Origin of the sequence: Kitasatospora purpeofusca, assembly GCF_034043715.1 — a bacterium.
In the GTDB taxonomy this organism is placed as follows: domain Bacteria; phylum Actinomycetota; class Actinomycetes; order Streptomycetales; family Streptomycetaceae; genus Kitasatospora; species Kitasatospora purpeofusca_A.
This window is the reverse complement of sequence record NZ_JAXCLC010000074.1, coordinates 1-46,905: the sequence shown is the minus strand read 5'-3', so window position 1 is coordinate 46,905 and position 46,905 is coordinate 1. Positions and strand designations below refer to the sequence as shown.

Annotated in this window: 40 protein-coding genes, 1 tRNA gene and 1 pseudogene; 31 read left to right on the top strand and 11 right to left on the bottom strand. The window is 73.2% G+C overall.

Annotated features, from left to right (window positions below; all coding sequences use genetic code 11):
• From SM793_RS29970 to SM793_RS29950, 5 genes are all read left to right on the top strand, one after another.
• A partial coding sequence (locus tag SM793_RS29970) for an acyl-CoA dehydrogenase family protein (RefSeq protein ID WP_320441406.1) occupies positions 1 to 106 on the top strand: 106 nt, incomplete at its 5' end.
• 156 nt (positions 107 to 262) lie between these two features.
• Positions 263 to 970, top strand: a complete 708-nt coding sequence (locus SM793_RS29965) for a TetR family transcriptional regulator (RefSeq protein ID WP_320441442.1) — start codon at positions 263 to 265, stop codon at positions 968 to 970.
• A gap of 162 nt (positions 971 to 1,132) precedes the next feature.
• Complete coding sequence (locus SM793_RS29960) at positions 1,133 to 2,611, top strand: chloride channel protein (protein ID WP_320441440.1); 1,479 nt, start codon at positions 1,133 to 1,135, stop codon at positions 2,609 to 2,611.
• Positions 2,612 to 2,737: 126 nt separating this feature from the next.
• Positions 2,738 to 2,995 (top strand): hypothetical protein, encoded by a 258-nt coding sequence (locus SM793_RS29955; RefSeq protein WP_320441439.1) that lies wholly within the window; start codon positions 2,738 to 2,740, stop codon positions 2,993 to 2,995.
• Between the two features lie 85 nt (positions 2,996 to 3,080).
• Positions 3,081 to 3,839: a methyltransferase domain-containing protein gene (locus tag SM793_RS29950; protein ID WP_320441438.1), complete on the top strand. Its 759-nt coding sequence runs from the start codon at positions 3,081 to 3,083 to the stop codon at positions 3,837 to 3,839.
• Between the two features lie 163 nt (positions 3,840 to 4,002).
• On the opposite strand, the gene SM793_RS29945 is transcribed toward SM793_RS29950, so the two are convergent.
• Positions 4,003 to 4,087: transfer RNA gene (locus tag SM793_RS29945), tRNA-Leu, on the bottom strand.
• Positions 4,088 to 4,339: 252 nt separating this feature from the next.
• On the opposite strand from SM793_RS29945, the gene SM793_RS29940 reads away from it, so the two are divergent.
• From SM793_RS29940 to SM793_RS29930, 3 genes are all read left to right on the top strand, one after another.
• Complete coding sequence (locus tag SM793_RS29940) at positions 4,340 to 5,662, top strand: M20/M25/M40 family metallo-hydrolase (protein WP_320441437.1); 1,323 nt, start codon at positions 4,340 to 4,342, stop codon at positions 5,660 to 5,662.
• 199 nt (positions 5,663 to 5,861) lie between these two features.
• The gene (locus SM793_RS29935) at positions 5,862 to 6,104 is read left to right on the top strand and encodes a chaplin (RefSeq protein ID WP_413816062.1); all 243 of its coding nucleotides are present in this window, start codon (positions 5,862 to 5,864) and stop codon (positions 6,102 to 6,104) included.
• 244 nt (positions 6,105 to 6,348) lie between these two features.
• Positions 6,349 to 7,245, top strand: a complete 897-nt coding sequence (locus SM793_RS29930; protein ID WP_320441435.1) for a chaplin family protein — start codon at positions 6,349 to 6,351, stop codon at positions 7,243 to 7,245.
• Between the two features lie 249 nt (positions 7,246 to 7,494).
• Here the strand turns inward: SM793_RS29930 and SM793_RS29925 are convergent, their stop codons facing one another.
• Positions 7,495 to 7,689, bottom strand: coding sequence for a DUF5703 family protein (locus tag SM793_RS29925; protein ID WP_255360265.1), 195 nt, complete (start codon positions 7,687 to 7,689; stop codon positions 7,495 to 7,497).
• Between the two features lie 337 nt (positions 7,690 to 8,026).
• Here SM793_RS29925 and SM793_RS29920 point away from each other — a divergent pair, with 337 nt between their 5' ends.
• Complete coding sequence (locus tag SM793_RS29920; RefSeq protein WP_320441434.1) at positions 8,027 to 8,632, top strand: hypothetical protein; 606 nt, start codon at positions 8,027 to 8,029, stop codon at positions 8,630 to 8,632.
• A gap of 42 nt (positions 8,633 to 8,674) precedes the next feature.
• On the opposite strand, the pseudogene SM793_RS29915 reads toward SM793_RS29920, so the two are convergent.
• The 3 genes and pseudogenes from SM793_RS29915 to SM793_RS29905 all read right to left on the bottom strand — a co-directional run.
• A pseudogene (locus SM793_RS29915) lies at positions 8,675 to 9,313 on the bottom strand (ester cyclase); the annotation flags it as partial.
• 256 nt (positions 9,314 to 9,569) lie between these two features.
• Entirely contained in the window at positions 9,570 to 11,894 is a 2,325-nt protein-coding gene (locus SM793_RS29910) for a helix-hairpin-helix domain-containing protein (RefSeq protein WP_320441433.1), read from the bottom strand.
• 150 nt (positions 11,895 to 12,044) lie between these two features.
• A complete protein-coding gene (locus SM793_RS29905; RefSeq protein ID WP_320441432.1) occupies positions 12,045 to 13,022 on the bottom strand; it encodes an aldo/keto reductase in 978 nt (325 codons plus the stop codon).
• A gap of 353 nt (positions 13,023 to 13,375) precedes the next feature.
• Here SM793_RS29905 and SM793_RS29900 point away from each other — a divergent pair, with 353 nt between their 5' ends.
• Positions 13,376 to 14,434: an LLM class F420-dependent oxidoreductase gene (locus SM793_RS29900; protein ID WP_320441431.1), complete on the top strand. Its 1,059-nt coding sequence runs from the start codon at positions 13,376 to 13,378 to the stop codon at positions 14,432 to 14,434.
• A 146-nt stretch (positions 14,435 to 14,580) separates the two neighbouring features.
• Here the strand turns inward: SM793_RS29900 and SM793_RS29895 are convergent, their stop codons facing one another.
• Entirely contained in the window at positions 14,581 to 15,564 is a 984-nt protein-coding gene (locus SM793_RS29895) for a magnesium and cobalt transport protein CorA (protein WP_320441430.1), read from the bottom strand.
• 223 nt (positions 15,565 to 15,787) lie between these two features.
• On the opposite strand from SM793_RS29895, the gene SM793_RS29890 reads away from it, so the two are divergent.
• From SM793_RS29890 to mshC, 6 genes are all read left to right on the top strand, one after another.
• Complete coding sequence (locus SM793_RS29890; protein WP_320441429.1) at positions 15,788 to 16,525, top strand: histidine phosphatase family protein; 738 nt, start codon at positions 15,788 to 15,790, stop codon at positions 16,523 to 16,525.
• A 257-nt stretch (positions 16,526 to 16,782) separates the two neighbouring features.
• The gene (locus tag SM793_RS29885; protein ID WP_320441428.1) at positions 16,783 to 17,352 is read left to right on the top strand and encodes a DUF3090 domain-containing protein; all 570 of its coding nucleotides are present in this window, start codon (positions 16,783 to 16,785) and stop codon (positions 17,350 to 17,352) included.
• Between the two features lie 89 nt (positions 17,353 to 17,441).
• Positions 17,442 to 18,215, top strand: a complete 774-nt coding sequence (locus tag SM793_RS29880; RefSeq protein ID WP_413816063.1) for an SCO1664 family protein — start codon at positions 17,442 to 17,444, stop codon at positions 18,213 to 18,215.
• Positions 18,216 to 18,366: 151 nt separating this feature from the next.
• Positions 18,367 to 19,284: a helix-turn-helix domain-containing protein gene (locus tag SM793_RS29875; RefSeq protein WP_320441427.1), complete on the top strand. Its 918-nt coding sequence runs from the start codon at positions 18,367 to 18,369 to the stop codon at positions 19,282 to 19,284.
• A 170-nt stretch (positions 19,285 to 19,454) separates the two neighbouring features.
• On the top strand, positions 19,455 to 20,330 hold the full coding sequence (locus tag SM793_RS29870; RefSeq protein ID WP_320441426.1) for a carbohydrate-binding protein: 876 nt from the start codon (positions 19,455 to 19,457) through the stop codon (positions 20,328 to 20,330).
• Positions 20,331 to 20,613: 283 nt separating this feature from the next.
• Entirely contained in the window at positions 20,614 to 21,843 is a 1,230-nt protein-coding gene (gene mshC / locus SM793_RS29865; RefSeq protein ID WP_320441425.1) for a cysteine--1-D-myo-inosityl 2-amino-2-deoxy-alpha-D-glucopyranoside ligase, read from the top strand.
• Between the two features lie 95 nt (positions 21,844 to 21,938).
• On the opposite strand, the gene SM793_RS29860 is transcribed toward mshC, so the two are convergent.
• Positions 21,939 to 22,889 carry a PAC2 family protein gene (locus tag SM793_RS29860; protein ID WP_320441424.1) on the bottom strand — a complete coding sequence of 317 codons (951 nt, stop codon included), beginning with the start codon at positions 22,887 to 22,889 and terminating at the stop codon, positions 21,939 to 21,941.
• A 317-nt stretch (positions 22,890 to 23,206) separates the two neighbouring features.
• Between SM793_RS29860 and SM793_RS29855 the strand changes: the two genes are divergently transcribed.
• Positions 23,207 to 23,752 (top strand): SRPBCC family protein, encoded by a 546-nt coding sequence (locus SM793_RS29855; RefSeq protein WP_320441423.1) that lies wholly within the window; start codon positions 23,207 to 23,209, stop codon positions 23,750 to 23,752.
• A 7-nt stretch (positions 23,753 to 23,759) separates the two neighbouring features.
• Here SM793_RS29855 and SM793_RS29850 read toward each other — a convergent pair whose 3' ends face one another.
• Entirely contained in the window at positions 23,760 to 24,860 is a 1,101-nt protein-coding gene (locus SM793_RS29850; RefSeq protein WP_320441422.1) for a glycosyl hydrolase family 18 protein, read from the bottom strand.
• 145 nt (positions 24,861 to 25,005) lie between these two features.
• Between SM793_RS29850 and metH the strand changes: the two genes are divergently transcribed.
• The 3 genes from metH (at position 25,006) to SM793_RS29835 (ending at position 31,255) form a co-directional block, all read left to right on the top strand.
• Positions 25,006 to 28,515 (top strand): methionine synthase, encoded by a 3,510-nt coding sequence (gene metH, locus SM793_RS29845; protein ID WP_320441421.1) that lies wholly within the window; start codon positions 25,006 to 25,008, stop codon positions 28,513 to 28,515.
• A 140-nt stretch (positions 28,516 to 28,655) separates the two neighbouring features.
• The gene (locus SM793_RS29840; protein ID WP_320441420.1) at positions 28,656 to 29,363 is read left to right on the top strand and encodes an HAD family phosphatase; all 708 of its coding nucleotides are present in this window, start codon (positions 28,656 to 28,658) and stop codon (positions 29,361 to 29,363) included.
• A gap of 284 nt (positions 29,364 to 29,647) precedes the next feature.
• On the top strand, positions 29,648 to 31,255 hold the full coding sequence (locus SM793_RS29835; protein ID WP_320441419.1) for an ABC transporter substrate-binding protein: 1,608 nt from the start codon (positions 29,648 to 29,650) through the stop codon (positions 31,253 to 31,255).
• A 96-nt stretch (positions 31,256 to 31,351) separates the two neighbouring features.
• Here SM793_RS29835 and SM793_RS29830 read toward each other — a convergent pair whose 3' ends face one another.
• Together SM793_RS29830 and SM793_RS29825 are read right to left on the bottom strand one after the other, a co-directional pair.
• Positions 31,352 to 32,023: a response regulator transcription factor gene (locus tag SM793_RS29830; protein ID WP_320441418.1), complete on the bottom strand. Its 672-nt coding sequence runs from the start codon at positions 32,021 to 32,023 to the stop codon at positions 31,352 to 31,354.
• Positions 32,024 to 32,932: a RecB family exonuclease gene (locus tag SM793_RS29825; protein WP_320441417.1), complete on the bottom strand. Its 909-nt coding sequence runs from the start codon at positions 32,930 to 32,932 to the stop codon at positions 32,024 to 32,026.
• Between the two features lie 182 nt (positions 32,933 to 33,114).
• On the opposite strand from SM793_RS29825, the gene SM793_RS29820 reads away from it, so the two are divergent.
• The 3 genes from SM793_RS29820 (at position 33,115) to SM793_RS29810 (ending at position 36,081) form a co-directional block, all read left to right on the top strand.
• Positions 33,115 to 34,335 (top strand): site-2 protease family protein, encoded by a 1,221-nt coding sequence (locus tag SM793_RS29820; RefSeq protein ID WP_413816061.1) that lies wholly within the window; start codon positions 33,115 to 33,117, stop codon positions 34,333 to 34,335.
• Between the two features lie 49 nt (positions 34,336 to 34,384).
• On the top strand, positions 34,385 to 35,344 hold the full coding sequence (locus tag SM793_RS29815; RefSeq protein ID WP_320441416.1) for a tRNA (adenine-N1)-methyltransferase: 960 nt from the start codon (positions 34,385 to 34,387) through the stop codon (positions 35,342 to 35,344).
• Between the two features lie 131 nt (positions 35,345 to 35,475).
• Positions 35,476 to 36,081 (top strand): hypothetical protein, encoded by a 606-nt coding sequence (locus tag SM793_RS29810; RefSeq protein ID WP_320441415.1) that lies wholly within the window; start codon positions 35,476 to 35,478, stop codon positions 36,079 to 36,081.
• 72 nt (positions 36,082 to 36,153) lie between these two features.
• Here the strand turns inward: SM793_RS29810 and SM793_RS29805 are convergent, their stop codons facing one another.
• On the bottom strand, positions 36,154 to 36,450 hold the full coding sequence (locus SM793_RS29805; protein WP_413816060.1) for a ferredoxin: 297 nt from the start codon (positions 36,448 to 36,450) through the stop codon (positions 36,154 to 36,156).
• Positions 36,451 to 36,740: 290 nt separating this feature from the next.
• On the opposite strand from SM793_RS29805, the gene arc reads away from it, so the two are divergent.
• The 8 genes from arc to SM793_RS29765 all read left to right on the top strand — a co-directional run bounded on the left by arc (position 36,741) and on the right by SM793_RS29765 (position 46,797).
• Positions 36,741 to 38,507 carry a proteasome ATPase gene (arc, locus tag SM793_RS29800; RefSeq protein WP_320441413.1) on the top strand — a complete coding sequence of 589 codons (1,767 nt, stop codon included), beginning with the start codon at positions 36,741 to 36,743 and terminating at the stop codon, positions 38,505 to 38,507.
• 217 nt (positions 38,508 to 38,724) lie between these two features.
• Positions 38,725 to 40,236, top strand: coding sequence for a depupylase/deamidase Dop (dop, locus tag SM793_RS29795; RefSeq protein ID WP_320441412.1), 1,512 nt, complete (start codon positions 38,725 to 38,727; stop codon positions 40,234 to 40,236).
• 174 nt (positions 40,237 to 40,410) lie between these two features.
• Positions 40,411 to 40,629 carry a ubiquitin-like protein Pup gene (locus SM793_RS29790; protein WP_320441411.1) on the top strand — a complete coding sequence of 73 codons (219 nt, stop codon included), beginning with the start codon at positions 40,411 to 40,413 and terminating at the stop codon, positions 40,627 to 40,629.
• A gap of 183 nt (positions 40,630 to 40,812) precedes the next feature.
• Complete coding sequence (prcB, locus tag SM793_RS29785; protein ID WP_320441410.1) at positions 40,813 to 41,652, top strand: proteasome subunit beta; 840 nt, start codon at positions 40,813 to 40,815, stop codon at positions 41,650 to 41,652.
• 32 nt (positions 41,653 to 41,684) lie between these two features.
• On the top strand, positions 41,685 to 42,452 hold the full coding sequence (prcA, locus tag SM793_RS29780; protein WP_320441409.1) for a proteasome subunit alpha: 768 nt from the start codon (positions 41,685 to 41,687) through the stop codon (positions 42,450 to 42,452).
• Between the two features lie 121 nt (positions 42,453 to 42,573).
• Positions 42,574 to 43,935 carry a Pup--protein ligase gene (gene pafA, locus SM793_RS29775; protein ID WP_093862731.1) on the top strand — a complete coding sequence of 454 codons (1,362 nt, stop codon included), beginning with the start codon at positions 42,574 to 42,576 and terminating at the stop codon, positions 43,933 to 43,935.
• A 214-nt stretch (positions 43,936 to 44,149) separates the two neighbouring features.
• The gene (locus SM793_RS29770) at positions 44,150 to 45,142 is read left to right on the top strand and encodes an FKBP-type peptidyl-prolyl cis-trans isomerase (RefSeq protein ID WP_320441408.1); all 993 of its coding nucleotides are present in this window, start codon (positions 44,150 to 44,152) and stop codon (positions 45,140 to 45,142) included.
• 341 nt (positions 45,143 to 45,483) lie between these two features.
• Positions 45,484 to 46,797 (top strand): FKBP-type peptidyl-prolyl cis-trans isomerase, encoded by a 1,314-nt coding sequence (locus SM793_RS29765; RefSeq protein WP_320441407.1) that lies wholly within the window; start codon positions 45,484 to 45,486, stop codon positions 46,795 to 46,797.
• The last annotated feature ends 108 nt before the right edge of the window (positions 46,798 to 46,905 follow it).

The window sequence follows — 46,905 nt, the reverse complement described above, 5'->3', positions numbered from 1 at the left end:
GCGGGACTATCCGTTGGAGCGGATGATGCGGGACGCGAAGATCACGCAGATCTACGAGGGCACCAACCAGATCCAGCGCATCGTGATGGCCCGCAACCTCCCGTAGCCCAGCCCTCCCGACCCGTCGGGGCCCCTCCTCGGGCACCCGGACCACGGCCGTACACGGGCCGGTCCGGGTGTTCGAGCCCGATGCTATGTTCCGGGAATGAGCGAGAAGGAAGAGCAGGACCAACCGATGAACGACGGGCAACCGAAGCCCGCGATGCGTGAGGCGCTGGTTGCCGCCGCCTTCGAGCTCTTCCTGGAGCGCGGCTTCGAACAGACCACGATCGACGACATCGTCTCGCTCGCCGGGGTCGGCCGGCGGTCCTTCTTCCGCTACTTCCCGGCCAAGGAGGACGTGGTCTTCCCCGACCACGAGCGCGGCCTTGCCGAGATGACGGAGTTCCTGGAGTCCGGCAGCGGCGAGGAGGACCCGGTCCGGCACGCCTGCGACGCCGCCCGGCTGGTGCTGCGGATGTACGCCGAGCAGCCCTCCTTCTCCGTCCAGCGCTACCGCCTCACCCGCAAGGTGCCGGGCCTGCGCGCCTACGAGCTGTCCGTCGTCTGGCGCTACGAGCACACCCTCGCGCACTACCTGCGCGGCCGGTTCGCCGGACGCCCGGAGGGGCCGCTGCGGGCCGACGTGGTCGCCGCCGCCGTGGTCTCCGCGCACAACCACGCCCTGCGCACCTGGCTCCGCTCCGGCGGCGAGAGCGACTGGGTGACCGAGGTGGACCGGGCGATGGCCTTCGTCACCGACACCTGGGGCGAGCGCCCCGCCGGCGGTGACCCGGCGGCGGACGGCGACGGCCCGGGGGAGCAGGACGACGTCGTGGTGCTGGTCGCCAGCCGCCGGGCCCCGCTCTGGCGGATGGTCCAGGGCATCGAGAGCGCCCTCGGCGACCCCCGCCGGGTCCACCAGGACTGACTTTCCGCCTGCGGGCCCCCCTCACCCTGATGGCGCAGGCCCGGCGGGACGCGCCGGGCCCGGACCCGCGGCTGCCGTGCGCGGCCGCCGGCGGCGGGCGAGACTCGGTCGCAGGACGTGGCCGGAGCCGGACCGGCGCGGGGAACGCGACGGAGGCGGACGATGCCCGAGCCGAGCGACGGTCCGAGCAGGAGCGAGGACCCGACGGCGAGGCCCGACCCGACGGCGGGCACCGGCCCGTCGTCCCCTCCCGCCGCGGCGGCGGCCACCGCGAGACAACCCCCCACCGTGCACAGCGTGCTGCGCACCAAGGGCTACCTCGGCCTCCTCCTGGTCTCGGCCCTGGTCGGCGTCCCGGTCTCGCTGGCCGCCTTCTGGTTCGTCGGCCTGGAGCACCAGCTCCAGCACTGGGTCTGGGAGAGCCTGCCCGACGCCCTCGGCCTCGACCGCGCCCCCTGGTGGTGGCCGCTGCCCGCGCTGCTGCTGGCCGGGCTGCTGCTCGTGCCGATCGTCACCCGGGTGCCCGGGCGCGGCGGCCACATCCCGGTGGACGGTCTGGGCGGACCGCCCGCCCCGCCGAGGGCCGTGCCCGGCGTCGTGCTGGCCGCACTCGCCTGTCTGCCGCTCGGTGCCGTGCTCGGCCCGGAGGCGCCGCTGATGGCGATGGGCGCCGGGCTGGCGCTGCTCGCCGTCCGGCCGTCCCGCCGCGCGGCCCGGCCCCAGCTGGTGCCGGTGCTCGGCGCGGCCGGTTCGGCGGCGGCGATCTCCACCATCTTCGGCAGCCCGCTGGTGGCCGCCGTGATGATCATCGAGGCGGCCGGTCTGGGCGGTCCGCAACTGCTGCTGCTGATCATGCCCTGCCTGCTGGCGAGCGGGGTCGGCGCACTGGTGTTCACCGGCTTCGGCCACTGGACCGGGCTCTCGGTCGGCGCCCTCTCGCTGCCCTCGGAACCGCCCGCCGGGATCCCCGACCCCGGCGACTTCCTGTGGGGCCTGCCGGTCGCGGTCGCGGTCACCGTGGTCTGCGTGGCCGGCCAGACGCTCGGCCACCGGGTCAAGGCGTTCACCGTCGGCGACCCGGGGCGGGCCGTGCCGCCGCCGACGGTCCGGCAGACGGCCCTGCGCACGGTGCTGTGCGCGGTCGCGGTCGGCGGCTGCATCGCCGCGTACGCGCTGCTGACGGACCGCTCGCCGGAGGAGGCGGCGCTCTCCGGCCAGGCCACCCTGGCAGCCCTGGCCGCGAATCCGGCGGCCTGGTCGGTGTTCGCACTGCTGATGCTGACGCTCTGCAAGACGGCCGCCTGGGGCATCGCCCTGGGCAGCCTGCGCGGTGGCCCGATCTTCCCGGCGGTGCTGATCGGCGCCGCCCTCGGGGTGGCCTGCGGCCCGCTGCCCGGACTCGGCATCGAGTCGGGCCTGGCCGTCGGCCTGGCCGCCGCGGCCACCTCGGTCACCCGGCTGCCGGTCACCAGCACGGTGCTGGCGGCCGAACTGCTGGGGCCGGACGCACCCGACTCGCTCCCGCTGCTGCTGGTGACCGCGGTGACCTCCTTCGTGGTCGGCGAGCTGCTGCGCGGGCTCATCGAGCGGCGCACTCCTGCGGGGTCGCGCGGCCCGACCGAGCGGCCTGCGGCCGGCTGACCTGCCATCGGCGGGGCGGCCCGGCGGTTCCGACGTCAACACCGATCCGCCCTTTTTCACTCCTTCTTTTCACTCCTTCGAACCAATCCGGGGTTCGGGGCCCTCACCCCGGGCAATTCCGCTCCCGTGACCACTGCCTCGCCCCACCGCCGCGACCGCCGCTCCACCGGCCGCCGCTCCACCGACCGCGGCTCCCGCCGCCCGCTCCCCACACCCCCGCCGAGCGGGACCGGGCCGAGCGCGTCCGGGCCCGCGCCGGCACCGTGCGCCCCGCCGACCGCCGCCTGCTGCACCGTCTCCACCACCGAGCGCCGCTCGCTCGGCGGGACGGTCATCCGCACCCACCGCCACCACCCCCGCTGCCCGGTCTGGGCCGCCCGCTGAAAGCCCCGTGCCCGCCATCGCCGCCCGGTGGTAGAACAGGCCGGACGCCGACCCGCCACCACGGCGGAGCGCTGAGGGGGAACGCATGTCGGAGGCCGACGAGCCGATACACGAGCACCTGGTGGACGAGGCGGCGCTGCGTCCGGGCGGGCGGGTACTCGACCTCGGCTGCGGCACCGGCCCCACCCTGGCCGTCTTCTCCCGCCGTCACCCCGACGCCCGGCTGCTCGGCCTCGACCACTCCGCCGACAGCGTCGCGACCGCCCGGCGCCTGCTGGCCGACCACCCGGGCGGCATCGGCATCGAGACCTCGGACCTGGCCCGGCCGCTCCCGCTGCCCGACCACCACCTCGACGCCGCGGTCTCCTACAACGTGCTCGAATGCCTGCCCGACCCGGCCGCGCTGCTCGCCGAGACCGCCCGGGTGCTGCGGCCCGGCGGCCGGGCGGTGCTGGCACACGTCGACTTCGACTCACTGGTGATCGCCGGCGCGGACCGTGACCTCGACCGGCGGATCTGCCACGCCTTCACCGACGACCAGCAGCCCTGGATGGACCACGTGGACGGGCGGATCGGCCGCAAGCTCCCGGGCCTGGTACGGAACTCCCCACTGCGGCTCGGCCGGGTCCACCCGGTCGTCACCAGCTCCACCGAGCTGACCGGCCACGCCGCCCGCCGGATCGAGGGCATCCGCCACGCCCTGACCACCGCCGCCGAGGAGGGCCGGGGCACCCTCTCCCCGGCGGAGATCGAGGCCTGGCACACCGCCGTCCACCTCGCCGCCACCCGGGGCCGCTTCTTCCTCGCCGAAACCGCCGTCACCGTCACCGCCCACGCCGACTGACCGCGCACCGGTGTCCCACGCCCCGCCCGCCGTCCGGGCCGGCTCTGCGAAGCCGCCGGCCACGCCACGGCGCGGAGAAACAACCGCACGGGGAAACAGCCGCGAGGAGAAGGACCGAGCGGAAAACGAAAAAGACCCCAGACGAATCTGGGGCCTTCCGCTGTGTCCGAGGGGGGACTTGAACCCCCACGCCCGATAAAGGGCACTAGCACCTCAAGCTAGCGCGTCTGCCATTCCGCCACCCGGACGGGGTGTTGTCCTCGCGGCTTCCTTCTGTTCGTCGGCCGCGCTGACAGATGTAACTGTAGCAGCGATCCGCTTCCGGCCCCAAAACGGCCCCGGGCGGGGTAGTGGGGGTTGCGGCGGTGTGTCGGCGTGTTTCCTGGGGGTGGATCCGGGTCGGGGGCTGGGAGAGGATGGGCGGACGTGCTCGTGCGACCCGGGTGCAGGTCCTGGGGCGGCGCTGGGGTGCCGGTGCGGGCCAGAGACGAGGAGTGACCGTGAGCGAGCGGAGCGAGTCGAAGGTGACGGGGGAGTCCGAGGTCGCCGACATCTGCCGCGATCTGATCCGGATCGACACCAGCAACTATGGCGACGGTTCCGGTCCGGGCGAGCGGAAGGCGGCCGAGTACGTGGCCGAGCAGCTCGCGGAGTTCGGCCTCGAACCGCAGATCATCGAGTCCGCCAAGGGACGGGCGTCCACCGTCGTCCGGATCGAGGGCGAGGACCGGTCCCGACCGGGCCTGCTGATCCACGGGCACACCGATGTCGTGCCGGCCAACGCGGCGGACTGGACGTACGACCCGTTCTCCGGCGAGATCGCGGACGGCTGCGTCTGGGGGCGCGGCGCGGTCGACATGAAGGACATGGACGCGATGACCCTGGCCGTGGTGCGCGACCGGTTGCGCACCGGCCGCAAGCCCCCCCGGGACCTGGTGCTGGCCTTCGTCGCCGACGAGGAGGCGGGCGGCACCTACGGCGCGCGTTACCTGGTGGACAAGCACCCGGGTCTCTTCGAGGGCGTGACCGAGGCGATCGGCGAGGTCGGCGGCTTCTCCTTCACCGTCAACGACCGGACCAGGCTCTACCTGGTGGAGACGGCCGAGAAGGGCATGCACTGGATGCGGCTCACGGTCGAGGGCCGGGCCGGGCACGGGTCGATGGAGAACGACGACAACGCCATCACCGAGCTGTGCGAGGCGGTGGCCCGCCTCGGGCGGCACCAGTTCCCGCTGCGCATCACCAAGACTGTCCGGGCCTTCCTGGACGAGCTGTCGGACGCGCTCGGCGTCCAGCTCGACCCGGAGGACATGGACGAGACGCTCCGGGTGCTAGGCGGCATCGCCAAGATGATCGGCACCACGCTGCGCAACACCGCCCAGCCGACCATGCTCGGCGCCGGGTACAAGGTGAACGTGATCCCCGGCCAGGCCACCGCGCACGTGGACGGCCGCTTCCTGCCCGGCTACGAGGAGGAGTTCCTGGCCGAGCTGGACAGCGTGCTCGGCCCGCGGGTGAAGCGGGAGAGCCTGCACTCGGACAAGGCGATCGAGACGAGCTTCGACGGGGCCCTGGTCGAGGCGATGCAGACCGCGCTGCGCGCCGAGGACCCGATCGCCCGGGCGGTGCCCTACTGCCTGTCCGGCGGGACGGACGCCAAGTCCTTCCAGGACCTCGGGATCCGCTGCTTCGGCTTCGCCCCGCTCCAGCTGCCGCCGGAGCTCGACTTCGCCGGTATGTTCCACGGGGTGGACGAGCGGGTGCCGGTGGACGGCCTGAAGTTCGGCGTGCGGGTGCTGGACCGGTTCCTCGACGCCTGCTGACCGGGACGGGAGCCGCGCGGTGGTCCACCGCGCGGCTCCCGCGTTTCCGGACGGACGCCGCCCCGGAAGTTCGATGACCTGTTCGTCGTATCACCGGTCCGGGTGAATGCAACGTCTGTTCCGTACCCCGTTTGCCGCAATCTCGTTCCTCCCTGTGATGGCCCGGAGCCGATATCCGGGTGTTCATACAGGAGGAATGATGAAGGTCAAGAAGATCGCCGCCGTGACCGCCGCCACCGGTGGCCTGGTGCTCGCCGTCGCCGGTGTGGCCTCCGCCCACGGCGGGGCCGGTGCCGAGGGTGTGGCCGCCGGTTCCCCGGGTGTCGTGGCCGGCAACCAGATCCAGATCCCCGTGCACATCCCGGTCAACCTGTGCGGCAACAGCATCAGTGTGATCGGCGTGCTGAACCCGGCGTTCGGCAACCACTGCGCGAACGTCTGATCCTCGGTCGGTCGTGGAGTCGGGCCCCCGGGCGGCGGACGCGCCGCGCCGGGGGCGCCTGCGTTTCCGGGGCCGCCCCCGAGACGACCCATGACATCCCTCGAAAGAGTGAATGGGGGCTGCACGGCTCAACCTCCGTGCGGGTTGCTTCGTTTTCCCCCATACAGCCGAGGACCTCTCCGCCCAATCGGAAATTCCGACTTTCGGAAGGTCGTCACGTCGTCTCGAAATGTCAGGGGAAAATATGAGGAACGCAGCCAAGAAGGGGCTCCTCACGGCCGTGGCCACCGGCAGTGTGCTGGCCTCGACAGCCGGCTACGCCAGCGCGACCGCCGGGGCGGAGGGCGCGGCAGTGGGTTCGCCGGGTGTCGCCTCCGGGAACTCGGTGCAGGTGCCGGTGGAGGTGCCGATCAACGTCTGCGGCAACACGGCCGACGTGATCGGCGTGCTGAACCCGGCGTACGGCAACAACTGCGCCAACGCCTCCGGGCGTCCTGGCGGTGCGCACGCGGGCGGCGGTAAGTCGGCCCCGGGCAGCGGTAAGTCGGCCCCGGGCGGCGGCAAGTCGGCCTCGGGTGCCGGCGCCTCCGGCGCGGCCACCGGCTCACCAGGTGTCGTCGCCGGGAACAGCGTCCAGGCCCCGGTGCACATCCCCGTCAACGCCTGCGGGAACTCGATCGATGTGGTCGGCGCCGCCAACCCCGCGTTCGGCAACGAATGCGGGACCACGGCCGCGCCCGCGCACACCGCTCCGCCCGTCACGCCCGACGACGACTGCCCGGAGGAGCACGGCTCGCACAACCCGCCGCCGCCCGCCACCGGCCGGCCCTCCACCCCGCCGGTCACCCAGACCCCGAGCAGCGGCGGGACCACGCCGGGCACGCCCAGGAACGGCGGCCCGTCCGAGGCCACGCCGTCCGGCGGCGGGGCGGTCGCCACCCCGGGCAGCGGCCCGGGCGTCCAGCAGGCCCGCCCGGCGGCCGCGCGCACCGGAAGCCCGTCCGCGGCCCCGGTCGCCACGGCGGGCAGCCAGCTCGCCTCCACCGGCGCCGGTGACACCGAGCTGCTCGGCGCGGCCGGTCTGGCCCTGCTGATCGGCGGCGGCGTCCTCTACCGCCGCGCCCGCGCCGGCGCTCGCTGAGCACTTCCGGCGCCGGACTCCCCGGCACACCGGCCCCGGGCCCCACGGCCCGGGGCCGGTGCCGTGCCGGGACGCAGGGGAGGGGCGGCGGTGTCAGGAGGCCCCGCCGGGAGGGCAAGGAGGCCGGGCAGGGCCCCCGGGGTCGGGGCCGCGGGCCCGGATGCGGGAGGCCCGCAGTGCCCCGGCCCCGCCGTTCAGTCGCCGTTCGGCCACCGTCACCGGCTCCGGACGGTCACCAGCCCTGGACCGTCACCAGCTCCGTACCTGCCGGATGATCCGCCGGCGCAGCAGCACCGTCCGGCTGCCGTCCGGGAGCAGTCGGAGCCTGTCGAGCTCCCAGTGCCCGTACTCGGCGTGATCGGTGAGGAGTTGGCGTGCCGCGTTGCGGGACGTCCCGCGCGGCATGCGCAGTGACTGGTACTCGTACTCCGGCTGCCGGACCAGCTTCGGTGGGGTCAAAACGCTCCTCCTGTAGGACGCCTCCGAGCAAGCCTACGGCCTGCCTCCGACAGCGGGCCCGGGCATTTTCGGCCGCCCCGGCCCGCACCTGGCTGACTGGATATCAGTTCCGTTACCGCTGTGGTCGGCATACCCCGGGCGCGACGGGTGAAGCGACTCCGGGGCAGGCCCGCGCGTGCGCCCGGCGCGCGCCGTCGAGGGCTTCCCGGCAGGGGGACAGAAGCATGCGGAACGGACATCAGGGGGGAAGTTGCGGTGAAATCGCGGGTGTAGGTGACAACCGCTGTGCGTACCGGCACCGGGGGGAGATAGCGTCTGCACCATGTCTGATGCCGCGCAGCCCACCATTGCCGAGGTACGCGCCGCCGCCGAGGCGGTCAAGGCCGCCATCGACCGTCATCTGGAAGCGGTGTCAAGCCCCAGCGCAGCGGACGATTCCGCTGTGTCCACCGCCTACGAGCAGCTCGCGACGGCGGCCATCGCGTACGACCAACTCCTCTACGAGGTCTACGACGAGGTGACCCCCTTCGAGGTCCCCGGCGACGAGGGTCCGGGCGGGTACCACGGACCCGAACAGCCCGAGGCGATCAGCGTGCTGATCCGCCGGGACTACCACATCGTCGACCCGAAGCGGCTGCGTGCCCAGGCCGAGCGGCTGGACGACTCGCTGACCCCGGAGGGGGCCGCGGGCGATGGGGTGAACGCCGCGATCGGCGTGCTGTTCGGTGAGTTCGAGCCGGACGAGATCGCCGCCCGCAGCGAGGAGTTCGGGCTGGAGGAGGGCGACTCCACGCTCTGGGTGGCGGCGGCCGAGCCGAGCGAGCCGGGGGAGTGGCTGCCGGAGCCGTTCGAGCACGCGGATCCGCAGCTGCTGATCTGCCGCTTCGACGTCAGCGAGGTCTACGACGACGAGGAGCTCGACGACTGACCCCGGGCCCGGTCCGCCGGCGGTGACGCCGAGCTGGGCGAGGAGGGTCGTGTTGTCCTCGATGTGCCAGTCCTCGGTGATCCGCCGCGCACCGACGTGCTGGATGTCGATCGCGGTGAACTCCACGGCCTGCCCGCGGCCGGCCCGTCCCTCGAACACCCCGGTGAAGTGCCCTCGGAACACCAGCCGGGCGGTGAGCTTGTCCCCCGTGACCAGGAGGTCCGCCAGCTCGCAGCGGAGATCGGGCACGGCGGCCCGGAAGGTGCGCGAGGCGACGGCCGGGCCGGTGGGCCCCTGCGGCCGCCCGGCCGGGAGGGTGTTGTCCCGGAAGTCCCGGTCGACGGCGGCGTCCAGGTAGCGCTGCTCCCCGGTGTTCCAGAAGGTGTAGAGCTGCTGGGCCAGCCGGATCTCCTGCGCGGCCCGGCCGGCCCCCAGCGAGCCGTCGACGGTGAGCGCACGGGGCCGGACGAGGTCGGGTGAGCGGTCCACCAGCTGCCAGGCCCGGTCCGCTCCCGGGGCAGCGCTTCGGTCCGCAGAGCTTCGGCCGGCGGAGTCCCGGCCGGTGGAGTCGCGGGCGGTGGCGGCGGTCGCACCGCCGAGGACGGCGGTGGCGGCGAGCAGGCCGGCCAGGGAGCCGGCGAGGATGGCGGAGGCGGGGCGGAACCGCCGCTTCGGACGCATGATTTCGGACGTTCCTCTCGGGGGACGGCCGGCGCGGAGGTGCGCGCCGGGGATGTCCTCACCCTCCGCCGGTGCGGTGCCATGCGTCCAAGGCTTGCTTTCTACCGGACCGATGAATCCTGTTCATGCGGGGGCGCGCGGGCGGGCCGGGCGGGCAGCCGGGTGGGCGCGCAGCAAGGCGGAGGGGCCCTCGGCGGACGAGAGGCCCCTCCGCGCGGTCCGGTGTACGCGGACCGGACGCCGTCGGCGGCGGCGGTCAGTACTGCTGTGCGGCGTTCTCGGCGAGGATCGCGCGCAGCCGCGTGGTGCGCGGCACGGCCGGGCGCTCGGCGACGGCCTGCGGGAGCGCCGGTCCGGCGGCGTGGACCACCGAGAGGTGCCGCTCGCCCCGCCCGAACGCGGTGTACACCCACTGCCGGCTGAGGGCCGCCGCCGCGTCGTCCGGCACGACCACCACCGCGCCCGGCCAGTGCCGGCCGACGGCTTGGTGGACGGTCAGCGCCCAGCCGTGCCGCAGCTTCTGGGCCTCGGCGGGTGCGACGGTGCGGCGGGTGCCGTCCGGGTACTCCAGGTGCAGACCGGCGGCGTCGCCGTCGACCACCCGGGCCAGCCGGGTGTGCCCGGGAGCGGGCGAGTCGGCGACCCGGTCGCCCGGGTCGAAGCCGGCGAACCGGCCCGGGCCCGGGTTGAGCCTGGCCTTGGCGGCCGCGTTCAGCGCGCGGGTGCCGGCCCCGCCGCCGTGGCCCGGGGTGAGCAGGACGACCTGCTCCGACGGGATGCCGAGGGCGCGCGGGATGGAGTCGGTGAGCAGCTGGACGGCACGGTGGACGGCCTCCCCGCTGTCCTTGGCGGTCAGGATGACCACCTCCTTGTCGGGTGCCTCGACCGGCTGGAGCTCGCCGATGCCGACGCCGGAGACCAGCTCGCCGATCGGGCCGAAGTCCGGGGTGCGGGAGGCGACGGCCGGGCAGACCTTGGCGGTGAGCAGGTCGGCGAAGAACCGGCCGGGACCGGCGGACCACAGCTGGCCCGGGTCGCCGCTGAGCACCAGCCGGGTGCCGTCGGCGAGCGACTCCAGCAGGGTGGCGGCCAGCTCGACGTCCAGCAGCGGGGCGTCCAGCACGACCAGCAGGTCGAGCGCGAGCGTGCCGTCGGGGGAGCGGCCGGGGCCGGCGGCGCCGGCGAGCAGCTCGGCCAGCGTGGCGACGGGCGCGGGGGCCGGGGTGTCGGCGAGCGGGGTGAGCGCGGCGAAGGCGTCCCGGCCGTGGTCGGTCCAGGTGGCGGCCCAGGCGCGCAGCCCGAGGCCGGTGGCAGTGGCCAACAGGGCGGCCGGCTCGGCGCGGGCCGCCTCGCCGCCGGTGTGCAGGACGAGCGCGCTCCCGGCGGCGGCCCGGACCAGGGCGGCCGCGGAGGAGGACGGGGAAGCCTCGGCGGCGGCCTCCCAGGCGGCCGGGCCGGGCGCGGCGGGCGCCTGCGGGGCGGCGTCGGCGCCGGTTCCCGCGTCCGCTTCCGCGCTGTCCGCTTCCGCGCTGTCCGCTTCCGCGCTGTCCGCTTCCGCGCCGGGTGCTTCCTCGTCGTGCGCCTTCTCGGACGCTTCGTCGGTCGCCTCCTCGTCGGCTTCGGCGGCGGCTTCCTCGGCGGGCGCCTCCTGGTCCTCGCCGGGCACGAAGGTGGACATCAGCCGGACCAGGCCGTCCGCCAGGCTCTCCTCCGCCAGCGCGAAGCGCTCCAGGGCGAGCAGGGTCCGGGTCGGCGGCTCGTCCTCCTCGTCGTCGCCGCCCGCCGCGTGCGCCTCGGCACCGGTGAGCTCCTCCTGGAACGGCATCGCCCGGCCGTCGAGCACCGCGGCCTGGACGGCGGCGGCGGAGTCCGGTACCCCGAGGCGCTCCAGCCCGGCGGTCACCTCGCCGATCTCCAGGGCCGAGTGGCCACGCAGGGCCGCCTGCTCCAGCAGCCAGCCGACCAGCGCCTGCGACCGTCGGGGGTCGCCCGGTCCGGCCGCCGGGCCGAGCAGGCCGCGGGCGAAGCCGTCCGCGTGCTCGGGGCGGACGCCGGGCAGCGAGAGCACGGCCCACGGGTCCTCGCGGAGCTGCTCGGCCGCGCCGTCGCCGAACACCGACACGGCGGCGACGGCCAGCTCGGCCGGGGCGCCCCCGGCGCCGAGCACCTCGGCGGTCGCCCGGAGCGCCTGCGCCCGCTGCTCGTCGGTCACCACCCGGGCGGTGGCGGTGGCGGTGCCTTCGGCAGGGGTGGTGGGCGCCGCCCCGTCCTCCGGTGCCGAGGGCGCGGCGGCGCCCGGTCCGGAGCGGCCCACCGAGCGGACCCGCTCGGCCAGCGCCGCGACGGCGGCCGCCCGGTCCGCGGCCCCGTCCGCACCCGGAGCACTTGTGTCCGCGGCCCCGTCCGCCCGGTCCGAGCCCCCGTCCGCGCCCGCGGTGGCAGCGCCCGTGTCAGCACCCTCGTCCGCGCCCCCGTCCGCATCCGCCGGGCCCGGCTCCGCCGACGCCTGCGCGGGCACGGCGCCGCCCGTGTCCGGGCTCATCGAGGACTCCTCCGGGGCGCCGTTCTCCGCGTCAGTCATCGTCCGCTCCACAAAAGCTCAACTCCACTGCTGGGTACCGACCGCCCCGTGCTGCGGGCGGACGGCTGTTCGGGCCGGCCCGGGCCGCGCGGGGCGGCCGGGTCGGCGGTCGGTCGGTCGGTCAGGCTCGGGTACGGGGTCGAGCGACCGCTACAGCTCGCTCCACCCCTGGTCGGGGTAGCGGTGGACCGGCGCCGAGATGTCGTCGAGCGCACCGCGGATCTCCTCCGGAAGCGTAAGCGCCTCCACCGACAGCGCCGCCTGCAGCTGCCCCACGGTGCGGGCCCCGACCAGCGCGCTCGCCACCCCGGGGCGGTCCCGGACCCAGGCGAGCGCGACCGCCAGCGGGCTGCTGCCGAGCCCGTCGGCGGCGGTGGCGACGGCGTCCACGATCCTCCGGGGACGTTCCCCGAGGTACGGCTGGACGAACCCCGACAGGTACGGCGAGGCACCGCGCGAGTCCTGCGGGAGGCCGTGCCGGTACTTGCCGGTCAGCACGCCGCGCCCCAGCGGGGAGGCGGCGAGCAGCCCGACCCCGGCGTCCTGGGCGGCGGGCAGGGCCTCCCGTTCGATGCCGCGCTGGAGCAGCGAGTACTCCAGCTGCGCCCCGGCCAGCGGCACCCGCCCGTGGTGGGCGTTCTGCCAGGTGGCGGCCTTGGCCAGCTGCCAGCCGCTGAAGTCGCAGGCTCCGACGTAGCGGGCCCGGCCGGAGGAGACGGCGATGTCGAGGGCGCTGAGGGTCTCCTCGACGGGGGTGGCCGGGTCGAACGCGTGCAGCTGCCAGAGGTCGACGTAGTCGGTGCCGAGCCGGCGCAGCGAGGCGTCGAGCGCGGCGAGCAGGTGCCCGCGCGAGCCGTCGAAGCGGCGGGCGGCCGGGACGCTGCCGGCCTTGGTGGCGATGACCAGGTCCGAGCGGGGCACGAGGCTGTCGGTGAGCCGGGAGAGCAGGTACTCGGCGTCGCCGTCGGCGTAGACGTCGGCGGTGTCGACGAGGTTCCCGCCGGCGTCGACGAATGCCTTGAGCAGGTCCGCGGCCTCCTGCTCGTCGGTGGCACGGCCCCAGGTCATGGTGCCGAGGCCGAGCCGGGAGACCTGCAGCCCGGTGCGGCCGAGGTGACGCTTTTCCATCGGACGTGCCCTCTTACTGGCCGTAGGTACGGTGGCGGCGCGGCGGCACCGGCCGGCACCGCGGCCGCACGGCCGGGACGACGGGGACGAACGCGCAGGTGGGGCGAGGCGCCTCCACGTCGGCTGAGCGTAGCGGCCGGTGCCCGGGCAGGTGTGCAGACCCGCAGGACGCCCCCGGCCCCCGGCGCGGGACGGTCCGGCGCCCCGCACGGGACGGTCCGGCGTCCCGCACGGGTCGTCCACGGCCCCCGCCACGCGGCCGGAATGTGACCCGGACCACTCCTACCGGCCAGTAGCATGTCCGCCGGACGCGCCGCTACCCTCACGACACCACCGACTGGAAGGCAGTGCCCATGCGACTCGGCATCAACCTCGGCTACTGGGGACTCGGCATGGACGCCGACAACATCGCCGTCGCCCAGGAGGCCGACCGGCTCGGCTACTCGGTCTGCTGGGCCGCCGAGGCCTACGGTTCGGACGCGGCCACCGTGCTGTCCTTCGTCGCCGCCCGGACCGAGCGGATCGACGTGGGCTCGGCGATCTTCCAGATCCCGGCCCGCACCCCCGCGATGACCGCGATGACCGCCGCCACCCTGGACACCCTCTCCGGCGGCCGCTTCCGGCTCGGCCTCGGCGTCTCCGGACCCCAGGTCTCCGAGGGCTGGTACGGCGTGAAGTTCGACAAGCCGCTGGCCCGCACCCGCGAGTACGTGGAGATCATCCGCAAGGCGATGTCCCGCGAGCGGCTGGTCCACGAGGGCGCCCACTGGACACTGCCGCTGCCCGGCGGCCCCGGCAAGCCGATCAAGCTCACCGTGCATCCGGTGCGCGAGCACATCCCGCTGTACATCGCCGCGATCGGCCCGAAGAACCTGGAGCAGACCGGCGAGATCGCCGACGGCTGGCTCGGCATCTTCTTCGACCCGGCGCACGCCGCGCTCTCCCTCGACCCGCTGAAGGCCGGCCGGGTCCGCGCCGGCGCCGAGGCCGGCCGGGAGTTCGAGGGCTTCGACGTCTGCCCGACCGTCGCCATCGCGGTCGGCGAGGACATCAAGGCGGGCGTCGACTCGCAGCGCTCCTACACCGCGCTCTACATCGGCGGCATGGGCAGCAAGGAGAAGAACTTCTACAACCAGCTCGCCCGCCGGATGGGCTACGAGCAGGCCGCCGACGAGGTCCAGGAGCGCTACCTGGCCAGGGACTACGCGGGCGCCGCCGCCGCCGTCCCGCACGAGCTCATCGACGCCACCTCGCTGATCGGTGACACCGCCCGGATCGCCGACCGGATGCAGGCGTACGCCGACGCGGGCGTCACCACGCTCACCCTGGCCCCGGCCGGCTTCACCCTGGACGAGCGGATCACCGCGCTCCGCACCGGCGTCGCGGCGCTGGAGCGGGCCGGCCTCGCCTGACCGTCGCACCCCGGGCGGCACCGTCCCACCGGCGACGGGGCCGCCCGGGAACGACGAACGACGGGGCCACCCGGGAACGACCGGCGACGGGGCCACTCGGGAGCCGACCGGCGGGCCGCCCCAGGGCGTGGTCCGAAAGACCCGCCCTACAACCAGTCGTGCCGCTTGAACACCCGGTGCAGCAGCACGCAGACCACCACCATCAGCGACACCGCCGCCGGGTAGCCCCAGGCGTGGTGCAGCTCGGGCATGTGCTCGAAGTTCATCCCGTACACGCCCGCGATCATCGTCGGCACGGCGGCCAGCGCCGCCCAGGCCGAGATCTTCCGCATGTCGTTGTTCTGCTGCACGCTGACCTGCGCCAGGTTGGCGGCGAGGATGTCCGAGAGCAGCCGGTCCATCCCCTCCACCTGGTCGTTGGCCCGGGCCAGGTGGTCGGAGACGTCCCGCAGGTAGGGCTGCGCCTCGGCACGGACGTACGGCACCCGGCCGCGGTCCAGCCGTATCATCGGCTCGACCAGCGGGCCGGTGGCCCGGCGGACGGTGACCAACTGCCGCTTGTAGCCGTAGATCCGGCTCGCGACGTCCCGGCCCACCCGGCCGGGGGCGAACACATCGGCCTCCAGCTCGTCGAGGTCCGCCTGGAGCCCGACCACCACGTCCAGGTAGCCGTCCACCACCGTGTCGCAGACGGAGTGCAGCACGGCACTCGGGCCGTACTTGAGCACCTCCGGCTGCTCCTCCAGCTCGGCCCGCAGGTCGCCGAGCGGGGTGTCGGCGCCGTGCCGGACGGTCATCACGAAGTCCTCGCCGAGGAAGAGCATCACCTCGCCGCTGGTCACCGCGTGGCCGCCGGGGTGGTAGCCGAGGGTCTTGAGCGTGACGAACAGCGAGTCCTGGTACGCCTCCACCTTGGGCCGCTGGTGGGCGCCGACCGCGTCCTCGACGGCCAGCGGGTGCAGGCCGAACTCGTCGGAGACCTGGTCGAGTTCCTCGGCGGTCGGCTCGAACAGGCCTATCCAGACGAAGCCGCCGGGCCCGGCCTTCCGCGCGGCGGCGAGGGAGCCGGCCGGGCCCGTGGGCGTCGCGACCGGGCGGCCGTCCCGGTAGATGGCGCAGTGGACGATCATGCGCGCCATTCTCGCCCCTGGCGCCCTTCCGAAACATCCGCCGCGACGACGGTTCGCCCCGGCACCGCTCTCCACCGTTCCCCGCGTCCCCCGTGTCCCACCCGCACCCGCCCCGCGCCCCTCGCCGACCCCCCGCCGCGCGCCCGTCCCGGCCCCGCCGCGGCGCCCCGACCAAGATCCGGAAGCCCGCCCGCCCAGGTCCGGCAGGCCGTAGGGTGGGCCCATGCCGACCCTGCTGCTCGTCCGCCACGGCCGCTCCACCGCGAACACCGCCGGAATCCTGGCCGGTTGGACGCCGGGCGTGGAGCTCGACGACACCGGGCGCGCCCAGGCCGCCGCGCTCGCCGACCGGCTCGCCCCGCTCCCGCTGGTCCAGGCGGTCAGCAGCCCGCTGGAGCGCTGCCGGCAGACCCTGGAGCCGCTGCTCGCCGCCCGCCCCGAGCTGGCCGGTCCCGAGCGCGGCGGCGCCGCGCCGGGCGAGCCCGCGCTCGACGAGCGGCTCGGCGAGTGCCACTACGGGGAGTGGACCGGCCGCCCGCTGGCCGAGCTGGCCAAGGAGCCGCTCTGGCGCACCGTCCAGGACCACGCGGCGGCGGCGGCCTTCCCCGGCGGCGAGTCGCTGCGCGAGCTGAGCCACCGCACGGTCGACGCGGTCCGCGAGTGGAACGAGAAGATCGCCGCCGAGCACGGCGAGGACGCGGTCTGGATCGCCTGCTCGCACGGCGACGTGATCAAGGCCGTGGTGGCCGACGCGCTGGGCCTGCACCTCGACCACTTCCAGCGGATCAACGTCGACCCCTGCTCGGTCACCGCGATCCGCTACACCGCGCGCCGCCCGTTCGTGCTGCGGATGGGCGACACCGGCGACCTCGCCTCCCTCGCCCCCCGGCCCGCCGCCCGCCCCGGCCAGGCCGGGGCGGGCGGGGACGCCGTGGTCGGCGGTTCCACCGGCGCGGTCTAGGAAGCCGCCTCCCGGGTTTCGTCGGGTCAGGCCGTCGCGAGGAGCATGCCCCCCGCGCCGTGGCCCCGGCAGGGATCCAGGAGGCAGACCCCGAGCCCGCCCGCCCCCGGGCTCGGCTCCCCGGCCCGGCCCGGGAGGTCGTAGGGTGGCCAGTGGGCCCCGGCGCACCCCGCCGCACCCCGGGACCACCGGGCCCGACCCCGAACCCCGTGGCGTCCCCGACGTCCACGACGATCGACACGATCCGGAGCGAGAGCGTGCCCCGTCAGGTCCACTTCTACGACCAGCCCGAACGGTTCGTGGCCGGCACCGTCGGCCAGCCCGGCGCCCGGGCGTTCTACCTCCAGGCCAGCGCCCGGGGGCGGATCACCAGCGTGCTGCTGGAGAAGGCCCAGGTCGCCGCGCTCGCCGAGCGGATCGAGGAGGTCCTCGACGAGGCCCTGCGCCGCAGCGGCGGCGAGGCCGCCATCCCGGCCGCCGCCCCGCAGGAGCTGCTGGACACCGCGCCGCTCGACCTGCCGCTGGAGCAGGAGTTCCGGGTCGGCACGATGGCGCTGGCGTGGGACACCGTGGACAGCTGCCTGGTCGTCGAGGCGCAGGCGCTGATCGAGGAGGAAGAGGGCGAGGAGGAGGGCGCCGCCGTCTTCGAGGACGACGAGAACGGCCCCGACATGCTCCGGGTGCGGCTCTCCGGCGCGATGGCCCGGGTGTTCGCCAGACGCGCCCTGGACCTCGTCGCGGCCGGCCGCAAGCCCTGCCCGTTCTGCAACCTGCCGCTCGACCCGGAAGGCCACCTGTGCCCGCGCGCGAACGGGTACCGGCGCTGAACGCGTCACCCGCCCCGGCCGGCGAGGTCGAGCCGCCGCGCGCCGACCCCGCCGGAGCCGCCGCCCTCGCCGCCGACCCGCCGACCGCGCTGCGGCTGCTGCGGGAGGGCGCGCTGACCGTGCACGGCCGGCTCACCGACGCCTCCAACGCGGCCCTCTACTGCACCGTCGGCACCGACGGCCTCGCCGCGCAGGCCGTCTACAAGCCGGTGGCCGGCGAGCGCCCGCTCTGGGACTTCCCGGACGGCACCCTGGCCGGCCGCGAGGTCGCCGCCTACGAGCTGTCCGCCGCCACCGGGTGGGGGCTGGTCCCGCCCACCGTGCTGCGTGACGGCCCGCACGGCCCCGGCATGGTCCAGTTGTGGGTCGAGCCCGATCCGGACGCGGACCCGCTGCTCGCGCTCCAGGACCCGGGCGGCCCCGAGGACGGCTGGCTGCCGATCGTCCGGGCCGAGGTCGGCGACGGGCGCACCGCGTTGCTGGTCCACCCCGACGACGCGCGGCTGCGTCGGCTCGCGGTGCTGGACGCCGTCCTCAACAACGCCGACCGCAAGGGCGGCCACCTGATCCCGGCCGCGGACGGCCGGATCTACGGCATCGACCACGGCGTCACCTTCCACCGCGAGGGCAAGCTGCGCACCCTGCTCTGGGGCTGGGCCGGGAGCCCGCTGCCCGAGGAGGCGACGGCGGTGCTGGCCGGGCTGGCCGGGCAGCTGGACGGCGCGCTGGGGCAGCGGCTGGCCCCGCACCTGACGGCGGCCGAGCTGGACGCGACCCGGGCCCGGGTGGCGGCGCTGCTCGCCGCCGGCAGCCATCCGCTGCCCTCCGAGGACTGGCCGTCCATCCCCTGGCCGCCGATCTGACGGTCCGGCGGGCCGTCCCACCCGGGGTTCGAAGGCGGGCCGCCCCGCCGGGCCACCCGTCCACGGCCGCCCCGCCGGACCACCCTTCCACGGGTCCTTCCACCGGACAGTGGTCTGGACCGGTGCCAGGTCCCGGCCGCACACTGCGACGATGGACGAGCGACGGACCACCCCCCACCTGGACCTGCCGCTGCACCGCCTCCAGGTCCCGCTGCCGCATCTGCTCCCGTTCGCGATCGGCAGTTTCGACACCATCGGCCCGCTGTCCCGGGCCGGCTTCCCCCACCGGCACTCCTTCTTCGAGATCGTCTACGTCACCGGCGGCCGCGGCGCCCACGTCCTGGACCTGGTCCAGCGCCCGCTCCGGCCGCCGCAGTTGTGCGTGATCGCGCCCGGCCAGGTGCACCACTGGGTGGACGCGGACGACCTCACCGGCCAGGTCGTGCTGTTCAACGAGGACTTCCTCCTGACCAACCCGCAGGACCTCGCCGCGCTGCGCTCCCTGGCCGGGCGCCCGGCGGTGCGGCTCGGCGACCAGGCCGGGCCGATCGCCGCGCTGCTGGCGGACATGGAGGCCGAGTACCGGGCCCGCCCGGCGGGCTATCCGGGCGTGCTGCGGGCCAGTCTGCACATCCTGGTCGTCCGCGCCCTGCGGGCCTGCTCGCCGGCCGGCCCGGGCGCGCTGCCGAGCCGCTCCGGCGACCTCGCCGCCGCGTTCACCCGGCTGATCGCCACCCCTGGCGGAGTGCAACGCTCGGTCGCCTCCAGCGCCCAGGAGTTGGGGGTCTCCCCGGGGCACCTCCAGGCGACGGTCAAGCAGGCGACCGGCCGGACGCCGGGGCGGCTGATCCGCCAGCAGCAGACGCTGGAGGCCAAGCGCCTGCTGGCCTGCACCGAACTGACGGTCCGCCAGGTGTCCCGCGAGGCCGGGTTCGGGGATCCGGCGTACTTCTGCCGGTTCTTCCGCCGGGAGACCGGGATGACGCCCGGGGAGTTCCGGGCGAGGGTCGGAGGAAATCACCACGATCCCCGGATCGGGTCCATCGCGGCGGGTCCGGAGGGCCCGTAGGTTGACTGTCGGCCACCGGCGGACGCCCGGCGTGAGCGGGCGGGCCACCGGCCCGGTCCTTGTCATGCCCCCACCATGGCAAGGGCCGTCATTCCCATCGGCACCCTTCCATTCGGCACCCTTCCATCGAAACCGGCAGATCCCCCACCCCACACCGAAGGAGTCGGCGCATGCCCGCGTCCGAAGAGCCCGTCACCGGGACGGACGGTCCCACCGACCGCCTGATAAGCCGCAAGACCGTCCTCCGGGCAGCCGCCGTTCTCGGCACCGCCCCCCTGCTGGTCGGCGGCGGCGTCGCCCTGGCCCGCGACCGGGTCGGCACCGGCGAGATGCCGGACTACACCCCCGAGTGCCACGACGGCGACGCCCCGACCGTCGAGCAGACCGAAGGGCCGTACTTCAAGCCCAACTCGCCGCTGCGCACCTCGCTCATCACCGACAGCACCCCGGGCACCAGGCTCACCGTCAGCGGCTATGTCTTCGGCCGCGCCTGCCTGCCCCTGTCCGGCGTCCTGTTGGACTTCTGGCAGGCCGATGTGAACGGCGCCTACGACAACGCCGGGTTCACCTTCCGCGGCCACCAGTTCACCAACGCCCAGGGCGCGTTCAGCCTCACCACGATCGTGCCCGGCCTCTACCCGGGCCGCACCCGGCACATCCACGTCAAGCTCCAGGCGCCCGGCCGGCCGGTGCTCACCACCCAGCTGTACTTCCCGAACGAGCCGCGCAACAGCACCGACACCATCTACGACGCGCGGCTGCTGATGAACGTCCGCCAGGTCGGCTCGGCGAAGGAGGGCACGTACGACTTCGTGCTCAACGTGCCGCAGACCCCGACCCCGACCGCCACCCCCACCGGCCCCACCACCCCGCCCACCAGCACGCCCCCCACCACGCCGCCGGGCGGGACCTGGGCCGCGGGCACCCTCTACAACGCGGGCGACCGCGTCACCTACGGCGGCGTCTCCTACCGGTGCCTCCAGGGGCACACCGCCATCGCGGGGTGGGAGCCGCCGAACGTGCCGGCCCTCTGGCAGCGGTTGTAGCGGCTCCGGCCGTATGCCCGGAGGGTCGTGGGCGCCCGGTCGGCGGCAGGGCCGACCGGGCCGCCCGTCCGCCCGGACCGCCCCGCGTGGCCGTGCGCGGGGCGGCTCCGGCGTGGTCCTGGCGGGTCCTGGCGGGTCCTGGCGCGGTTCCGCGCCGGCGGTCCGGCGCGGGCGGCCGGACACAATCGGTCAGGAACCGTCAGAGTCGCGAAAGCAGATCGAATCCAGTCGATCTTGCCGACTGGTTAGGCTTTCAAATGTTCTCAAGGTTAAAGTCGATCCCATGCATGCCTGGCCCGCCTCCGAGGTTCCCGCCCTGCCTGGTCAGGGGCTCCCCCTTCGAATCCACGACACCGCGACGGGCGGCGTCCGGGAGGTCGTGCCGCAGGACGGCGCCGCCCGGATCTACGTCTGCGGCATCACGCCCTACGACGCGACCCACATGGGCCACGCCGCCACCTACAACGCCTTCGACCTGGTGCAGCGGGTGTGGAGGGACGCCGGCCACGACGTCCTCTACGTGCAGAACGTCACCGACGTCGACGACCCCCTGCTCCAGCGCGCGGTCGAGACCGGACAGGACTGGGTGGCCCTCGCCGAGCGCGAGACCGCGCTGTTCCGCGAGGACATGACCGCGCTCCGGCTGCTCCCGCCGGCCCACTACATCGGCGCCGTCGAGTCCATCCCGTGGATCGTCCCGCTGGTGCAGAAGCTGCTCGCGAGCGGCGCCGCCTACGAGCTGGACGGCGACATCTACTTCTCGATCGAGGCCGACCCGACCTTCGGGGAGGTCTCCGGCCTCACCCGCGAGGCCATGCACCCGGTCTTCGCCGAACGCGGCGGCGACCCGGACCGCCCCGGCAAGCGCCACCCGCTGGACGCCCTGCTGTGGCTGGCCGCCCGCCCCGGCGAGCCCGCCTGGGACACCGAGCTCGGCCACGGCCGCCCCGGCTGGCACATCGAGTGCGTCGCGATCGCCCTGCAGTTCCTCGGCATGTCCTTCGACATCCAGGGCGGCGGCAGCGACCTCTCCTTCCCGCACCACGAGATGGGCGCCGCGCACGCCCAGGTCGCCACCGGCACCCACCCGTACGCCCAGGCGTACGTGCACGCCGGCATGGTCGGCCTGGACGGCCACAAGATGTCCAAGTCCCGCGGCAACCTGGTCTTCGTCTCGGCCCTGCGCCGCGAGGGCGTCGACCCGGCGGCGATCCGCCTCGCCCTGCTCTCGCACCACTACCGCGAGGACTGGGAGTGGACCAAGGGCACCCTGGACGAGGCCGTCGAGCGGCTGGCCCGCTGGCGCGCCGCGGTCTCCCGCCCGGACGGCCCGCCGGCCGAGCAGCTGCTCGCCGAGGTCCGCGCCGCGCTGGCGAACGACCTGGACGCCCCGGCCGCGCTGGCCGCGGTGGACCGCTGGGCCGCCGCGCAGGAGCGCGACGGCGGCACCGGGCTCGGCGCCCCCGGCCTGGTCACCCGCACCGTGGACGCGCTGCTCGGCGTCGCGCTCTAGAGCGTCCGCGCGGAGTCCCGCGAACGCCGGAGGGGCGTCGAGGCCGATGGCCCCGACGCCCCTCCGGCGTTGGTACGGCGTTCCCGCCGGGAGGCTCAGTCCTCCTCGGCGCCGTCCTGGCTCTCCCGGGCCGCCGGCGGCTCCGGCTCGGCCGGCCGCTCCGCGGTGGCGTGCCCGGCGACGGGCTTCTCGCCGGTCGGCCCGACGTTCTCCCGGCGCCGCAGGTAGCGCTCGAACTCCCGGGCGATCGCGTCGCCCGAAGCCTCCGGCAGCTCCGCGGTGTCCTGCGCCTCCTCCAGCTGCTGGACGTACTCGGCGACCTCGCTGTCCTCGGCGGCCAGCTGGTCCACGCCCAGCTGCCACGCCCGGGCGTCCTCGCCGAGCTCGCCCGGCGGGATGCGCAGGTCCAGCAGGTCCTCCAGCTTGTTGACCAGCGCCAGGGTGGCCTTGGGGTTCGGCGGCTGCGCGACGTAGTGCGGCACCGCCGCCCACAGCGTCACGGCCGGCACCCCGGCGTGCGTGCACGCCTCCTGGAGCACCCCGACGATGCCGGTCGGGCCCTCGTAGCGGCTCTCCTCCAGCTCCAGCCGGCGGGCCAGATCCGGGTCCGAGGTGACCCCGCTGACCGGCACCGGGCGGCTGTGCGGGGTGTCGCCGAGCAGCGCGCCCAGGATCACCACCAGCTCGACGCCCAGCTCGTGCGCGAAGCCGAGCAGCTCGTTGCAGAACGAGCGCCAGCGCATGCTCGGCTCGATCCCGCGGACCAGCACGACGTCCCGGGTGGTCGGCTCGGTGACGCGGACCACCGAGAGCCGGGTGGTGGGCCAGGTGATCCGGCGCACCCCGCCGTCCAGCCACACGGTGGGCCGGTTGACCTGGAAGTCGTAGTACTCCTCCGCGTCGAGCGCGGCGAACACCTTGCCGCCCCAGGTCTCGTCCAGGTGCGCCAGCGCGGCCGAGGCGGCGTCACCCGCGTCGTTCCACCCCTCGAAGGCGCACACCATCACCGGGTCGATCAACTCGGGAACTTCCTCCAGCTCGATCACCCAGCGTCTCCCTCCGGTCGGCAGCCATCGCGCCACCCGGCCGGGAATGCCCGGGTGCCGACGGTCGGAAGCCGACGGTCGAACCTCTCGTCACCCATGGAACGCCTCGCTCCATGGTCCCTACCTGCCCAGCCTACGGGCTTTGAAGCGCCGTTCCGCCGGGCCACCGGGCCAGTCTGGGCGAGGGGGCGGCCACGATCCAGCGGTTATCCCGGCGGGCCCCGGAGGACCGCCCCGGGTCCGGCCGCGCCCGGGCGGCGGGACGGCGCGATGATGGGTGGTGGGGCCGGGCGCGCGGGGTGTGAGGAGCCGGCGGGATGAGCGGACGGCGGTGGACGGCGGCCGGGGTGGCCGGAGTGGCGGCGGTCACGGCGGGGCTGGCGGCGGCGGGGCTGGCCGCGGGTCGGCGGCTGCCGGTGGAACACGTCAGCGAGGGCGGCCTCGAACTGGACCGGCCGCCCGGCGAGGTCTGGGACGTCCTGACCGCCGTCGACCTCTTCCCGGCCTGGCGCCCTGGGGTGGCCCACGTCGAGCGGCTGCCCGCCACCGCCGCGGGCCACCCCCGCTGGCGCGAGTACGGCAAGCACGGCCACACCACCTACGAGGTCGTGGAGAGCGCCGCCCCGCACCGCCTGGTGACCGGCATCGCCGACCCGGACCTGCCCTACGGCGGCACCTGGACGTATGTGCTGACACCGGCGGGCCGGGGCTGCGCGCTCACCGTCACCGAGCACGGCGAGGTGTACCAGCCGCTGTACCGGGCGGTCTCCCACTACCTGACCGGCGAGGGCGCCGCCGTCCACCGCTACCTGAGCGCGCTCGCCCACCGGATGGCCGCGACCGGCGGGGGGCCCAGCCTTTGAGGGGCCCTCACCGCACCCAGTCGCGCCGGTAGTCGGCCCAGTTCTGCTCGGTGGCGGCGAAGTCCACGTACAGGCCGACGCCGAAGTTCGGCCGGTGCGGGTCCTGCCGGCCCAGGCCCAGCCGGATGCCCCGGATCCCGGCGCCCACCGTCTCGGCGCGGCCCCAGTGGCCCCACTTGTCCTCCCAGTAGAACGGCAGGCCCATCAGCAGGTCGACCTCCGCCGGGGTGGCCTCCAGGGCGAGTTCGGTCTGGTAGGCGTTGTAGGCGCCGTAGAACCCCTCGGTCGGCATGCTGGAGTCGTAGGTCATCACCGCGATCTGGTCGACCCGGCGGGCGGTGGCGGTGAAGTACGCCTGGTCCCACCACTTGCCGTGGTCGGTGAGCGCGATGGCGATCGCGTGCTGGTACGGCAGCGGGTCGATCTGCGGGGCCGCGACCGACAGTTTCGCGCCACGCCCGGCGGTGACCGGCCGGACCTGGTCGAGCAGGGCGAGCCAGCCGGCCGAACCGGGCCGGATCGGCTCCATGTCGAAGTGCACGCCGTCGAAGCCGAGGTCCAGGACCTGGCGGGCGGAGGCGGTGACCCGGTCGCGGGTGGCGGCGTCCTCCAGGTCCAGGGCGTCCTTCTCGGGCTTCACCTCGTCGCCGAGCCAGCTCTGCACCCGGACCCCGGGCAGCGCCCGGTGCGCGGCCTCGGTGAACCAGCGCGCCCGGGGGTGCACGGTGGGCGGCAGCGAGCCGTCGTGCTCCAGCGGGCCGGTGTGCACGTAGAGGTCGCGCACGCCGGTGCCGGCCAGCCGTTCGGCGAGGGCCGCGACGTCCGCGTCACTCTTCCGGCCGTCCACCCAGGCGTGGCCGAGCCAGAGTGCGTCACGGCCGCGGCTGCGGGCCTCGGGGGAGGGGACGCCGACGTACTGCAGGCGCAGCGCCAGCGCCGCCGAGCCGACCGGGACCAGCACCACGGCCAGCGCCGTCAGCGCCACCACCAGGGCCTTGCGCCATCGCGACCAGCCGCGCCAGCGGGACCGGAGCGATCGCGTCCGGGCGACCGCGGCGCTCCCGGTCCGCCGGACGCCGTCTCGTATCAGTGTCCGAATCGTGGTCACCCGGTCGTTCCCCCCTGTTCGGCCGAGCGTTCAGGATACGGAATAGGTGGCCTTCTCCCGGCGGAGGCCGGATACCCTGGCCACGTGCGTCCCCGATTCAGCGGGTTCGCAAAGCCGACAGCCGTCGCACCCAGGGAGAAGCCCCATGGCCATTGCCGCCAGCCCGTCCGTCACCCCGCAGAGCCGCGCGAACGCGCTGCGTCAGGCACTGGCCACCAGGGTGGTGGTCGCCGACGGAGCGATGGGCACCATGCTCCAGGCGCAGGACCCGACGCTGGAGGACTTCCAGAACCTGGAGGGCTGCAACGAGGTCCTCAACCTGACCCGGCCCGACATCGTCCGCTCCGTCCACGACGCCTACTTCGCGGTGGGCGTGGACTGCGTGGAGACCAACACCTTCGGCGCCAACTTCTCCGCGCTCGGCGAGTACGACATCGCCGACCGGATCTTCGAGCTCTCCGAGGCAGGTGCCCGGCTGGCCCGCGAGGCCGCCGACGCGTACGCCGCCGAGGACGGCCGGACCCGCTGGGTGCTCGGCTCGATCGGCCCCGGCACCAAGCTGCCGACCCTTGGCCACGCCCCGTACGAGGTCCTGCGCGAGGGCTTCCGGGTGAACGCGGCGGGTCTGGTCGCCGGCGGCGCGGACGCCCTGCTGGTGGAGACCAGCCAGGACCTGCTGCAGACCAAGGCCGCGATCCTGGGCTGCAAGCAGGCCCTGGCCGAGGCGGGCCTGGACCTGCCGGTGCTGGTGCAGGTGACGGTGGAGACCACGGGCACCATGCTGCTCGGATCGGAGATCGGCGCCGCGCTGACCGCGCTGGAGCCGCTCGGCGTCGACTACATCGGCCTGAACTGCGCCACCGGCCCGGCCGAGATGAGCGAGCACCTGCGCTACCTGGCGAAGAACGCCCGGATCGGCCTGTCCTGCATGCCCAACGCGGGCCTGCCGGTGCTGGGCAAGGACGGCGCGCACTACCCGCTGAGCCCGTCCGAGCTGGCCGACGCGCACGACGTGTTCACCCGCGACTACGGGCTCTCGCTGGTCGGCGGCTGCTGCGGCACCACCCCCGAGCACCTGCGCCAGGTGGTCGAGCGGGTGCAGGGCAGGCCGGTCGCCCCGCGCGAGCCGCGCCCCGAGTCGGCCGCGTCCTCGCTGTACCAGTCGGTGCCGTTCCGCCAGGACACCTCGTACCTGGCGATCGGCGAGCGCACCAACGCCAACGGTTCGAAGAAGTTCCGCGACTCGATGCTGGCCGGCGACTGGCAGGCCTGTGTGGAGATCGCCCGGGACCAGATCCGGGACGGCTCCCACCTGCTGGACCTCTGCGTGGACTACGTCGGCCGCGACGGCGTCGCCGACATGAAGGAGATCGCCGGCCGGCTGGCCACCGCCTCCACGCTGCCGATCGTGCTGGACTCCACCGAGCCGGAGGTGCTGCGGGCCGGTCTGGAGTCGCTCGGCGGGCGCGCCGTGCTGAACTCGGTGAACTACGAGGACGGCGACGGCCCGGACACCCGCTTCGGCCGGATCGCCTCGCTGGCCCGCGAGCACGGCGCCGGCCTGATCGCGCTGACCATCGACGAGGACGGCCAGGCCCGCACCGCCGCCAAGAAGGTCGAGATCGCCGAGCGGCTGATCGCCCAGCTGACCGGCGAGTACGGCGTCGACGAGGGCTCGATCCTGGTCGACTGCCTGGCGTTCACCCTGGGCACCGGGCAGGAGGAGTCGCGCCGGGACGGCATCGAGACCATCGAGGCGATCCGCGAGCTCAAGCGCCGCCACCCGGACGTGCAGACCACCCTCGGCCTGTCCAACATCTCCTTCGGCCTCAGCCCGGCCGCCCGGATGGTGATCAACTCGGTCTTCCTGAACGAGTGCGTCGAGGCGGGCCTGGACTCGGCGATCGTGCACGCCTCCAAGATCCTGCCGATGGCGCGGATCCCCGAGGACCAGCGCGAGGTCGCGCTCGACCTGGTGTACGACCGCCGCAGCGAGGGCTACGACCCGCTCCAGAAGCTGCTGCAGCTGTTCGAGGGCGTCTCCTCGTCCTCGGTCAGGGCCTCCAAGGCGGAGGAACTGGCCGCGCTGCCGCTGGAGGAGCGGCTCCAGCGCCGGATCGTCGACGGCGAGCGGAACGGCCTGGAGGCCGACCTCGACGAGGCGCTGACGGAGCGCCCGGCACTGGAGATCGTCAACAGCACGCTGCTGGCGGGCATGAAGGTGGTCGGCGAGCTGTTCGGCTCCGGCCAGATGCAGCTGCCGTTCGTGCTCCAGTCGGCCGAGGTCATGAAGACCGCGGTGGCCCACCTGGAGCCGCACATGGAGAAGTCCGACGACGAGGGCAAGGGCACCATCGTGCTGGCCACCGTCAAGGGCGACGTCCACGACATCGGCAAGAACCTGGTCGACATCATCCTGTCCAACAACGGCTACACCGTGGTCAACCTGGGCATCAAGCAGCCGGTCTCGGCGATCCTGGACGCCGCCCGGGAGCACCGGGCGGACGTCATCGGGATGTCCGGCCTGCTGGTCAAGTCCACCGTGATCATGAAGGAGAACCTGCAGGAGCTGAACCAGCGCAAGCTGGCGGCCGACTACCCGGTGATCCTCGGCGGCGCCGCGCTGACCCGCGCCTACGTCGAGCAGGACCTGCACGAGATCTACGAGGGCGAGGTCCGCTACGCCCGGGACGCCTTCGAGGGCCTGCGGCTGATGGACGCGCTGATCGCGGTCAAGCGCGGCGTGCCCGGCGCGACCCTGCCGGAGCTCAAGCAGCGCCGGCACGCCCGGGTCGAGATCGAGGAGCCGGAGGAGGTCAACCTCGGCCAGATCCGCTCCGACGTCGCGGTCGACAACCGGGTGCCCGAGCCGCCGTTCTGGGGCGACCGGATCGTCAAGGGCGTGCCGTTCGCCGACTACTCGTCCTGGCTGGACGAGGACGCGCTGTTCAAGGGGCAGTGGGGCCTCAAGGCCGCCCGGAGCGGCGAGGGCCCGTCGTACGAGGAGCTGGTGGAGACCGAGGGCCGGCCGCGGCTGCGGATGTGGCTGGACCGGCTGCAGACCGAGGGCTGGCTGGAGGCGGCGGTCGTCTACGGCTTCTACCCGGCGAACTCCAAGGGCGACGACCTGGTCGTCTTCCACGAGGACGGCAGCGAGCGGACCCGCTTCACCTTCCCCCGCCAGCGGCGCGGGCGCCGGCTCTGCCTGGCCGACTTCTTCCGCCCGGAGGAGTCCGGGGTCCGCGACGTGCTGGGCCTCCAGGTGGTCACCATGGGCAACCGGATCTCCGAGGCGGCCAACGAGCTGTTCGCCGACAACTCCTACCGGGACTACCTGGAGCTGCACGGCCTGTCGGTCCAGCTGGCCGAGGCGCTGGCCGAGTTCTGGCACGCCCGGGTCCGCTACGAGCTGGGCTTCGGCGACGAGGACCCGCAGGACGTCAAGGACATGTTCGCCCTCAAGTACCGCGGCGCCCGGTTCTCGCTGGGCTACGGGGCCTGCCCGGAGCTGGAGGACCGCGCCAAGATCGCCGAGCTGCTGAAGCCCGAGCGGATCGGCGTGGTGCTCTCCGAGGAGTTCCAGCTGCACCCCGAGCAGTCCACCGACGCGATCGTGATCCACCACCCGGAGGCCAAGTACTTCAACGCCCGGTAACGCCCACGCTGCGCAGCGTTCGCTTCATTCGGGGTGCCCGGGCGTATCCTTGATGATCCTGAACGGGCCGGTCCGCTCACCAGCGGGCCGGCCCGTGCCATCCCCGGGGCCGATCCGGGCACGGACGGAAGGATCCCTCCATGACCACCATCTCCACCGCCACCCCGACCCTCGGCCGCGGCGACGACGACCGGGGCCTCCAGGCGGTGCTGCTGGACATGGACGGGACGCTGGTCGACACCGAGGACTTCTGGTGGCAGGCGGAGTCCACGCTCTTCGCCGAGCTGGGCCACGAGCTGACCGCCGAGGACCGCGCCCACGTGGTCGGCGGCCCGATGACCCGGGTCATCGACCACCTGCTGGTCAGCACCGGGGTGGACCTCTCGCCGGCCGAGCTGACCGTGCTGATCAACCGGCGCTTCGTCGACCTGCTGGACGGCGGGGTGCCGCTGATGCCGGGTGCCGAGCGGCTGCTCAACACGCTGGCCGCGCACGGCGTCCCGGCCGCCCTGGTGTCCGCCTCGCACCGGCACATCATCGACATCGTGCTCCGCTCGCTCGGCGCCGAGCACTTCGCCTTCTCGGTCGCGGGCGACGAGGTGGCCCGCACCAAGCCGCACCCGGACCCGTACCTGGAGGCGGCCCGCCGGTTCGGCGCCGACCCGGCCCGCTGCGTGGTGGTGGAGGACGCGCCGACCGGGGTGCAAGCCGCCGAGGCGGCCGGCTGCCCGGTGATCGCCGTCCCCTCGGTGGCTCTGATCGAGCCCGCGCCGGGGCGCCTGGTGCTCTCCTCGCTGGAGCAGGTCGATCTGGAGCTGTTGCGCTCGCTGGTCGCCTCGCGAGTGTGATTGTCGTCTCATTGCGGAGTGCCAGTACCGACCGGTAAGCGGACGGATCCGGCCGGGCCGGGAGACTGCTCGGGGAGAAAACGGGCATTGCCTGACAACTCGCAGGAGAGGCCAGCCCAGCGCACCCGCCCGTGTCCCAACTGTCACCTGTGCGGGTACCGGGGGTGCGTGTTCGATATGGCACGCTACTCCAGTTCGTTCCACCCCCGAGCCCAGGCACCGCCGCTGACGGGCACCCCCGTCGTGCCCGCGGTCGCAGCCCCGCACCCAGAAGGACGCGACCCGTGAAGACTTCCGCTGAACGACTGGCCGTGCTCGGCTGCGCCGGAATCGTGGCCGTTTCGGTGGCCGGCTGCGGCTCGGTGACCGACGCCGTCAAGGGCGACGGCGACAAGGCGATCACCCTGGGCACCACCGCGACGACCACCGCCCTGGACCCGGCCGTCGCCTACGACGCCGGCTCCTGGCTGCTGCTGCGCAACACCTTCCAGTCGCTGCTGAGCTACCCGGCCGCGTCCAGCGCCCCCACCCCGGACGCCGCCCAGTCCTGCGAGTTCACCGCCGGCGACGCCACCCGGTACCACTGCACGCTCAAGGGCGGGCTGAAGTTCTCCAACGGCCACGCGCTGACCTCCGCCGACGTCGTCCACTCGATCCAGCGGACCCTGAAGATCAACGACGCCAACGGCCCGGCCGGCCTGCTGTCGTCGATCAAGACGGTCGAGGCGGTCAACGACACCGAGGTGCTCTTCCACCTCGCCCAGCCCGACGCCACCCTCCCGGCCAAGCTGGCCGGCCCGGCCGGCGCCATCGTCGACCAGGAGGTCTTCCCGGCCGACAAGGCGCTGCCGAACGACAAGCTCGTCGGCTCCGGCCCGTACCGGATCGACTCCATCGAGGCGACCCCCAAGAGCGGCCCGGCCAAGGTCGTGCTCCTGCCCAACGACAAGTACACCGGCGACGCCAAGCTGCGGAACAAGAAGTTCGTGCTGCGCTACTTCGACAAGCCGACCGACCTCAAGGCCGCGATCGACAACGGCGAGGTCGACCTGGCCGACAACAGCCTGGAGCCGAACACCGCCGCGCAGATCCTCTCCGACCAGCAGGGCGGCAAGACCGACCTGCGCGTCGTCGAGGGCGACAGCAACGACACCCGCTACCTGGTCTTCAACACCAAGGACGCCACCGCCGGCAACGTCGCCGTCCGCCAGGCCGCCGCCCAGCTGGTCGACCGCAAGTCCCTGGCCCGCGACGTCTTCGCGCGCACCGTCCAGCCGCTGTACTCGATGGTCCCGGCCGGCGTCACCGGCCACAACACGGCCTTCTTCGACCGCTACGGCGACCAGGACCCCGCCAAGGCCAAGGCGATCCTCGCCGCCGCCAAGGTGGCCACCCCGGTCAAGCTCAGCCTCACCTGGTCGCGCTCGCGCGCCGAGGCCGCCGAGGCCGAGACCCTCAAGAAGCAGCTGGAGGCCGGCGGCCTGTTCCAGGTCACCGTCCAGCAGGAGCCCGACTGGGACGCCTTCAAGAAGGGCTGGAACGAGAGCAAGTACCAGATGTACCTGATCGGCTGGTTCGCGGACTACCCGGACCCGGACAACTACGTCGCGCCGCTGATCGTCGAGGGCGGTTCCTACCACCACGGCTGGGACGACCCGCGGATCAGCCAGAAGCTGGTGCCCGACACCCTCAAGCAGACCGACCGGGCCACCGCCAGCAGCACCTACGCCCAGATCCAGGGCATCGTGGCCGAGAACGCCCCGCTCGTCCCGCTGTTCCAGAACAAGGCGTTCTTCACCTCCCGGTCCAACATCACCGGCGTCGAGTCGACCGTCGACACCACCGGCTTCTTCCGCTTCTGGGAGATCGGCCGGGTCGGCAAGGGCAAGTGACCCGCGGGGCCGGCGCCCCCACCACGACGAAGCGGCCCGCCCGCTCCCACCCCGGACCGGGGCGGGAGCGGACGGGCCGCCGCCCGTTCCCGGCGCCTACAGCGCGCCCGGCCGCACCAGGCCGCTCTCGTACGCGTACACCGCCGCCTGCACCCGGTCCCGCAGCTGCAGCTTCGTCAGCACATGGCCGACATGCGTCTTCACCGTCGTCTCGCTGACGAACAGCTCCGCCGCGATCTCCGCGTTCGACAGCCCGCGCGCCACCAGCTTCAGCACCTCCAGCTCCCGCTCGGTCAGCGCGTTCAGCGCCTGCGGCGGCGCCTCCTCGCCCGAGGGCAGCTTGGTGGCGTACATGTCCAGCAGCCGGCGGGTGATCGACGGCGCCAGCATCGCCGCGCCGTCCGCCACCACCCGGATCGCCTGCACCAGCTCCTCCGCCGGCACGTCCTTCAGCAGGAAGCCGCTCGCACCCGCGCGCAGCGCCTCCACCACGTACTCGTCCAGGTCGAACGTGGTCAGCACCAGCACCTTGGCCGGGCCGTCCCGCCCCGGACCGGAGATCCGGCGGGTCGCCTCCACCCCGTCCATCCGCGGCATCCGGATGTCCATCAGCACCACATCGGGCTGCAGCGCCCGCACCTGGTCCAGCGCCTGCTGGCCGTCGCCGGCCTCGCCGACCACCACCAGGTCGGACTCGGCCTCCAGGATCATCCGGAAACCGGTGCGCAGCAGCGGCTGGTCGTCGACCAGCAGCACTCGGATCGTCACCTAGGACTCCTTGCTCGTCGGATCCCCCGTGGGATCGTCCTCGTCGGGCGTACGCGCCAGCGGCAGCGGGTACGGCGGGGGCGTGCCGCCGAACTCCGGACAGCTGGCCCGGTGGTCGCACCAGTCGCAGAGCCGGTTGCGGGTCGCCGGGAAGTCGCCGGTCGCCACCGCCAGGCCGATCCGCTCCCACAGCGCCAGCAGCTTGCGCTCCACGGCCAGCAGGTCCGCCTCGTCCGGGTCGTAGCTGACCACGTCCCCGCCGCCGCCCAGGTAGACCAGCTGCAGCCGGCGGGGGAGCACGCCCTTCCAGCGCCAGACCACCAGCGCGTAGAACTTCATCTGGAACATCGCCTTGCCCTCGAAATCCCTCGAGGGAGCCCGGCCGGTCTTGTAGTCCACCAACCGGACCTCACCGCTCGGCGCGACGTCGACCCGGTCGATGTAGCCGCGCAGCAGCAGCCCCGACTCCAGGGCCGTCTCCACGTAGAGCTCGCGCTCCACCGGGTGCAGCCGGGTCGGGTCCTCCAGCCGGAACCACTGGGCGACCAGCTTCTCCGCGTCCCCCAGCCAGCGCGCCAGCGCGGCGCCGTCCGGGTCCTCCGGGAACAGCCCGGCCAGCTCCGGCCGCTCGCCCAGCAGCCGCTCCCACTGCGGGCGCAACAGCCCCAGCGCCCGCTCCGGCGTGCGGTCCGCCGCCGGGGAGTCGAACAGCCGCTCCAGCACCGCGTGCACCAGGGTGCCCCGGGTCGCCGCCGAACTCGGCGGCTCCGGCAGCCGGTCGATCACCCGCAGCCGGTACAACAGCGGGCAGGTCAGGAAGTCGCCCGCGCGCGACGGGGACAGCCCGGTCGGGGCCGCCGCCGCCCGCGCCGGGGCCACGACGGCGCTGCTGGTCTCGGTCTGCTGCATACCCCAGACCCTATTGCCCCGCGCTGTCATCCCGCTGCCACGGTGCTGCCGCAAGCCGCCCGGAGGTGGGTATGAAGGCAGTGGGAAGGCGAGGGGCGCGCGCCGGACGACCGCCCCGATCACGTAGCGTGGGCGCACCGGCGCGCGGCGCGCGCCGGGGGCAGACGGACGAAGGGAACACGGTGAGCGACTCCAGTGGCCGGCGGACCTCCGACCAGCCACCGCACGGCGGCGGCACCCGGCCCGGGCCCCCGCCGCCCGAGGACCCGGAGCCCCGCGGCGGCATCCTGATGGGCCGCCCCTTCGGCGTACCGATCTACGTCACGCCGTCCTGGTTCGTCATCGCCGCCCTCATCACCTGGGTCTTCGGCGGCCAGCTCGACCGGGTGCTGCCCGAGCTCGGCACCGCCCGCTACCTCCTCGCCTTCTTCTTCGCCGTCGCCTTCTACGGCTCGGTGCTGATCCACGAACTCGCCCACACCCTGGTCGCCCTGCGCTACAAGCTCGGCGTGCGCCGCATCCAGCTGCAGTTCTTCGGCGGCGTCTCGGAGATCGAGAAGGAGGCCGAGAGCCCCTGGCGCGAGTTCTGGCTGGCCTTCGTCGGACCGCTGCTCTCCATCGTCCTCGGCGGCGTGTTCTACCTCGCCCTCCAGGCCGTCGAGCTGTCCACCGTCCCCGGCGTCCTGCTCACCGGACTGATGGTCTCCAACCTCGTCGTCGCCGCCTTCAACCTGCTGCCCGGCCTCCCGCTCGACGGCGGCCGGATGCTGCGCGCCGTCGTCTGGGCGGCCACCGGCCGGCCGATGACCGGCACCGTCGCCGCCGCCTGGGCCGGCCGGGCACTGGCCGTCCTCGTCCTGATCGGCCTGCCGCTGCTCAGCTCCGCCCGCGAACTCGACCGGGGCCGCACCGACACCCTGGTCGACGCCGTCCTCGCCGCCGTCCTCGCCGCCATCATCTGGAACGGCGCCACCGGCGCCCTGCGCAACGCCCGGCTCAAGGAGGTCCTGCCCGGCCTGCGGCTGCGCGACCTCGCCCGCCGGGCCGTCGAGGTCACCGCCGACACCCCGCTCGGCGAGGCCATGCGGCGCGCCCACGAGGCCCGGGCGGGCGCCGTCGTCGTCGTCGACGGCCGCGGCGAGCCGATCGCCCTCGTCCGCGAGTCCGCCGTGCGCGCCGTCCCCGAGCACCGCCGCCCCTGGGTCGCCGTCGGCCCGCTCGCCCGCGACCTCGAACCCGGCCTGCGGCTCTCCGCCGACCTCGCCGGCGAGGACCTCCTGCGCGCCGTCCGGGCCACCCCCGCCGGGGAGTACCTGGTGGTCGAGCCGGACGGACGGACGTTCGGCGTCGCCACGCTCACCGACATCGAACAGCGGCTGACCGCCGCCGTCAACGGCCGCTGAGACGATCACCTGGTAAGGCGGACGGCGCGCTTCCCTTAGGATTGTCCGCATGTCCGAACCGACCGGTGCCGCCCGCCGACGCGGGCCCTTCCAGGTCGGGGACCAGGTCCAGCTGACCGACCCCAAGGGTCGCCACTACACGTTCACGCTCCAGGCCGGGAACCAGTTCCACACCCACAAGGGTGCGTTCCCCCACGACGAGCTGATCGGCGCCCCCGAAGGCACGGTCGTGCGCACCACGGGGAACGTCCCGTACCTCGCGCTGCGCCCCCTGCTCCCCGACTACGTCCTGTCCATGCCGCGCGGCGCCGCCGTGATCTACCCCAAGGACGCGGGGCAGATCCTGGCGATGGCCGACATCTTCCCGGGCGCCCGCGTGGTCGAGGCCGGTGTCGGCTCCGGCGCGCTGTCCACGTACCTGCTGCGCGCCGTCGGTGACACCGGCCTGCTCGCCTCGTACGAGCGCCGCCAGGACTTCGCCGACATCGCGCAGGCCAACGTCGAGCGCTACTTCGGCGGCCCGCACCCGGCGTGGAAGCTCACCGTCGGCGACCTCCAGGACAACCTGGTCGAGACCGACGTCGACCGCGTCATCCTGGACATGCTCGCCCCCTGGGAGTGCCTGGACGTCGCCTCCGAGGCGCTCGTCCCCGGCGGCCTGCTCTGCTGCTACGTGGCCACCACCACGCAGATGTCGAGGACCGTCGAGGCGCTGCGCGAGCACGGCACCTACACGGAGCCGCAGGCCTGGGAGACCATGGTCCGCACCTGGCACCTGGAGGGACTGGCCGTCCGCCCGGACCACCGGATGATCGGCCACACCGGCTTCCTGCTCACCGCCCGGCGCCTCGCCGACGGCGTCGAGCCGCCGCTGCGCCGCCGCCGCCCGGCCAAGGGCGCCTATGGCGAGGAGTACGACAACGGGGCCCCCGAGCCCAGCCTGCGGGAGCGCGCGGCCGCCCGGGCCGCCGCCCGCACCGAGGACGCCGACCAGGTCGACCTCGGCTGAGAACACCTCCCGGAGGGGTGGTACGGCGCCGCCGTACCACCCCTCCCGCGTTCCCGCACACCCGTGACACCTCGCGGCCGCCCCGGTGTGGGACGATGCTCGCTCACACAGACCACTGGAGGGGACGCCTGGTGGAGACCGCGGTCGGGACGACGGCTGGACAACGGACCGCGACGGGCCGCACCGGCCCCGGTCGGGGGCGCACCACCCCCTGGCACTGGGGCGTCGCGGTCGGAGGCTGCGCCGCCGTGGTGGCGGCCGCACTCGCCGCCGGCCCCGCCGGTGGCACCACCGGACCCGCCCGGCCCGCCCCCAGGGCCCTGCCCGCGGCCGCCGCGCCCGATCCGGCCCGGGCCGAACTCCCGCTCGACTGCGGACCGTTCCCGGTGGCCATAGCCGTCAGCTTCGCCGCCGACCTCGGCGACGGCCGGCCCGGCACCGTCACGGCCGCGCACTGCGCCGCGGGGAACGGCACCCCGCCCGACGGTGTCTTCCTGCTCGGCCCCGGCCCGGGCGGCCGTCCCGCCGTCCTCGCCACCCTGCTCTCGGAGCGCGAGAACCTCACCGTCAGCAGGCTCGCGCTGCGTTCGGACGGCGTCATCACCGGCCACGCGCAGGGGTATTCGAGCGACGAGGTGCCGCGCTTCGCGCCGGACATCTCGCTCGACCTCACCTGGACACACAAGAGCGGCGGCTGGGACCGCTCCCAGACCGCCGCCCCACTGGCCCGCACCTAGGGTCCGCCCCGGCGGGACAACCCCTGGGGTCCGCCCCGGCGGGACCGCGCCCACCCGGCGTCAGCCGCGCGCCTACTCGGCGTCAGGCCCGAAGACCTCGACCCGGTCGTTGGCCCGGCGCACGTGGATGCAGTCGCCGGGGCAGTCCTTCACCGAGTCCACCACGTCCTGAAGCAGCGTCAGCGGCACCGGTACGCTCTCGCCCGGCTGCTGGCGCAGTTCCTCGTCCTCGCCCTTCACATAGGCGAGGCCGTCGATGTCCAGCTCGAAGACCTCCGGGGCGTACTGCGCGCAGATGCCGTCGCCGGTGCACAGGTCCTGGTCGATCCAGACTTCCAGCGGCTCGGCCGCTGCCGTTGTCCCGCTCACCGACATGTTTCGTCCGCCGTTTCTGTCCCGGGACGCCCCGTCCTGGGGCATTCCCGCCATTCGTACAACGATCGGACCTCGGGCGTCGGTCGCGATCGGATATCGACTCGATCGACGATACATCTGGTCCGCTTTGGCCGGTGCGCGGTGGGTATCCCCCTAGCAGAGGGGAAGCACGCGAGGGCGAAGATCGGACACGCCCGTTCCATCTTTCTTGATCTAGGGGTTTACGGACCCCTGGTCCCAGGTAGGGTCTGGAAGCGTCCAGCTCCCCGGAGGAGGTGAGGACCGTGGCAGCCCACGATGACGACTACAACCGCAGCACCGGCAGGCCCGCTCGTGGTTCCGACGAGGCCGCTCAGGTCTCGTTCCTTGAGCAGGAAATCGCCGGACTGCGCCGCAAGCTCGCCGACTCGCCGCGCAATTCGAGGATCCTCGAAGAGCGGATCGTCGAGCTCCAGACCAACCTGGCCGGCGTGACCGCCCAGAACGAACGGCTCGCCTCCACCCTGCGCGAGGCCCGCGACCAGATCGTGGCCCTCAAGGAGGAAGTGGACCGGCTGGCACAGCCCCCGGCCGGATTCGGCGTGTTCCTCAGCTCCAACGAGGACGGCACCGCCGACATCTTCACCGGTGGCCGCAAGCTCCGCGTGAACGTCAGCCCCAACGTCGCCCTCGACGAACTGCGGCGCGGCCAGGAGGTGATGCTCAACGAGGCCCTCAACATCGTGGACGCGATGGCCTTCGAGAGCATCGGCGACCTCGTCACCCTCAAGGAGGTCCTGGAGGACGGCGAGCGGGCCCTGGTCGTCGGCCACACCGACGAGGAGCGGGTGGTGCGCCTCGCCGAACCGCTGCGCGAGATCACCCTCCGGGCGGGGGACGCCCTCCTGCTCGAACCGCGATCCGGCTACGTGTACGAGGTCGTGCCGAAGTCCGAGGTCGAGGAGCTCGTCCTCGAAGAGGTCCCGGACATCGACTACCGCCAGATCGGCGGTCTGGCGAACCAGATCGAGCAGATCCGCGACGCGGTCGAGCTGCCCTACCTGCACGCCGACCTCTTCAAGGAGTACGAGCTGCGCCCGCCCAAGGGCGTCCTGCTCTACGGCCCGCCCGGCTGCGGCAAGACGCTGATCGCCAAGGCGGTGGCGAACTCGCTGGCCAAGAAGGTCGCCGAGGTCACCGGCCGGCCCCAGGGGAAGAGCTACTTCCTCAACATCAAGGGCCCGGAGCTGCTCAACAAGTACGTCGGCGAGACCGAGCGGCAGATCCGCCTGGTCTTCCAGCGGGCCCGGGAGAAGGCGAGCGAGGGCACGCCCGTCATCGTCTTCTTCGACGAGATGGAGTCGCTCTTCCGCACCCGCGGTTCCGGCGTCAGCTCGGACGTGGAGAACACCATCGTCCCGCAGCTGCTCGCCGAGATCGACGGCGTGGAGGGCCTGGAGAACGTCATCGTCATCGGCGCCTCGAACCGCGAGGACATGATCGACCCGGCGATCCTGCGGCCCGGCCGCCTGGACGTCAAGATCAAGATCGAGCGCCCGGACGCCGAGGCGGCGAAGGACATCTTCTCCAAGTACCTCAAGGGCTCGCTGCCCTTCCACCCGGACGACGTCAAGGAGCACGACGGCTCGCTGGACGCCACCGTCGCCGCGATGATCCAGTCCGTGGTGGAGCGGATGTACTCCGAGACGGAGGAGAACCGCTTCCTGGAGGTCACCTACGCCAACGGTGACAAGGAGGTCCTGTACTTCAAGGACTTCAACTCCGGCGCGATGATCCAGAACATCGTCGACCGCGCCAAGAAGATGGCCATCAAGGACTACCTCGACCACGGCCAGCGGGGCCTGCGGGTCTCGCACCTGCTCAACGCCTGCGTGGACGAGTTCAAGGAGAACGAGGACCTGCCCAACACCACCAACCCGGACGACTGGGCCCGGATCTCCGGGAAGAAGGGCGAGCGGATCGTCTTCATCCGCACCCTGGTCACCGGGAAGCAGGGCGCCGAGTCCGGCCGCTCCATCGACACTGTCGCCAACACCGGGCAGTACCTGTAACCGGTCCGGTCCGGGCCTCCGGAACGCACGCACCCCGTCCGGCTGTGGCGCCTCGCGGCCCCACAGCCGGACGGCGCGTCTCGGGGCCCGCCGGTCGGTACGGCGTTCTAGGCTCGACCCACCGTTCGCGGGCAGACGGCCCGGCGTCGGTGTTGATCAGCGGTACGTCAGCGTGTGCCGTCCGTCGGGGGCGGCGCACCGGGGCAAGGAGGGCCGCATGACCGTACGGCGCGTGATGGGCATCGAGACCGAGTACGGGATCTCCGTGCCCGGGCACCCCAACGCCAACGCCATGCTCACCTCGTCCCAGATCGTCAACGCGTACGCGGCGGCGATGCACCGGGCCCGCCGGGCCCGCTGGGACTTCGAGGAGGAGAATCCGCTGCGCGACGCCCGGGGCTTCGACCTCGCGCGGGACATCGCCGACGCCAGCCAGCTGACGGACGAGGACATCGGCCTCGCCAACATCATCCTCACCAACGGCGCGCGGTTCTACGTGGACCACGCGCACCCCGAGTACAGCTCGCCCGAGGTGACCAACCCGCGCGACGCCGTGCTCTGGGACAAGGCCGGCGAACGGATCATGGCGGCAGCGGCACAGCGCGCCCTGGAGCTGCCCAACGGGCAGACCATCCACCTGTACAAGAACAACACCGACAACAAGGGCGCCTCCTACGGCACCCACGAGAACTACCTGATGAAGCGGGCGACCCCGTTCGCCGACATCGTCCGCCACCTCACCCCGTTCTTCGTCTCCCGCCAGGTGGTCACCGGCGCCGGCCGGATCGGGATCGGGCAGGACGGCTCCGCACACGGCTTCCAGATCAGCCAGCGCGCCGACTTCTTCGAGGTCGAGGTGGGTCTGGAGACCACCCTCAAGCGCCCGATCATCAACACCAGGGACGAGCCGCACGCCGACGCCGAGAAGTACCGCCGGCTGCACGTGATCATCGGGGACGCCAACCTCTCCGAGATCTCCACCTACCTCAAGCTCGGCACCACCTCGCTGGTCCTGGCCATGATCGAGGACGCCTTCATCACCTCGGACCTGGCCGTCGACCAGCCGGTACGCACCCTGCACCGGGTCTCCCACGACCCCTCGCTGAAACACCTGGTCACGCTGCGCAGCGGGCGCCGGCTGACCGCCGTCCAGCTCCAGCTGGAGTACTGCGAGCTGGCCCGCAAGTACGTCGAGGACCGCTTCGGCACCGACGCCGACGAGCAGACCGTGGACGTGCTGGCCCGCTGGGAGGACGTGCTGGGCCGGCTGGAGCGGGACCCGATGTCGCTCTCCCGGCAGCTGGACTGGATCGCCAAGCGGGAGCTCCTGGAGGGCTACCGCAACCGGGACGGGCTGGAGTGGGACAGTCCGAGGCTCGCCCTGGTCGACCTCCAGTACAGCGACGTGCGGCCCGAGAAGGGCCTCTACAACCGCCTGGTGGCCCGTGGCCGGTTCGACCGGCTGGTGACCGAGGAGGAGGTCGTCAGGGCCGCCACCAAGCCGCCGGAGGACACCCGGGCGTACTTCCGGGGGCGCTGCCTCGAGCAGTACGCGGAGCATGTCGCGGCGGCCTCCTGGGACTCGGTGATCTTCGACCTGCCGGGCCGGGACTCGCTGCAGCGGGTCCCCACCCTGGAGCCGCTGCGCGGCACCCGCGACCACGTCAAGGCGCTGCTGGACCGCTGCCGCACGGCGGAGGACCTGCTGCGGGTGCTCGCCGGCGGGTAACTTTTCGATCACCACGGGTGAAGCCCGGGCAAATGGGAATCATCCGGGGGGACGGCGGGTGTTGGACAGGAAGCGCCACCGGCAAACCGGAAGCGGGTTGTCGCACCTTGTGTATAGGGTCGATGCAGCAAGCAGCGACCAAACCGTGCCAGATGATCGAGCGGGGTGAGGTAAATGGCGAGCAAGGACACCGGCGGCGGCCAGCAGCGGGCGAACCGCTCCTCCGAGGAGGTCGAGGAGCAGGCCGCGGAAGCGCAGAATTCCGACGAGCTCAAGGAGCGCCAGGAAAAGCTGGGCGACGACGTCGACGCGGTTCTGGACGAAATCGACGAGGTCCTGGAATCGAACGCCGAGGATTTCGTGCGGCAGTTCGTGCAAAAGGGCGGACAGTAACCGGACCGGGAACCGGCCGGGCGCCCGGCGGGCATTCCGGGAATTCACGGCCGGCACCGATGACGGCGGACGGGCGGCGCGAGCCGTCCGTCCGCCCGGTCCGGCCCCCGGGCCCGCTGGACAGTGATCGCCCGGCCGATAAGGTCGGGCAGTGCGCGCTTCAAGCTACCTGGAAGGAATCGTGTGGAAGCCAACACTCGTGGCACCGGGCGTCTACCGGCTGCCTTCCTCACCCCGGGGTCCTCGTCGTTCCTCGACTTCCTGGAGGCCCACCGCCCCGAGTTGATCCCCGGCAGGCAGCGCCTGCCCGAGGGCGTCATCGAGGCCCCGCACGGGACGACCATCGTCGCCGCGATCTTCGACGGCGGCGTGGTCCTGGCCGGTGACCGCCGCGCGACGATGGGCAATGTGATCGCCCAGCGCGACATGGAGAAGGTCTTCCCCGCCGACGAGTACAGCGCGGTCGGCGTCGCCGGCACCGCGGGCCTCGCGATCGAGATGGTCCGGATGTTCCAGCTGGAGCTGGAGCACTACGAGAAGATCGAGGGCGCCGTCCTCTCCCTGGAGGGCAAGGCCAACCGGCTGACCGCCATGATCCGGGGCAACCTGGGCATGGCGATGCAGGGCCTCGCGGTCGTCCCGATGTTCGCGGGCTACGACGTCGACCTGGGCCGCGGCCGGATCTTCACCTACGACGTCACCGGCGGCCGCTCCGAGGAGCGCGGCTTCGCCGCCACCGGCTCCGGCTCGGTCTTCGCCCGCGGCTCCATGAAGAAGCTGCACCGCGAGAACCTGACGGCCCAGCAGGCGTCCACCATGGTCGTCCAGGCCCTCTACGACGCGGCCGACGACGACTCCGCGACCGGCGGCCCCGACCTCGCCCGCAAGATCTTCCCGATCGTCTCGCTGATCACCGAGGACGGCTTCCGCCGGCTCACCGACGCCGAGGTCACCGAGATCGCCGTCGCCATCACCGACCAGCGCCTGACCCAGCCCAACGGGCCGCAGGCCCCGCTGCTCTAGCCGTCAACCGAGAAGGAAGGGACGACCCGCCGGTGTCGACACCGTTCTACGTCTCCCCCCAGCAGGCCATGGCGGACCGCGCGGAGTACGCCCGCAAGGGCATCGCGCGTGGTCGCAGCGTGGTCGTGCTCACGTATGCCGACGGCATCGTCTTCGTCGCCGAGAACACCTCCCGGGCGCTGCACAAGGTGTCCGAGATCTACGACCAGATCGCCTTCGCGGCGGTCGGCCGGTACAACGAGTTCGAGAACCTGCGCATCGGCGGCGTGCGCTACGCCGACCTGCGCGGCTACACCTACGACCGGGCCGACGTGACCGCCCGGGGCCTGGCCAACGTCTACGCCCAGACGCTCGGCACGATCTTCTCCTCGGTCGGCGAGAAGCCCTACGAGGTCGAGCTGATCGTGGCCGAGGTGGGCCGCAGCACCGAGGACGACCAGATCTACCGGCTCACCCCGGACGGCTCGGTCGTCGACGAGAAGAACTACGTGGTGGTCGGCGGCAACGCCGACTCGATCGGCAACTACCTCGGCCAGCGCCACCGGGCCGGGTTCTCGCTCACCGAGGCCATCAAGGTCGCCGTGGACTCGCTCGCCCGCGACCCCAACGGCGGCAGCCCGCGCACCCTCACCCCCGACCAGCTGGAGGTGGCGGTCCTCGACCGCGAGCGCTTCCAGCAGCGCAAGTTCAAGCGGATCCTGGGCGGTCAGCTCGCCCGGCTGCTCGACGGCGACCAGTCCGCCGAGACGGACGACGAGGAGAGGCCGGCGGCCACCCCGCCGGACGACTCCGACCAGTAGTGCCTGCGGGCCCCCCGCGGCGGCCGGCGACGTCCGCCGCGGGGCCCCGATGCCCCTGCGGCGGCCGCGACGGCGCCGCGGAGGCGGTTTCGGACAGCTCCCATCAGAGAATGGATGGCCCATGGACCGCCGAATTTTCGGGCTGGAGAACGAGTACGGCGTCACCTGTACGTTCCGCGGGCAGCGCAGGCTGTCCCCGGACGAGGTGGCCCGGTACCTCTTCCGCCGCGTAGTCTCCTGGGGCCGCAGCAGCAACGTGTTCCTGCGCAACGGTGCCCGCCTCTACCTCGACGTGGGCTCCCACCCCGAGTACGCCACCCCCGAGTGCGACGACGTCACCGAGCTGGTGACGCACGACAAGGCAGGCGAGCGCATCCTCGAGGGCCTCCTGGTGGACGCCGAGCGGCGGCTGCACGAGGAGGGCATCGCCGGGGACGTCTACCTCTTCAAGAACAACACCGACTCGGCCGGCAACTCCTACGGCTGCCACGAGAACTACCTGGTGGCCCGGCACGGCGAGTTCTCCCGGCTGGCGGACGTGCTGATCCCGTTCCTGGTGACCCGGCAGCTCATCTGCGGCGCGGGCAAGGTGCTGCAGACCCCGCGCGGCGCGGTCTACTGCGTCAGCCAGCGGGCCGAGCACATCTGGGAGGGCGTCAGCTCCGCGACCACCCGCTCCCGCCCGATCATCAACACCCGCGACGAGCCGCACGCCGACGCCGAGCGCTACCGCCGGCTGCACGTCATCGTCGGCGACTCCAACATGTCGGAGACCACCACCCTGCTCAAGGTGGGCTCCACCGACCTGGTGCTCCGGCTCATCGAGGCCGGCGTGGTCATGCGCGACCTCACCCTGGAGAACCCGATCCGGGCGATCCGCGAGGTCAGCCACGACCTCACCGGCACCCACCAGGTCAGGCTCGCCAACGGCCGGGAGGCCAGCGCCCTGGACATCCAGGAGGAGTACTACACCAAGGCGCTGGAGTTCGCCGACCGCAAGGGCATCAACACCGGCACCATCGCCCGGGTCCTCGACCTGTGGGGCCGCACCCTGGAGGCCGTCAGGAGCGAGCGGCTCGACGGGGTCGCCGACGAGATCGACTGGATCATGAAGTACAAGCTCATCGAGCGCTACCGCGAGAAGCACCAGATGAGCATGAGCAACCCCCGGATCGCCCAGATCGACCTGGCCTACCACGACATCCACCGCCGCCGGGGCCTGTTCTACCTGCTCCAGGCCAAGAACCAGGCGCAGCGGGTGACCACCGACCTCAAGACCTTCGAGGCCAAGTCGATCCCGCCGCAGACCACCCGGGCCCGGCTGCGCGGCGACTTCATCCGCCGGGCGCAGGAGCAGCGCCGCGACTTCACCGTCGACTGGGTGCACCTCAAGCTGAACGACCAGGCCCAGCGCACAGTGCTGTGCAAGGACCCGTTCCGGTCCGTCGACGAGCGGGTGGAGAAGCTCATCGCCGGCATGTGACCGGTGGCGCGCCGGCAGGGGACCGGCGCGGCGCCGGTGTCCCGGCGGTGCGGCGGCGGGGGAGCGGTGCCCCCGCCGATGTGCGCCGATGTGATCTTCGCGGTGTCCGGTCCCGGTGGTGCCTCCCGGGACCGGGCACCGTCTGCGCATACGCTGTCCGTCGAGTCCGGAGCCGGGTCCGGAGAGCCGACTTTGACCGACAGTGAGGAAAGCCGTGCGCCGCACCGCCGGGTTGCTTGTCACCCTGCCCCTGTTGCTGGCGGTGGCCTGCAGCAGTTCCACCAAGCCCGTCAGCCAGGCCACGCCCACCGCGTCGCCCAGTGCCGCGCCCACCGTGCCGGCCCCGGTGAACGAGGCCTCGCCGATGCCGACCCTGTCCGGCGGGGGCTTCGGGAGCAAGGCCACCATCACCATCCCCGAGGGCCAGCAGCCCAGCGGGCAGTTCGTGGTCAACACCGTCAGCGAGGGCGACCGCTCCACGGTCAACAAGGGCGACTGGGTGACGGTCAACTACACCGCGAAGGACTGGACCACCGGTAAGGACCTGCCCAGCTCCTACGACTCCGGCGGCAAGCCGCAGCTCTACCAGGCGGGCAGCGGGCAGCTGGTGCCGGCCTTCGACCAGAGCGTGATCGGCAAGAAGGTCGGCAGCCGGCTGCTGGTCGTCGCCCCGCCCGCCGCCGCGTTCGGCACCCAGGGCAGTACCCAGCTGGGCGTGGCCGGCGGCGACACCGTGGTCTTCGTGCTGGACATCATGGAGAGCCTGCCGCCGGACGCCACGCTCTCCGGCACCATGACCCCGCCGCCGGCCAACCTGCCGCAGGTCAAGGACAACGGCAAGGCCGCGGTCACCATCACGGTGCCGGCCGGACAGGCCCCGCCGACCGAGCTCCAGCAGGCCGTGCTGATCAAGGGCGAGGGCAAGCAGGTCAAGTCCGGGCAGACCCTGGTCGTGCAGTACACCGGGGTGCTGTGGGCCAACGGCCAGCAGTTCGACTCCTCCTGGAGCCATGGCGGGGCGCAGGCCCTGCAGATCGGCACCGGCAGCGTCATCGAGGGCTGGGACAAGGGCCTGGTCGGGCAGACCGTCGGCAGCCGGGTCGAACTCGTGGTGCCGCCGGCCCTCGGCTACAAGGACCAGGCGCAGGGCGCCGTGCCGCCGAACTCCACCCTGGTCTTCGTGATCGACATCCTGGAAGCGGTCTAGGCTCCGCCCGGTCCGCCCGCCCGGTCCGCCCGGTCGAGCTGCCGGGTCGGAGCCGCCCGTCCGGTTCGTCCGTCCGGTCGGAGCCGTCCGCCGACCGCCCCGGGTGTGGGGAACGCGGAGATCCTTCGCCCGGGCTGGTTTCGGCCCCGGGGGATTCCGTACGCTTGGGCGGGCGCTCGCACACGGAAGCGCCCGCCCTCATCCTGACCTGTCATACTGCCCTCGCACTGTGGTAGGCGCCGCCGGCGTCCGGGGTCCGGGCGGGCAGTGCGACAAGCACCCCGGCGCCACCACGCCGGCCGTAGACCTCGAATACCTCGTGGCGAGATGGATGGGGAGTCATGTCTGAGAAAGCGTCGAGCCCGGGCGGGTCCGGCACCGCGCACGGTAACTCCGCCGGAGACCCGGCCGACTCGCGGCCCGGCGGCCCGCTCCCGGGCGACGGCGAGTCGATCGTCGTGCCCCCGGCGATCCTGCGGCAGCAGGCCGGCTGGGGCGGCACCGACGAGGCGCCGCGGACGGGAGGGACGAAGACCGACGAGGTCCCGCAGATCTTCGCGTCCACCGTCCGCCGCCAGGACGGCTCCGAGGCCGGGTACGACGAGAACCCGGGCAACGTCGGCCGGCTCGGTGTGATCCTCGGCACCGTCCTGGGCGTCCTGCTCATCGGCAGCGCCGTCACCCTGTACCTGGTGAACAAGGACGGCTCCTCCGACGACAGCGCCGCCGCCAAGCCGGACACCGCCAAGTCCGCCCCGGCCACGCCGAGCGCCGAGCCCGTCCCGCCGATCAAGGACAGCGCCAAGGTGCTGCCGACCGTCACCGGCGACTTCGGCAAGAAGGCCACCATCGAGGTGCCGGCCGCCGACCAGGCCGACGGCAGCTTCGTGGTCAAGGTCCTCTCGGAGGGCAACGGCCCCAAGGTCGAGAAGAACTCCTGGACCTCGGTCGACTACACCGGCAAGGACTGGAACACCGGCAAGGACATCCCGTCCTCGTACGACGACAAGGGCAAGCCGCAGATCTTCCAGGCCGGCACCGACGCCCTCATCCCGGCCCTCGACCAGGCCGTCGTCGGCAAGAAGGCCGGCTCCCGGCTGCTCGTCGTCGCCCCGCCGGCCGCCGCCTTCGGCGCCCAGGGCAACCCCAGCATGTCGATCGGTGCGAAGGACAACCTGGTCTTCGTCATCGACATCCGCAACAGCAACGCCCCCGACGCCGTGGTCAGCGGCACCGTGACCCCGCCGCCCGCGGACTTCCCGCAGGTCAAGGACAACGGCAAGAAGCCCGCCGAGATCACCCCGGTGCCGGGCGCCGCCGACCCGACCGAGCTCAAGAGCCACCTCCTGATCAAGGGCGAGGGCCGCAAGGTCGAGAAGGGCGAGAAGATCCTCGTCCAGTACACCGGCGCGCTGTTCAAGGACGGCAAGGTCTTCGACTCCTCGCTCAGCAAGGGCCAGGCGTTCTCCTTCCCGCTCGGCGGCGGCCAGGTCATCGCCGGCTGGGACCAGGGACTGGAGGGCCAGACCATCGGCAGCCGCGTCGAGCTGGTCATCCCCGCCTCCCTCGGCTACAAGGACCAGGCGCAGGGCGACATCCCGGCCAACTCCACGCTGGTCTTCGTCGTCGACATCCTCGACGCGGGTCAGGGCTGATCCCCTTTCGGGTGACAATGGTGTGCGTGTGACCTCCGGGTCCGGCCGCGTGGCCGGACCCGGACGGGGGGGGGGGGGGGCGGCCCCGCGGGGGGCGCACACGCCCGC

Bases quoted from the DNA above. Each gene is read 5' to 3' on its own strand.
- mshC (WP_320441425.1), top strand. From the start codon at position 20,614: ATGCATGCCTGGCCCGCCTCCGAGGTTCCCGCCCTGCCTGGTCAGGGG.
- SM793_RS29815 (WP_320441416.1), top strand. From the start codon at position 34,385: ATGTCCGAACCGACCGGTGCCGCCCGCCGACGCGGGCCCTTCCAGGTC.
- SM793_RS29840 (WP_320441420.1), top strand. From the start codon at position 28,656: ATGACCACCATCTCCACCGCCACCCCGACCCTCGGCCGCGGCGACGAC.
- SM793_RS29930 (WP_320441435.1), top strand. From the start codon at position 6,349: ATGAGGAACGCAGCCAAGAAGGGGCTCCTCACGGCCGTGGCCACCGGC.
- SM793_RS29765 (WP_320441407.1), top strand. From the start codon at position 45,484: ATGTCTGAGAAAGCGTCGAGCCCGGGCGGGTCCGGCACCGCGCACGGT.
- pafA (WP_093862731.1), top strand. From the start codon at position 42,574: ATGGACCGCCGAATTTTCGGGCTGGAGAACGAGTACGGCGTCACCTGT.
- SM793_RS29935 (WP_413816062.1), top strand. From the start codon at position 5,862: ATGAAGGTCAAGAAGATCGCCGCCGTGACCGCCGCCACCGGTGGCCTG.
- SM793_RS29910 (WP_320441433.1), bottom strand. From the start codon at position 11,894: ATGACTGACGCGGAGAACGGCGCCCCGGAGGAGTCCTCGATGAGCCCG.
- SM793_RS29870 (WP_320441426.1), top strand. From the start codon at position 19,455: ATGCCCGCGTCCGAAGAGCCCGTCACCGGGACGGACGGTCCCACCGAC.
- SM793_RS29950 (WP_320441438.1), top strand. From the start codon at position 3,081: ATGTCGGAGGCCGACGAGCCGATACACGAGCACCTGGTGGACGAGGCG.
- SM793_RS29890 (WP_320441429.1), top strand. From the start codon at position 15,788: ATGCCGACCCTGCTGCTCGTCCGCCACGGCCGCTCCACCGCGAACACC.
- SM793_RS29960 (WP_320441440.1), top strand. From the start codon at position 1,133: ATGCCCGAGCCGAGCGACGGTCCGAGCAGGAGCGAGGACCCGACGGCG.
- SM793_RS29905 (WP_320441432.1), bottom strand. From the start codon at position 13,022: ATGGAAAAGCGTCACCTCGGCCGCACCGGGCTGCAGGTCTCCCGGCTC.
- SM793_RS29790 (WP_320441411.1), top strand. From the start codon at position 40,411: ATGGCGAGCAAGGACACCGGCGGCGGCCAGCAGCGGGCGAACCGCTCC.
- SM793_RS29920 (WP_320441434.1), top strand. From the start codon at position 8,027: ATGTCTGATGCCGCGCAGCCCACCATTGCCGAGGTACGCGCCGCCGCC.
- SM793_RS29855 (WP_320441423.1), top strand. From the start codon at position 23,207: ATGAGCGGACGGCGGTGGACGGCGGCCGGGGTGGCCGGAGTGGCGGCG.
- dop (WP_320441412.1), top strand. From the start codon at position 38,725: ATGACCGTACGGCGCGTGATGGGCATCGAGACCGAGTACGGGATCTCC.
- SM793_RS29825 (WP_320441417.1), bottom strand. From the start codon at position 32,932: ATGCAGCAGACCGAGACCAGCAGCGCCGTCGTGGCCCCGGCGCGGGCG.
- metH (WP_320441421.1), top strand. From the start codon at position 25,006: ATGGCCATTGCCGCCAGCCCGTCCGTCACCCCGCAGAGCCGCGCGAAC.
- SM793_RS29895 (WP_320441430.1), bottom strand. From the start codon at position 15,564: ATGATCGTCCACTGCGCCATCTACCGGGACGGCCGCCCGGTCGCGACG.
- SM793_RS29875 (WP_320441427.1), top strand. From the start codon at position 18,367: ATGGACGAGCGACGGACCACCCCCCACCTGGACCTGCCGCTGCACCGC.
- SM793_RS29900 (WP_320441431.1), top strand. From the start codon at position 13,376: ATGCGACTCGGCATCAACCTCGGCTACTGGGGACTCGGCATGGACGCC.
- SM793_RS29965 (WP_320441442.1), top strand. From the start codon at position 263: ATGCGTGAGGCGCTGGTTGCCGCCGCCTTCGAGCTCTTCCTGGAGCGC.